Here is a 56,397-nt window from a genome sequence, read left to right on the forward strand (position 1 = left end):
AGCGCCCCCGCCGCAACCACCCCCCAATCACCCGCCCACGCACAAAACCCCTCCACCAACACCAACCCACCCCGCCCACCCCAGAGCACCCCTCACCACCAAACCCCCGACTGGGCAGCCCCCACGGTTCTCCTCTCCCAGGTAGGTCGCGCAGGCGGCCTGACGCCGGCCCAGGCCTACCGGGCGGGTCGCGGCCGCTCATGGTGAGCGTCCGGCAGAAGACCCACCACCTCGGCGACCGGCCCTCATGGGACTGTCTGGTCTGTGCTCGGCCGTGGCCGTGCGCGCATGCGAAGGGCGAGCTGCTCAACGAATTCCGACGGCATCCGTCGAGTTTGACGGTCTACATGTCGTCCTACATGTGCGAGGCGTTGAACGACCTCACCGCTCACGGCGAAGCCCCACCGCCCGACCTCTACGAGCGCTTCCTCTCCTGGGTGCGGCCCAGCGCCGCCGGCCTTGCCGTCGAGGCCGAGGACTTCTCGGACGGTGATTGACTGCTGCTGATCTCTCCGGCCCTCCCGTGCTCCGGTGCCGGGGCCGTGGTGAGCACGTACGGTGGAAGCCATGATCGATCTCTCGGCCGACCGGGCGGTGTTCCGTCAGCTCGCCGATCTGTTGCGGGACCAGATCCAGTCGGGTGAGCTCGCGCCCGGTCGGCCGTTGCCCAGCGAGTTGCGGCTGGCCCAGGAGTACGGGCTCAGCCGCACCACCGTGCGTCAGGCCATCGGTCAGCTGCGCACGGAGGGTCTCGTGACGGTCGACCGGCCCCGCGGGACGTTCGTTCGCGTCCCGGAGCGGGCGGAGCTCGTCACGTTGGGCCGCGGCGAACGCGTGTCGGCCCGCATGCCGACCGACGCCGAACGCCGCACCTACCGCCTGGCCGAGGGCGTCCCGGTGCTCGTGATCACGGCGACCGACGGCAGCACCACGGTGCACCCGGCCGACCGCGTCCAACTCACCCGCCCCTGAGCCGCCTGGGAGGACTCAGAAGAGGTTGTACTGCTCGATCGCCAGCGTGAAGCCGTGACCGCTCTTCCCGCTCTCACAACGCATAGCCCGGCTGTCGCTGCTGCAAGTGAAGTCACCCGCCCGCAACGCCTTCCCGTACGCCAGGATCTCCTTCCCGCCCAGCACCGTGTCCCCCGCGCAGGTGAACGACGCCTCCCCCGTCCGGGCGACCGCGACTCCCCCGCCCCAGTCGAGGTCGCAGTCGGCCGGCGCCGGCGGCGGTTGCCAGTTCCGCCGGACGATGTCGCAGCGCGCTCCGTCGTCGTCCAGGTAGCAGCCGATGTTCCCGGACGGCGACACGAAGTTGGCCGCGCTGACCTCCTTGGGCGGGGTCACGGAGCGCGACGGTGACGCGGCTGCCGTCGGCGGAGCGTCACCGAGGGCCGCGTTGGTGGCGGTCGGCGGCGTGGTGGGTGACGGCGAGTTCGACGGTGCCGAGCACGCCGTCAGGGAGACCGCCGTCGCGATCGCCCCGCACAGCCCGGCCCATCCGCGTGCTGCTGCCATGTCACCTCCAAAGGCGGAATGATAGAGGCGTGGAGCAACGATGAGCACTCGGGACGTCCATGAGTCGCTGCCGCCGGCGATGCGCTCGGCGGTCGACGACTTCGCGGTCCATCTCGCCCGGGTGGACAACCGTTCGGCGCACACCGTGCGGGCGTACGTCGGTGATGTCGTGTCGCTGCTCGACCACGCCGCGACCGCCGGCTGCGCCGCCCCGGCCGACCTGGACATCACGGTGCTGCGCGGCTGGCTCGCCCGGCGGATGACCGGCGGCGCCGCGCGTACCTCTCAGGCTCGTCGCGCCGCCGCGGCCCGCACCTTCACCGCCTGGGCGCACCGGTCCGGGCTCTGCCCGGCCGACGCCGGCGCGCAGCTGGCCAGCCCGCGGGCGCACCGCGATCTGCCGTCGGTGTTGCGCGCCGATCAGGCGGCGGACCTGGTCGTCACGACGGCCGACCCTCACGCGGTACGCGACCGAGCGGTCCTGGAGCTGCTCTACGCGACCGGGGTACGGGTCAGCGAGCTCTGCGGACTCGACACCGCCGACCTGGACGCGGGCCGCCGGGTGGTGCGGGTCTTCGGCAAGGGCGCCAAGGAACGCGTGGTTCCCTACGGCATTCCCGCCGAGAAGGCCCTCGACGACTGGCTGCGGCACGGCCGGCCGGCTCTGGTCCGGCCCGGCAGCGGCGACGCCCTCTTCCTGGGCGCCCGTGGCGGCCGGCTGCAGCAGACGGTGGTCCGGCGGATCGTGGCCGCCGCCGCCCAGGCCGCGGGCCTGCCGCACACGAGCCCGCATGACCTTCGCCACTCGGCGGCCACGCACCTGCTGGACGGCGGCGCGGACCTGCGGGCCGTGCAGGACCTGCTGGGCCACTCCTCGCTGTCGAGCACCCAGATCTACACCCACGTCTCGACCGAACGCCTCCGCGCGGCCTTCCGGCAGGCCCATCCCCGCGCCTGACCTCCCGCCGGAACCGAGACGACCGCGAGCAGGCCCGCACCCGCCGGGACCGCGAGCACCGCCCTTGTCCGCAACGGCTGCGACGGACCCGCGGGCACCACGTACGATCAGGGCGTGAGCGCCGGAGATCCGCCCCCGCCCATCCCGGGAGCGCGGCTCCTCTTCTCCCTCGATCCCGCCACCGCCTACCTCAACCACGGCTCGTTCGGCGCCGTGCCGATCGGTGTGCAGCGCACCCAGCAGCGGCTGCGCGACGAGGTCGAGCGCAACCCGATGGCGTTCTTCGCCTCGCCCGGGCTGACCGACCGCATCGTCCATACCCGACGGCATCTCGCGCACTTCCTCGGCGCCGACCCCGACGGCAGCGCCCTGCTGCCGAACGCCACCACCGCGGTCTCGCTGGTGCTGCAGTCGGTGCGGCTCACCTCCGGCGATGAGGTGCTGCTGACCGACCACGGCTACGGCGCCAACGCGATCGCCGTCCGGCGGCAGTGCCGGCGGGACGGGGCCAGCGCGCGGACGGTCGCCCTGCCCCTCGACGCCTCCGACACCGAGGTCGTGTCCCGGATCCGCGGGGCGTTGCGGCCCGGCAAGACCAAGCTGCTGATCGTCGACCAGATCACCTCCCCGACCGCGAAGGTGCTGCCGGTGCGGGAGATCGCCGCCGCCGCCCGGGAGCACGACATCCCGGTGCTGGTCGACGCCGCGCACGTCCCCGGCATGGTCCCGGTACGGGTCGACCGGCTCGGCGCCGACTTCTGGGTGGGCAACCTGCACAAGTGGGCCTTCGCCCCGCGTGGCACCGCGCTGCTCACCGTGGCCCCCGCCTGGCGCCGCCGGATCGAGCCGCTGGTCGTGTCCTGGGAACACGACACCGGCTTCCCGCTGTCGGTCGAGTCCCAGGGCACCATGGACTACTCGCCGTGGCTGGCGGCGCCGGCCGGGCTCTTCACCCTGCGCACCCTGGGGGTGGAGGCGGTGCGGAGCCACAACGCGGCGCTCGCGGCGTACGGTCAGCGGGTTGTAGGTGCGGGCCTCGGCCTGGCGCCCACCGACCTGCCGGACCCCGGCGCTGCCGAGGCCGCCATGCGGATCGTGCCGCTGCCCTCGGGCGTGGCCACCACCCAGCCGGAGGCCCACGCGTTGCGCCAGCAGATCAGCGACAAGCTGGCGACCGAGGTGGCGGTGAACGCCTGGGGCGGCCGGGGCTGGCTGCGGCTCAGCGGCCAGGTCTACAACCGGCCCGAGGAGTACGAGACGCTGGCCGAGCGGCTTCCCCACCTGCTGGCCTCGCTGCGCTGACACCGGCGCGGGCTCACAGCGGCAGCAGGCGCACCCGGCCGAGGCCGAGCAGCGTGAGGGGATCGAGGTAGTCGGCGCCGCGGCGCAGCCCCCAGTGCAGGCAGGCGGCGACGGGACAGCCGGGGTGGCCGGTCGCCAGCGTGCCGATCTGCTCGCCCGCGGCCACGGCGTCGCCGGGATGCCGGTCGGCCACCAGCAGCGGCTCATAGGTGGTGCGCAGGCCGCCGGCATGGGCCACGCTGACGACGCCGCGTCCCGCTATCCGCCCGGCGAAGACGACCGTGCCCGCGCCCGCGGCCCGGATCACCGCTCCGGGGGTGGCGGCCAGGTCCGCGCCGCGGTGCCCGGCCAGCCACGGGCGGGCCGGCGGGTCGAACCGCCGCACCACCCGCGCGCCACCGACCGGCCAACCGAACGCGCCGCCGGCCCGCCGAGAAGCCGCATTCGGCCCAGCCGCCGGCCGGCCGACCCACAGGGACACGCCGACACGCGAAGGCGAGAAAGGCTCAGCACGCGGACGCGAGGAAAACCCGGGAAGCGGATGGGAGCCCGATGTGACTCCACGGAAGAACCCACCGGACCCGGCGACCGCCCCGGCCGGCCCGGGCAGAGGACCCAGGCCCACGATCAACGCCACAAGAAAGAGCACCATGCGAGGCATGGTGCTCCCTACCGCCCCCGGCCGCGCCCCACCCTGTGGACAACCGTCCCGCCACTCCACCGCCTGTGGACAAGCGGATGGCCGGACAGCCGGATGAGCCCGGCAGCCCGATGAACCCGGCGGCCTAGCTCCCCCCGAAGCCCGCCTCGTCCGGAAGCGAGATGTCCGGCTTCTCGAGTTCCTCCACGTTGACGTCCTTGAAGGTCATCACGCGGACGTTCTTGACGAAGCGCGCCGGCCTGTACATGTCCCAGACCCACGCGTCGTGCATCTCGACCTCGAAGTAGACCTCGCCGTCGGAGTTGCGGACGTGCAGGTCCACCTGGTTCGCCAGGTAGAACCGGCGTTCCGTCTCCACCACGTACGAGAACTGTCGGACGATGTCGCGGTACTCCCGGTAGAGCTGCAGCTCCATCTCGGTCTCGTACTTCTCGAGATCCTCTGCGCTCATCGCTTCTCGCCCTCCATGGCCTCATCTTCCCCCACCGGCACCGGCGGCCGAGGCTGCTCGCCCGACGCCACGCCGACGGTACCCTCCACTGCTGGCCAGAGCATCAGCGGCTCGGCGTCGACCCGGGACGGATTCGCCGGCCGGCGGGCGCGGGGCGGCCGGTTGCCGCGGCCCGAGACGGCTGCCACGTTCACGTACGAGAACCGGTGTTCCACGCAGGGACCGTGGCGGGTCAGCGCCGCGCTGTGCTCGTCGGTGATGTAGCCCTTGTGCACCGCGAAACCGTAGTCCGGGAACCGGCCGTCCAGCTCCACCATCAGCCGGTCCCGGGTGACCTTGGCCAGCACGCTGGCCGCCGCCACGCAGGCCGCGACCCGGTCGCCCTTCCAGACCGCGAGACCCGGTGCGCCCAGCCCGTCGACCGGGAAACCGTCGGTCAGGACGTACTCGGGCCGGGTCGTGAGCGACGCGAGCGCGCGGCGCATCGCCGCCAGGTTGCACACGTGCAGGCCGCGGCCGTCCACCTCCGCCGGCGGGACGATCACCACCGACCAGGCCAGCGCCCGCGTCACCACCTCGGCGTAGACCCGTTCCCGGGCGGCCGCCGTGAGCAGCTTGGAGTCGGCCAGCTCGTCGATCTCGCCGCGCTTGCCCTCGGGCAGGATCGCCGCGGCGGCGACCAGCGGGCCGGCGCAGGCGCCGCGCCCGGCCTCGTCGGCCCCGGCGACGTGCCGGAAGCCGCGTCGTTGCAGCGCCCGTTCCAGGGCGTAGAGGCCGCCTTCGCGGCGCACCACCGTGCGGGGCGGACTGAGCATCAGAGGACCTTCCGCAGCAGGTCGGCGAGCCCGAGCGGGAAGATCTGCTCGGTCGAGGCGTCCAGCTCGGCGAGCGACCACCAGCGGTGCGCGGTGATGGTCTGCTGCTCCGCGGCGTCGAAGCCGGCGGTGTCGACCTGCCATTCGCCGACCCGCAGCAGGAAGAAGTCCTGGGTCTGCCGGTACTGCCGGTTGTCGTAGCTGAACTCGGTGGTCTCGTGGTGCACCGGCTCGCCCAGCTCGGCCGGGTCGACCCGCAGCCCGGTCTCCTCCCACAGCTCGCGCGCCGCCCCCTGGACCGGCGTCTCACCGTCGGCCAGGCCGCCGCCGGGGGTGAACCACCAGTGCTGGTCGGCGCGGGCCGGATCACCGCCGTGCAGCAGCACGACGCGCTCGGCGGCATCGATGAGAAGCACCCGGGCGGCCCGGCGGTCGATGAACGTCACGCCCCCAGCCTATTGCGCCGGTGGTCGATCTTGATGCCGGGTCAGTTGGCGGGTGCGGCGTCCGGGACGCCGTCGAACTCCTTGGGTACGGAGAGCCAGGTCGCGCGGGACACCGGCCAGAAGATCGTGAACGCCCGGCCGACGATCGAGTCGTTCCGGATGGTCGCCGCCTGGATGTCCTGGGTCTGTTCCCAGTGCTCCAGCGAGTCGCCGGAGGCGGACCGGTGGTCGCCCATGACCCAGAGGCGCCCGGCCGGCACGGTGATGTCGAACTTCTCGTCGGCCGCCGGGTCCTGCTGGCCGTCGGCGTCGGTGTAGATGAACGGCTCGTCCAGCGAATGTCCGTTGATCACCAGGCGTTCCTGGTCGTCGCAGCAGACCACGTGGTCGCCGCCGACGCCGATGATGCGCTTGATGAAGTCCTCGCCCTCGGTGCCGCTCTGCCAGTCGGTCGGGGCGCGGAAGACCACGATCTCGCCGCGGCGGGGCTCGCGGAAGTCGTAGACCAGCTTGTTGACCAGCACCCTGTCCCAGACGTTGAGCGTGTGCTCCATCGAGGGCGACGGGATGTAGAAGGTCTGCAGGACGAAGAAGCGCACCAGGACGGCGACCAGGATCGCCACTCCCAGCAGGATCGGCAGCTCGCGCCAGAAGGAACCGGAGCGCTTCGACTCGGTGTGCTCGTCAATCACGATCGGAGCCTACGTTGCCGGGGCCGCCACCACAGTCCGGAACGCGCGGATACGCCGACACTTAAGAGGAACGGCAGCATAACGGCAGCCGTGGCCGGATCCGGGGCGGGTCGCGGATTTTCACCGGCGGGTGGGGCGGCGATCGGGTGCGCGGCCGCGTACGCCTTCCAGTTGTCCGGCACGGAAAGGCTGGTGAAGTGGCTGGTCGGCCAGACCACCACGAAGGCCCGGCCGATGATGTTGTCGATGGGCACCGGCCCCTGGCAGCGGGCGTCCTGGGACACCAGGCGGTGGTCGCCCATGACGAACATCTCACCCGCGGGAACGGTCACCTCGGCGAACCGGCGGCTGGTGCACTGCCGCGGATTCGGCGGCGCGTCCAGCGGCGAATTCTCGAAGATGTACGGCTCGTCGATCGGCTCGCCGTTGACCGTGATCCGGCCCTGGTCGTCGCAACAGGCGATCTTGTCGCCCGGCAGCCCGATCACCCGTTTGATGAAGTCGCGTTCCCCCGGACGACTGACCCCCACGAGGTCGCCGACGGTCCGGCCGAGCTTGGCGCCGAAGGTGTTGCTGATCGGCTCGGCTGGCTGCTCGGGCGCCCAGTTGTCGGTGCCGCGGAAGACCACGATCTCGCCGCGCAGCGGGTCGCGCATGTCGTAGACGACCTTGTTGACCAGGACCCGGTCCTTGATCGCGAGGGTGTTCTCCATCGAGCCCGACGGGATGTAGAAGGCCTGCACCAGGAACGTGCGGATCAGCACGGCCAGGCAGAACGCCACCACCAGCAGCAACGGCAGCTCCTGCCAGAGGGGCATCTCCTTACGCCGGATCATTCGCCCGCGACGACGTCCGGAGGGGGAGGGTCGATACCCCTGCATCGGTTCCACGCTTCGCATCTCCCGCCGCCGTCCGGTCGAACCGCCCCGGATACAGCACTACCGCCCGGAGTCCCCTGGCGAGGACGGGCGGGCGGTAGTGCGAATGGTCCTACTGATTCCCATCCGTCACTGACGCAAGCGTAGTGCGCTCACGCAGCAAACGTCAGTCCGAGTGAATACGGCCCGGACCGGCGACGGGTTCAGCTGACCGTCTGCTTCTCGCGCAGCTCCTTGATCTTGGCCTTCTTGCCCCGGAGCTCACGCAGGTAGTAGAGCTTGGCGCGACGCACGTCGCCGCGGGTCACGACCTCGATGCGGTCGAGCTGCGGGCTGTTGATCGGGTATGTGCGCTCGACGCCGACGCCGAAGCTGATCTTGCGAACCTTGAAGGTCTCGCGCAGCCCGCCACCCTGGCGGCTGATCACGACGCCCTGGAAGATCTGGACGCGGGAGCGGTTGCCCTCGACGACCCGGACGTGCACCTTGACGGTGTCACCGGCCCGGAAGTCGGGGATGTCGGTGCGCCGCGACTGGGCGTCGAGCTGGTCCAGCGTGTTCATCGCTGCATCCTCGTCGTACTCAAAGCGCACCGGGAGTTCGATGCGCGATTGGGTGATTCTGACCCGCCGGCGTCCGCGCCAGGGGTCCTCGTCCGGCCGGCCACGGCGTGGGGCGCGAACGGCAACCTCACTACTTTGCCACACCCGGGGGCGGGATCTGAAATCCGGCCTCCGCGAGGGCGGCGCGGTCCTTCTTGTCGAGCAGCTCACCCGGATAGGCCGCGAACAGGTCCGGGCGCCGGGTGGCGGTGCGCAGCAGGGATTCCGTACGCCGCCAGCGCGCGATCCGGCCGTGATCGCCCGAGCGGAGCACCTCGGGCACCGCCCGCTCCCGCCACACGGCGGGCTTGGTGTAGACCGGCGCCTCGAGCAGCCCGGCCGCGTGCGACTCCTCGGTCAGCGACTCCGCGTTGCCCAGCACGCCGGGCAGCAGGCGGGTGACCGCTTCCATGATCACGATGACCGCGACCTCGCCGCCGAACAGCACGTAGTCGCCGAGGGAGACCTCGCGCACCGGCATCCGGTCCGCGGCGTCGTCGAGCACCCGCTGGTCGATGCCCTCGTACCGGCCGCAGGCGAAGATCAGGTGGTCGAGCGCGGCGAGCTCGTGCGCGTCCGCCTGGGTGAACGGCTCACCGACTGGCGAGGGCACCACGAGGACCGACCCGGGGCGGGCCACGGCGTCCAGCGCCGCCGCCCACGGCTCGGGACGCATGACCATGCCGGGGCCGCCGCCGTACGGGCTGTCGTCGACCGTGCGGTGCACGTCGGAGGTCCAGGTGCGCAGGTCGTGCACAGCCAGGTCGAGCAGGCCGGCGCCGCGGGCCTTGCCGATCAGCGACAGCTCCAGCGGAGCGAAATACTCCGGGAAGATGGAAACGACGTCGACGCGCATCAGAGGTCGAGCAGACCCTCGGGCAGGTCGACGATCACTCGGCCGCCGGCCAGGTCGACGGTCGGCACCATCTGGCTCACGAACGGGATGAGCGCGGTGCCCCCGGCGGCCTTCTTCAGCACGAGCAGGTCGGAGGAGGGCGCGTGGTCGATCCGGTCGACCGTGCCCAGCACGGTGCCGTCGACCGACTCCACGGACAGCCCGGCGAGCTGGTGGTCGTTGAACTCGTCCGGATCGTCCGGATCGGCGATCTCGGAGCTGTCGACCTGCAGCAGCACGCCGCGCAACGCCTCGGCGGTGTTGCGGTCGATGACGCCCTCGAACTGGGCGATGCCCTTGCCCTGGTGCCAGCGGATCTGCTCCAGCACCAGCTTGGCCGGCACCTGGTAGGCGACCCCGGGCACGGCGGCAGCCGCCGGACCGGCGCTCACCCGGCGGTCCCGGGGGACCTCCGTGGTGAACGCCGACCCGGCGGCGAATCTCGCCTCTGGATCATCGGTTCGTACCGTCACGAGCACTTCCCCACGGATCCCGTGGGGCTTTCCGATCTGACCGACGACCAGCAGCATCAGGCGCAGCTCAGTACGCGTCGACGATGTCGACGCGGATGCCGCGCCCACCGATCGAGCCGATGACCTGCCGCAGCGCCTTGGCCGTACGCCCGCCCCGCCCGATGACCGTTCCCAGGTCCTCGGGGTGCACGCGCACCTCGAGCCGCTTGCCGCGGCGCGAGTCGACCAGCCGGACCCGGACGTCGTCCGGGTTGTCGACGATGCCCTTGACGAGGTGCTCCAGCGCAGGCCGGAGCGCCCCGTCAGTTCGCGTCGGCGCCGGCACCGGCCGGGTCCTTCGCGTCAGCGGCGACAGCCTCACGGTTCGGCTCGGCCGGGTCGACGGCCTTGGTGTCGCTCGGCCGGGTCTCGGCAACCTCCGGCGCGGCCGGGGTCTTCTCGGCAGCCTTGTCGGCGGTCTTGTCAGCGGCCTTGTCGGCAGCCTTCTCGGTCGCCTTGGCGGCCTTCTTCGCCGGCTTGGCGGCCGGCGCGTCGGCGACACCCGCAGCCGCCTTGGCCTCGGCCTCGTAGGTCGCCAGGCGGCTGACCTTCTCGGCCTTCACCAGCAGCGGCGGCGGGGCCGGCAGGCCCTTGAACTGCTGCCAGTCGCCGGTCTTCTCGAGGAGACGCTGCACGGCCTCGCTCGGCTGCGCGCCGACCGAGAGCCAGTACTGCACCCGCTCCGACTTGACCTCGATGATCGAGGGGTCTTCCTTGGGCTGGTAGATACCGACGTACTCGATGGCGCGGCCGTCACGCTTGGTGCGCGAGTCGGCGACGACGATGCGGTACTGCGGGTTGCGGATCTTGCCCATCCGCAGGAGCCGGATCTTTACGGCCACGGTCTTGTTCGCTCCTGTTGCGATGACGACCGGCCCGCCTGGGAGCCGGTACGTGGGTGAGAGAACGGAACCCACGTGGGGATATGGGACCGATGCCTCGAGGACTGGCGGCACGTGGAGGAGTTAGAGGGCACCTCACGCACGCCGGACCCGTCCATTCTGCCAGAGCGGCCGGGGTGATCCCAATCGGGTCCGGCCAGGCCGGCCAAATCAAGATCAAACTCTGGATGTCGTGCCTGGGTGCAGGGTACTGACCGTCGCTCCCGCCCCCGGGGCGGTCGCCTCTCGCCGGCGCCGCTCGCCGTCACCGATCTTGTGGCAGCAAGCCCCATTCGGCGTCAACGACGCCACAAGATCGCCCCAAACGCCACCGAACCGGCGGCGCTACCAACCACTGGCCACCGGCCACCGACACCGACCAGCGCGGATCTTGTGGCAACGAGCCCACTTCCGCGCCGTAGACGCCACAAGATTGCCCCACGTCACCGCCGGCGACAACCACTACCCGCCAACCGCCAACCGCTGCTCGCACTACCCGCCAACCGCCAACCGCTGCTCGGCGGTCGGCGACCGTCGGTCGCCGGTCGCCGGTCGCCGGTCGCCGTCGGTCGTCGTCGGTCGCTGGCCGCCGCCACCGACCTTGTGACAGCGAACCCCCACCCGCGCTCAGCACGCAACAAGATCGCCTCAGGTCGCCGAGCGACCTAATAACCGCTGCCCGCTGCCCGCTGCCCGCCGCCCGCCGCCCGCCGCCCGCCGATCTTGTGGCAGCAAGCCCCCTTCAACGTCAACCACGCCACAAGATCGCGCCCAAACGCCCGAACCGACCGCGCAGGACAGGACAAAACGCCATTCGCTGGGGCGCTCAACGCTGAGGGGCCGGCTACCCAGCCGCTCAACGGCTCGGAGCTGACGAGCTGACGAGCAGCATGGGCAGGCACTCGACGCCAAGAAGCCGGGTGCAACCCGGACGCACCGACACCACGCCACCCCCGAGGGCTCAAACCCCCGGCCACACCCGCAAAAGATTCAGCCAACGGCCATAGCGCCCAACCCAGCGCACCCACACCACCGCCGCCACAAACCAGCCGCTGGCAGGCTTGGAGGTAGGAACGACCTCACCGGGAGAGCCTCAGAGCCGAGGCACGGCAGCCCGATCCCATCCCGCCGGAAGAGCCCCCCGCACCGGCCAGGAAGGGTCCGGCCGGTAGTCGGTCCACGTGCCGTCGAAGGGGAACTCCCCCGCCTCGATCAGCTTGATCACCCGCAGCCCCTCGGCCCGGACCGCGGCCTCGTCGTGGACCCAGTAGTGGTCCGGGAAGGCGAGGCGTTCGGTGAACTCGTCCTCGTCCTTCCACTGCCAGCTGCGGTCGGGCCGGACCACCACGTCCAGGTCCTGGTCGATCACGTCCACCCCGGCGACCGTGCCGTCGTCCCAGCGCAGCGCCCGTTCCTCCAGGTTCACGTACCAGCCGGTGAAGGCGCCCTGGTCGTCGCGGAAGAACCAGACCGAGTGGTCCGCGTCCGGCGGGATGAACTTGAGCAGGCCCGGGCCCTGCCAGGTGTCCGGGACGATGGTCGTGGGCAGGCCGATCCACTCGGCGAACGGCATGTCGCGGATGCCGCGGCCGTCCGCCGCCACCTGGATCACCACCGCCGAGCCGCGGGCCAGCCAGAGCAGCAGCCCGCGGTCGTCGTCCGAGACCACCCGGCAGGGGCGTACGGAGGCCAGCCGGGGGCCGTCGATGTTGCGGTAGAGGACCTCGCGGCCCGGGGCGAAGCGCACGGTCAGTAGGACCGGGCCAGGATCGCGACCAGGTCGGGCTCGTCGTCGGTGTCGGGCATCGTGCCGTCCTCGCGGAACAGGCAGCGCACCGTCACCGCCTTGCCGTTCGCCTCGGCCTCGCCGTCGGTGCCGACCGCGGACCACGGCACCCGGGCCCAGCCGGTCTGCGCCGCTTCGATCGCGTCGCCCAGCGTCTTCACCTCGACCGTGTTGGCCTCGCGGAACGCCAGCGCGTCGTCGTACATGCGCTGCTGGTCGGTCGTCAGGGCGTCGGCCACCGTACGCGCGACGTCGGCCAGCGCCACCGGCGACTTGGTGCCGTCGATGCGGCGGGCCACCACGGCGTTGCCGGCCGCCAGGTCGCGCGGGCCCACCTCGATGCGTACCGGAATGCCCTGGAGCTCCGCGTCGACCGCCCGGCGGCCGAACGGGATGTCGGCCCGGCCGTCGAGCTTGACCCGTACGCCGGCGGCCTTGAGCTCGTCGGCCAGCTTCGCCGCGGCCTCCATGACGCCCTCGCCGGCCTTGACCACCATGACCTGGGCCTGGATCGGCGCGATGCGCGGCGGCAGGCGCAGGCCGTTGTCGTCGCCGTGCACCATGATCAGCCCGCCCATCATCCGGGTGGAGGTGCCCCAGGACGTGGTCCAGGCGTGCTCGACCTTGCCGGCCGCCGACGAGTACGTGATGTCGAACGCCTTGGCGAAGTTCTGGCCCAGCTCGTGCGAGGTGCCCATCTGCAGCGCCTTGGTGTCGCCCATCATGGCCTCGACGGTCATGGTGTTGGTCGCGCCGGCGAACCGCTCGCCCTTGGTCTTGCGACCGGGTACGACCGGGATGGCCAGCATGTTGACCATGAATTCCTCGTACACGTGCTTGTGAATCTCGCGGGCGTAGTTCTGCGCGTCCTCGAACGTGGCGTGCGCGGTGTGCCCCTCCTGCCAGAGGAACTCGGTGGTGCGCAGGAACGTGCGCGGCCGCAGCTCCCAGCGCACGATGTTGGCCCACTGGTTCAGCAGCAGCGGCAGGTCACGGTAGGAGTCGACCCACTTGGCCATGAACTCGCCGATGACCGTCTCGCTGGTCGGGCGGACCACCAGCGGCTCGGCGAGCTGCTTGCCGCCCGCGTGGGTGACCACGGCCAGCTCCGGCGAGAAGCCCTCGACGTGCTCGGCCTCGCGGCGCAGGTAGCTCTCCGGGATGAAAAGCGGGAAGTACGCGTTCTGCGCGCCCGCCTCCTTGATCCGGCGGTCCATGTCGGCCTGCATGTGTTCCCAGATGGCGTAGCCGGCCGGCCGGATCACCATCGTCCCGCGCACCGGGCCGTTGTCGGCGAGCTGCGCCTTGGCGATGAGGTCCTGGTACCAGCGGGGGAAGTCCTCCGCACGGGGAGTGAGCACGCGAGCCATGAGGCAGCATCCTAGTGCGACCGCTCCGCAACCGGCCGGGCGGCCGTCCCGTGTCCTTCTGCGAGGGGCGGTGGCGATGACCGACGACTTCGACAGTTTCTACCGGGACACGTCCCGGCGGCTGGTCCGGTACGCGTACGGCCTCACCGGCGACCCGGCCGAGGCGCAGGACCTGGTGCAGGAGGCGTACGCGCGGGCCTGGCAGCGCTGGCGCCGGTTGTCGGGCTACGAGGATCCGGAGGCCTGGCTGCGGCTGGTCGTCAACCGGCTGTCCGCGGACCGGTGGCGGCGGCTGGGCGTACGCCGGTCCCGGGCCGCCGCCGATCCCCCGCCGGCACCGGCCGCGCCGCCTTCGGAGGACACCGTGCTGCTGGTCCGCGCGATGCGTACGCTGCCGCCCGCGCACCGCCGGGCGCTGACCCTGTACTACCTGCTCGACCGGTCGGTGGGCGAGATCGCGGCCGAGACCGGCGCCTCCTCCGGCACGGTCAAGTCCTGGCTGGCCCGGGGCCGGGCCGGGCTGGCCGCGACCCTCGGTGACCTGAAGCCGGAAGCACCAGCACGCAAGGGAGCCGGCCATGCCCGTTGACCTCGACGACCTGTTCGCCACGCTCGGCCGGCACGCGGACACCATCCCGCTGGCGACGGCCGGCAGCGCCCGGCAGCGGGGGCGGCAGCGCACCCGTACCCGGGCCCTGGTCGCCGCGGCCGCGGCGGTCTGCCTGGTCGCCGCCGGCACGGGTGCGGCCCTCCACCGGCAGGAGCACGAGGCGGCGCCGGTGCTGGCGCCGGTCGGTTCGCCGATCGAGTTCGGCGGTCAGGCCCGGTCGTCCAGCGCCGTGGGCGCCGACGGCCGGCTCTACACCGCGTGGCAGACCCTCGACGGCCGGATCAGAATGACCGCCGCCGAGCTGAGCACCGGCGCCCGCGCCTGGCCGGTCCGGGAGATCGGCCGGCGCACCGACACGCTGCGCAATGTCAGCGCGGTCGCGCCGGGTGTGGTGGTGGTGCTCGGCCACGCGAACGGCGTCAGCCCGGACAGCACCCTGTACTTCTTCGACCCGGCCGACGGCCGGCAGCGCTGGTCGGTGCCGATCGACGCCCGGGACGACCTCGTTCCGCACACCTCCGGGCTGGTCCTGATGTCGGCGGCGACCGGCCGCACCGAGTCGTTGGACTGGGCCACCGGGGCGAAGCGCTGGGAGCTGCCCCCGCCGGCCGACCGCCCGGTACGCACGCTCGGCACGTACCGGGACGAGAACTGGGCCCTGGTGCTGGGCCGGCCGATCACCTTCACCGACGACCGGCTGGTCCAGGTCACCGCGGCCGGCAAGGTGCAGGTCCGCGACATCGCCACCGGCGCCCTGCGGCACACGGTGGTCTCCGTCCCGCCGGACAAGGACCCCCGCACGTTCCTCGCCTACGGCGACCGGCTCTACAACGACGAGCACGAGTGCTGCGACAACCGGGGCTACCGGATCCGCATGACCGACCTGAGTTCCGCGCGCGGCGGGTCGACGGTCGTCCGGACCGGGTCGGCCGGTCACGAGGTGGAGATGCTGCAGGCGTGCGGGGACCAGCGGGTCTGCGTGTCCGACCAGGACCGCGGCGGCGAGGCGACCGTGACGGTGCTGGACCGGGCCACCGGCCGGCAGGTGTGGCAGGTGCCCGCACCCGATGGCGCCTACGCCGCCACGGTGCCCGGCTACACGCTCATCGCCGGGCCCGAGGGCGACCGGGTGATCTATGACCGCGACGGCCGGCGGGTGTGGACGACGTCGGCGGCCTCGGTCGACTGGCTCGACGCGGACACGCTGCTCCTGCTGCCCACCTTCCAGGACGGCCCGGTCAGCAAGGTGTCGATGCCGGACGGGAAGGTCACGGTGCTCGGCGACGCGCCACCGGCATCGGACGCCTGCGTCACGACCCCGGAACGGCTGGCCTGCCCGGTGATCACCAGCCTGCGGATCTGGCGCCTCACCGGATGACGGCGCCGCGCAGCACGATCCGGCGCGGGGCGCGGACCACCCGCAGGTCGCGGCGGGGGTCGGCGTCGTAGACCACCAGGTCGGCGAGGCCGCCCTCGACCAGCCCGGGGAAGCCCAGCCACTCCCGGGCCCGCCAGGAGGCGGCGGCGAGCACGTCGGCGGCGGGGATGCCGGCCTCGTGCAGCAGCAGCATCTCCTCGGCGGCCAGCCCGTGCCGGACGCTGCCGCCCGCGTCGGTGCCCACGTAGATCGGCACGCCGGCCTCGTGCGCGGACGTCACCACCTCAGGGAAGCCGTCGCGCAGGGCGAGCATGTGGTCGGCGTACGCGGGGAACTTGGCCCGGGCCTGCTCGGCGATGCCGCCGAAGGTGCGGATCTGGATCATCGTGGGCACCAGCGCGGTGCCGCGGCGGGCCATCTCGTCGATCAGGTCCAGCGACAGCCCGGTGCCATGCTCGACGGAGTCGACGCCGGCCCGGACCATCTGCGCGACGCCCTCCTCGGAGAACGTGTGCACGGCGGCCCGGACGCCCGCGGCGTGGGCGGCCTCCACGGCCGCGGCCATGGTGGCGGGGTCCCAGGAGGGCGCGAGGTCGCCGACCGACCGGTCGATCCAGTCGCCGACCAGCTTGACCCAGCCGGTGCCGGCCTTGGCCTGGGCGGTGACGGTGGCGACGACGTCGGCGGCGTCGACCTCGATGCCGATGTCGCGCAGGTAGCGCCGGGTGGGGGCGACGTGCCGGCCGGCGCGGACCAGGCGGGGGATGCCGGGCTCGTCGTCGAGCTCGGGATAGGGGTACGGCGAGCCGGCGTCGCGCAGGGCCAGCACGCCGGCGTCCCGGTCGGTGCGGGCCAGCTCGCGGGCCTGGTCGAGGTGCTCGATGGGCTTGGCGCCGTACTGGATGCCGAGGTGGCAGTGCGCGTCGACCAGGCCGGGGACGACGTAGCCGCCGTCGCTGATGGTGTCGGCGCCGGTGACCGGCTCGAGGGTGACCCGGTCACCGACCAGCCAGAGATCGCGGACCTCGTCATCGGGCAGCAGAACCCCACGCACATGCAACGCCATGGGTAAGTCCTACCCGATCAACGGCTCACCTGTCCCGGCGGGCGACCTCGCGAAGGCGATCACGTTTGCGGGTCCACGCCGGGAGGTCCAGGGTGACCTCCCAGGGCCGGTCGACGGTGACGACCTCGGCCGTCTGGAGCTCGCTCCGGTACGCCCCGTCGGATCCCAGGCAGTACTGCGTGAACGTCACACGCTCGGCCAGCGGATCGATGATCCAGTAGGACGGGATGCCCACCTCGGCGTACTTCGTCAGCTTGAGCTCGCGGTCGTGCCGCTTGGACGATTTGGAGACGACCTCGACGACGAGCGGCACGTCGCCCGGCAGCACCGGGGAGCAGCCGGCGCCTTCCTCGCGGATGAGCACGACGTCCGGGCGCAGCTCGTTGTGCCCGTCGATCAGGATCGCCTGCTCGATATTGATGATGAATTCGTCGGGACAGTGCTCCTCGATCGCGCTGCCGACTCTCATGCTGAGAAGCTGGTGGAGGGGAAGGGCCAAGGGGGTCAAGACGAGCCTTCCGTCGATCAACTCATAGTGAAGATCCTCGGGGAGCTCCACGATGTCGTCGACGGTCAGGTCGTCTCGGCGCAGCAGATCAAGCTCGCCCGGCGAGAGCGAGCCCAAGGGCACGGAAATGGTCATCGGCTTCTCCTTGAGGGGTTCACCGTTCACCATACTAGCTCCGTGACTAGTTGTCGTGTGCCCGATATCAGCGCTTGTCGTCGCCGGGCTTCTTGGGGTTCTGGAGCTTGTTGAAGTCGATCTTCGGCAGCTTGAAGCCCGGCGGCAGCCCCTGCCCCGGCCCGCCCCCCAGCGCCCCCGGGTCCATCCCCGGCGGCAGCTGCGGCATCCCGCCCGGGAACCCGGCGGGCATCCCGCCCACCCGGGGCCGGTTGCCACCCTTGGTGCCCTTGCGCTTGTTCTTCGGGCTCTTGGTGGCCTTGCGGCGCCCGCCGCCCGGCAGCCCCATCATGCCGCCCATCTGCTTCATCATCTTCTGCGCGTCGGTGAAGCGGTTGAGCAGCTGGTTGACGTCCATCACCGTCACGCCGGAGCCGTTGGCGATGCGGGCGCGGCGGGAGCCGTTGATGATCTTCGGGTTGGTGCGCTCGCCCGGGGTCATCGAGCGGATGATCGCGGTGACCCGGTCGAAGTGGCTGTCGTCGAGCTCGGCGATCTGGTCCTTCATCTGGCCCATGCCGGGCATCATGGCCAGCACGTTGGCGATCGGTCCCATCCGGCGCACGGCGATGAGCTGGTCGAGGAAGTCCTCCAGGGTGAACTGCTCGCCACCGAGCAGCTTGGAGGTCATCTTCTCCTTCTGATCCTCGTCGAAGGCCTGCTCGGCCTGCTCGATGAGGGTCAGCACGTCGCCCATGCCGAGGATGCGGCTGGCCATCCGGTCGGGGTGGAAGACGTCGAAGTCCTCGAGCTTCTCGCCCGTGGACGCGAACAGGATCGGCTCGCCGGTGACGTGCCGCACGGACAGCGCCGCGCCGCCGCGGGCGTCGCCGTCGAGCTTGGACAGGACCACGCCGGTGATGCCCACGCCGTCGCGGAACGCCTCGGCGGTGGTGACCGCATCCTGGCCGACCATCGCGTCGATGACGAAGATGACCTCGTCCGGGTCGACGGCGTCGCGGATGTCGCGGGCCTGCTGCATCATCTCGGTGTCGATGCCGAGGCGGCCGGCGGTGTCGACGATGACGATGTCCTTCGCCGTCCGCCGGGCGTGCTCGATCGAGTCCTTGGCCACCTGGACCGGGTTGCCGACGCCGTTGCCCGGCTCCGGGGCGTACACGTCGACGCCGGCCCGGCCGCCGAGGACCTGGAGCTGGTTGACCGCGTTGGGGCGCTGCAGGTCGCAGGCGACCAGCAGGACCTGGTGGTTCTGGCCCTTGAGCCAGCGCGACAGCTTGCCGGCCAGCGTGGTCTTACCGGAGCCCTGCAGGCCGGCCAGCATGATCACCGTGGGCGGCTGCTTGGCGAACTGCAGCCGCCGGCCCTCGCCGCCGAGGACGGTGATGAGCTCCTCGTGGACGATCTTGATGATCTGCTGGGCCGGGTTGAGCGCCTGCGACACCTCGGCGCCGCGGGCCCGTTCCTTCAGATTGGCGATGAACGACTTGACCACCGGCAGCGCGACGTCCGCCTCGAGCAGCGCGAGACGGATCTCGCGCGCGGTGGCGTCGATGTCGGCGTCGGTGAGCTTGCCCTTGCCGCGGAGCTTGGTGAAGATCCCGGAGAGGCGGTCGCTCAAGGTGTCAAACACGGCGCAACTTCCCGTTGGTCAGAGGTGAGGAGATGACCGCAAGCCTAGCCGCCCGCCCGCACGCTCACCGGTTGCGCATCCGGTACGTCTTCGCCGCCGCCTCGATCCGCCGCTGGTTGCGGGTGCCCGGGGCCAGCGAGCGCTTGGCCCGGCCGTACAGATAGACCCCGCCGCCGACCACGATCGCGCCGACGATCAGGTACGCCAGCGCGCCGACCAGCACGTGCAGCAGCTGGATCGCCACCCAGCCCACCACGATGACGCCGGCGATCGTCGCCACCAGGTACGCGATTGCTTTACCCATCTCAGCCTCCCCGAGAAGTACCGACCCGTCGTCCACCATGCCTCGCCCACGCAAGCGGGCGCATCGGGGCGGACCCGTAGGGGTGGCCGGGCGGCATTCCGCCGCGCCACCTGCGCAAATCGCGTATACCGCAGTTAACAGGCGCAACTTCTGACATAGCACAGATGTCCGAAAAGCCGATATCGACCGCAACCTTCTGATGAATCGCGCCGTTGAGGCACGAGGAACCGGGCGGCCGACATCGGCCCCGACGAACATCCGGCGGAAGGACTACGGCGTGCCCCTGCGGCGGATCCTGCGATTGGCGCCCTGGGGAATCCGGGCGCGCATCCTCAGCACGGTCCAGCACCGGGTCCTGCCGCACGTCGCGCCCGAGCAGCGCCTCGGTATGGCCCGCCGGATCGTGCACCTGTCCGCGCCACCCCGGCTGCCGCTGATGCACACCCCGACGGAGGCGCCGACGATGCGGGTCCGCGCCGGGCGCGGCTGGGTCACCGCGCGCCGCGACCCGGCGGCCAGCCCGGCCGCGGTACGGCGGCAGAACCTCGACCGCGTCATCACCGCCCTGGACGCGGCCGGCGTCGACTGGTTCCGGGTGCCGACCCGCGCGCTGCTGCACACCGCTGTGGCCGTACCGGTGCAGCACCGGGCGCTGGTGGTCCGCCTGCTGGAGGAGCTCACCGCGGCCGGCGCCGGGGTGCTCCAGGTCGTCCGGCCGAGCGGGCACCAGGGCCGCCGGGCGCGCCGCACCGCGGACGTGCTGCGGGTCTGCTGGCCGGTCACCGACCCCGGCGGCAGCATGCTGCTCGGCCCCGACCTCGGGTGCGAGATCGAGTTCTGGCGGCAGCGGGACGGCACGCTGACCGGGCCGCGGGCCAACCCGATCGCCGACGTCATCCCGGCCGGCGAGCCGGTGGTCCGGGCCGACGAGTCCGCCTTCGGCGCGTTCAGCGCGCCCGACGACCCGGCCCGCTACCGGACCCGGGAGATCTTCACGACGCCCAGCCTGGACCGGATCAGCTTCCCGATCGACGCGGTCTACACCTGGGTCGACGGCAGCGACCCGGCCTGGCAGGCCCGCAAGGCCGCCGCGCTGGCCGCCAACCCCTGGCTGCACGACGCCAGCAAGCTGGCCAACAACGACTCCCGGTACACCTCCCGCGACGAGCTGCGCTACTCGCTGCGCGCGCTGCACTGCTTCGCCCCCTGGATCCGGCACGTCTTCCTGGTCACCGACGACCAGGTGCCGGCCTGGCTGGACACCGCCCACCCGCGGATCACCGTGGTCAGCCACAAGGAGATCTTCGGCCACACCGGCACGCTGCCGACGTTCAACTCGCAGGCCATCGAGTCCCGGCTGCACCGCATCCCCGGGCTCAGCGAGCACTTCCTCTACCTCAACGACGACGTCTTCCTGGGCCGCCCGGTGGGCCCGGAGCTGTTCTTCACCCCGGGCGGGCTGACCCGCTTCTTCCCCTCGACCGCGCTGGTCGACGCCGCGCCGCGCAGCCCCACCGACCCGCCGGCCGACTCGGCCGGCAAGAACAACCGCGAGCTGATCCGCAACGCCTTCGGCCGGGTGCTGACCCGCAAGATGAAACACACCCCGCACCCGTCGCGGCGCAGCGTCATCGCCGAGATCGAGGAGCGCTTCGCCGAGTACGTCGAGGCGACCGCCGCCCACCAGTTCCGCCACCCCGACGACATCTCCCTGCTGTCGTCGCTGCAGCAGTACTACGCCTACCTGACCGGGCGCGCGGTGCCGGGCACGATCCGGTTCCGCTACACCGACCTGGCCGCGCCGGTGACCCCGTTCAAGCTGGCCGACCTGCTGCGGCACCGCAACCTCGACGCGTTCTGCCTCAACGACATCGACTCCGACCCGGCCGTGGCGGCCGAGCAGGAGGCCATGCTGGCCGATTTCCTGCCCGCGTACCTGCCGTTCGTCTCGCCGTACGAGCTGAGCTCGCCACGGCCCGCCACCTCGGCGCCGCCGGCGCCCCCCACCCGGCCGGGCCGCCAGCCGGCCCGCGCCGGGCACGGCGCCGCGGGCGCCCTGCCCGCACAGCACGACCGCGGCACCGGAGAACAGACCTCCACCAACACGCCCGTCGCCTGACCGGCGTCCGACCAAGGAGACCCATTCCCGTGAGCTACGACGCCGTCATCCTGGGCCTCGGCTACGTCGGCCTGCCCCTGGCCCAGCAGGCCCTCCGGGCCGGCCTGTCCGTGCTCGGCTACGACGTCAACCCGGCGGTCGTCACGGCGCTGGGCGAGGGCCGCTCGCACGTCGACGACCTGTCCGACGCCGACGTGGCCGAGATGGTCGCCAGCGGATTCCGGACCACCGTGGACGAGACCCTGATCGCCACCGCGGACGTGGCGGTGATCTGCGTGCCGACGCCGCTGTCCGAGGGCGACGGGCCGGACCTGCGCGCCGTCACCGGCGCCGCCGAGGCGATCGGGCGCAACCTGCGCCCGGGCATGCTGGTGGTGCTCGAATCGACGACCTACCCGGGCACCACCGACGACGTGGTCCGCCCGCTGCTGGAGCGGCTCTCCGGCCTGGTCGCCGGGCGCGACTTCCACCTGGCGTTCTCCCCGGAGCGGATCGACCCGGGCAACGAGACCTTCGGCCCGCGCAACACCCCCAAGGTGGTCGGCGGGTACACCGGCGCGTGCACCGAACGGGTGGCCGCGTTCTACGGGCGCTTCGTCGACACGGTGGTACGTACCCGCGGCACCCGCGAGGCCGAGACGGCCAAGCTGCTGGAGAACACGTACCGGCACGTCAACATCGCGCTGGTCAACGAGATGGCCCGGTTCTGCCACGAGCTCGGCATCGACCTGTGGGACGTCATCCACGCCGCGTCCACCAAGCCGTTCGGCTTCCAGGCGTTCTACCCCGGCCCCGGCGTCGGCGGGCACTGCATCCCGATCGACCCGAACTACCTGAGCCACAACGTGCGCAGCAAGCTGGGCTACCCGTTCCGGTTCGTGGAGCTGGCCCAGGAGATCAACGCGACGATGCCGGCGTACGTGGCCCGGCGGGCGCAGAACCTGCTCAACGCCGACGGGCAGGCCGTGCACGGGGCGCGGGTGCTGCTGCTCGGGGTCACGTACAAGCCGAACATCGCCGACCAGCGGGAGTCGCCGGCCACCCCGCTGGCGCGGCAGCTCATCGCGCTCGGCGCGAAGGTGACCTTCCACGACCCGTACGTGCAGCAGTGGAGCGTGCCCCGCACCGACGACCTGGAGGGCGCCGCCGCGGCCGCCGACCTGGTGATCCTGGTGCAGCACCACCGCGAGTACGACGCCGACCACCTGGCCGGGATCGCCAAGCGGTTCTTCGACACCCGGGGCGTGACCCACGGCGACCAGGCCCACCGGCTGTGACCGGGACCTCCACCGCGCCGGTCACGCCCGCGCCCCGGCGGCACCGGTCCACCGGGACCACTCCGGGGCTGACCGTGGCACCGGAACCGGCCCGGCACCGGCGGGACATCGAGGGGCTGCGGGCCGTCGCGGTGCTGCTGGTGGTCGCGTACCACTGCGGTCTGCCGTTCCTCGGGGGCGGCTACATCGGCGTCGACGTCTTCTTCGTCATCTCCGGCTTCCTCATCACCGGGCTGCTGCTGCGCGAGGCGCAGCGCACCGGCCGCGTGTCGATCCCCCGGTTCTACGCGCGGCGGGCGCTGCGGCTGCTGCCCGCCTCGACCCTGGTGATGGTCGCGACCGTGGCCGCGTCGGCGCTGTGGCTGCCGCCGCTGCGGCTCTCCGAGATCGTCTCGGACGCGCTGCACACCTCGGTCTACGCGATGAACTGGCGGCTGGCCGCCATCGGCACCGACTACCTGAGCGCGGACGCCGCCCCCTCGCCGCTGCAGCACTTCTGGTCGCTGGCCGTGGAGGAGCAGTTCTACCTGGTGTGGCCGCTGCTGCTGCTCCTGGTCGTACGCCGCGGGGGCCGCGGGCTGACCGGGGTGCTGGCGGCGCTCACCGCCGTGTCGCTGGCGGTGTCGGTGTGGCAGACGCAGCACAACGCCGGGTGGGCGTACTTCGGGGCGCACACCCGCGCCTGGGAGCTCGGCGCGGGGGCCCTGCTCGCCGTCGGGGCCGCGCGGCTGCGGCACATGCCGCCGCTGCCGGCCAAGCTGCTGGTCGGCAGCGGGCTCGCGGCCATCGTGGTGGCGGCGCTCAGCTTCACCGCGGCGACGCCGTTCCCCGGGTACGCCGCGCTGCTGCCCGTGCTCGGCACCGCGGCGGTCATCGCCGGTGGCTGCGCCCGCCCGGCCGGGCCGCTGGGCCTGCCGGCGCTCCAGGTCATCGGCCGGCTCTCGTACTCCTGGTACCTGTGGCACTGGCCGGTGCTGCTCATCGCCCCGTTCGCGGCCGGCCGCCCGCTCAGCACCGCGGAGAACATCCTGGTCGCCACCGGGGCGCTGGTGCTGGCCGCGCTGACGTACGCGCTCGTGGAGAACCCGGCCCGGCACCTCGCCGTCCTGCGCGACCGGCCCGGGCGCGGCCTGGGCGCCGGGGCGGCCCTGTCGCTGACCGCCGCCGGGCTGTGTGTGCTGATCACCCTCCTGGTCGGCGACACCGGCGGCACCGGCTACCGGGCGCCGGCGCTGACCGGCGTGGCCAAGCTGCAGCAGAACCTGGCCCTGGCCGCCGGGATGCCCGCCGTCCCGGCCAACCTCACCCCGGCGCTCGCGGCGGCGGCCAAGGACAAGCCGCGGCTGTACGCCGACAAGTGCTCCCCGGCCTTCGCCGACCCGCGCGTCAAGACCCCGTGCGCGTACGGCGACCTGACCTCGCCCACCACCGTCGTGCTGTTCGGCGACTCGCACGCCGGCCACTGGTTCCCCGCGCTGGAGAAGATCGCCCTCGACCGCCGCTGGAAGCTCGTGGTGGTCACCAAGAGCGCCTGCTCGGCGGCCGACGTGGTGATCTACGAGGACGCCCTCAAGCGCCGCTTCACCGAGTGCGTCCAGTGGCGCCGGTCGGCCTGGCGCTACATCCGGTCGCTGCGCCCGGCGAAGGTCGTGATGGCCTCGACCATGCCGAACTCACCGCTGCTGGACGTGACCGGCTCGCTGGACGACGCCTGGACCGCCGCCTGGCGCCGCTCGATCGACGCGGTCCGGGGACCCGGCACCGAGGTCTACTACGTCAACGACACCCCGTGGCAGGCCCGCAACGTGCCCGACTGCCTGTCGGCACACCTCGACGATCCCTCGGCGTGCGCCCGCAGCCGGGCCGACGCGGTCCAGTTCCGGTCGCGCCGGGCCCTGATCACCCGGGCGGCGCGGGCCGAGGGCGCGACCGTCATCGACCCGCTGCCCTGGCTGTGCACCGCGACGGCCTGCCCGGTCATCGTGGGCAACCTGCTGGTCTACAAGGACCAGCACCACATCACCACGGCGTACAGCCGGCTGCTGGCGCCGCTGCTCGCGGAGAAGCTGAAACCGTGATCACCGGCCGCTTCCGCTCCCGTTCCGCACCCGGCCGGCCCCGCGGCCGCAACGGGCGTACGGCAGGCACCCGGGCGGCAACCCAGCCCTCACACCAAGGCACCTGAACAGGCATCAGCGAACCCTGCGGGACCTCCGAAGGGAATGGCGTACCTGGCGAACGAAGCGTCCAGGCGGTGTTCCTCGAAAGGTTGACCCGTGCAGAAGACCCTGGTCCGTCGCCTCGCCACCCTCGCGATGATCCCCGCCGCGCTGTTCGGCGCGCTCGCCGTCGCCGCCCCGGCCGAGGCCGCCACCCCGTCGTTCACCACGCTGCAGACGCAGATCGTCAGCCTGTCGAACAAGGAGCGGGTCAAGGCCGGCTGCGCGGGCCTGCGGGTCAACGCCCAGCTGCTCTGGGCCGCCCGCGGCCACAGCAAGTACATGGCCACGACCGGCAAGTTCAGCCACACCGGCTCGGCCGGCTCCACGTTCATCGCCCGGGCCCGCAGCGCCGGCTACTCCGCCGCCCGCAGCGAGAACATCGCCTGGGGGTACCGCAGCGCCGCCGAGGTCGTCAACGCGTGGATGAAGAGCCCGGGCCACCGCCGCAACCTGCTCGACTGCGGCGCCAAGACGTTCGCCGTCGGCGTCGTGTTCTCCGCCAACGGCAACCCGTACTACACCCAGGACTTCGGCAGCCGCTGATCGCGGCCCGCCCCGGACCCACCTCTCCCCCGGACCGGCCGGCATGCCCCCGCATGCCGGCCGGTCGCTTCCCGTCGTGGGCCGGTCAGACGGTGACCGGCGTGCCGGTACGCGAGTACGACAGCACCGCGTGCCGCCCGAGCAGCCGCTGCTCCTCGGTCAGCCCCGGCACCTCGGCGGTCCACCGGCGGACGGCCTCCCGTTCGTCCTGCCGGTTCGCGTCGTCCAGCACCACCGTGGCCGTCCCGGCGAGCCGCTTGGCCAGCACGGACAGCGCCGGGTAACGCGCGTCCGGCCCGGTCGCCGCGGGCGGGCCGTCGACCAGCAGCAGGTCGATGCCGGTGAGGTCGGTCAGCTTGTCCACGTCGTACCACTGGTAGGCGGTGCCGTTGGCGGTGAGCTCGCGCAGGGGGGCGTCGCGGACCTCGGCCACGGCGGTGAGGCCGTGCGCGGTGAGCATCGTGCGGGTCTGCCGCGCGTAGTCGGCGTCGTGGTCCAGCGAGACCAGCTTGCCGCCGTGCTGCTCCAGCGCGTACGCCAGCCACACCGTCGAGGTGCCGCTGCCCAGCTCCACCACCAGGCCGGGCCGGCGCAGCCGGACCAGGTGCAGCAGTTCGAGCAGGTCGGTCGGGTTCAGCGCGAAGTCGCCCGAGGACGGCATCGGCGCCCGGGGCGTGAAGTGCTGGAAGAGCTGGACGAGGGCCTCGATCTCCCGGCTCTGCGCGCGCAGCAGCAGGTCCGTGCCGTGCCCGCTCTGGCGCAGCCCGCGGGTGATGGTCCGGGTCAGTTCCTGGTGCCGGTCGCCGGCGGTGAGCCGTTCCTTCTCCACCGTCGCGACGACCCGGCGCTGCATCTGCTCGACGACCGTGCGGATCTCGCGGTGCGCGTGCTGGTTGGCCCGGTGCACCCCGCCGATCCAGCGGGACAGGTGCAGGATGCCCAGCAGCACGGCGAGCAGCAGCCCGGCCACCAGCGACAGCGCCAGGCCCTGGTGTCCCGTGCCGGCCGACCACCAGACCCCGGCGCACAGCGCCAGGATCACCATGAGGACCACTGCCTGGGGGCGCGTCACGCTGCGCAGCCGCCCCGCCAGCCGACCGCCGAACCGGACCAGGCTGCTCATCGAAGGACCTCCAGAGTCGTGCGCGCCGGGCCGGCGCGGGTCACCACGTTCGCCTAACGCCCGCGGCGACACCGTCGTTACGGTCGCACCGTCAATGCGCCGCGCTGGGCCGGGGCGACCGGGTGCGGCGCGGTCACGATGCCCGCGATCCGGTCGACGAACAGCTGCGGATGGTGCGCCTGGGCCACCACGGACCGGGCCCGGCGGCTCTGCTCGGCGTAGAGCTCCCGGTCCGCGTGGTAGCGCTGGATCGTCGCCTCGGCCTCGCCCGGTCCGCAGTAGACGGCGGCGTCGCCGAAGACCGCCGCGTGCCGCTCGGGCATCACCACCACGCAGCCCACGGCGGCCGCCTCCAGGGCCGGCCGGGAGAACGTCTCGATCCGGTCCGGGCTGGGGAAGTGCAGGTAGAAGTCGAGCTGGTGGACGAAGGTCCGCAGGTCGAGGTCGGCCGCGTCGTAGACCAGCCGGGAGCGCTCCCCGCCGGGGTGGTATCCGGTACGCGGCCAGTCCGGCAGCCGCAGCCGCACGTCCCGGTCGCCCACCTCGTCGTACACGGTCAGCGCCGCCCGCACGTCGCCCGGCCAGACCGCCTCGTCGCCCAGGTCGGTGCCGACCACGGCCGGCCACGCGCCGGCGCCGGCCCGGCCGGCCGACCAGCGCTCGCCGTCCACCACCGCCGGCAGGTCGTACGGGGTCAGCTCGACGGTCTCGCCGCGCAGCACGGCCCGGACCTGCGGGTCCTGCGGGCACCAGAGCGGCTCGGGGCCGAACATCCGCAGCGCGGCCCGGGAGCAGTCGGCGGGCACGTACCGGCGGTCCGCGTCGTCCAGGCGCCCGGGCGCCTCGTCGGCCACGATCAGCACCTGGCGGCCCCGCAGCCGGCACGGGTCGTCGGGCGGGAACTGCAGCACCGCGGCGTGCCGCACGATGACCAGCTCGGCCCGGTTCTCGTCGTCCGGCAGCACCTGGTCCACCCGGCCGTCGTTGACCAGCCGCTGCAACGGCGCGCACAGCGGCCAGCGGCGCCGGGCCGGCGGGCGCAGCGACTCCAGCTGCATCACGGCGACCCGCAGCCCGCGCGCGATCAGCGCCCGGATCTCCTGCAGCCCCGACTGCTGCGCGCCCTGCAGGAAGCGCCAGTCGGCCACCATCACCACGTCGTACTCGGGCCGCCCGGCCGCCTCGCCGCGGGCCAGCCGCAGGTGGTCGGGGACGGCGAAGGGCCGCCGGCTGCCGTCGCGCGGGCGCAGCGGATCGGCCGACCGCGCCGCCACCCGCGCATGCCAGTGCTGGTACGCCGACATGTACGCGGTCCGCGCCGGGTGCATCCAGTACGGCCGGATCTCGGCGCGCGACAGCGAACCCGACGCGAGCCGGATCAGCGCCAGCGGGCGCGAGTCGACGTGCCGCACCGCCCGCCCGCCGAAGACCGCCTGCATCCGTCCGATGTACTCGGAGTCCGCGGCCTTGCGGACCGGGTCGAAGTAGCCCAGCCGCCCCGTCACCCGGGTCCGCCGGAACAGCAGGGACGACGGGTTGAACCGGCTGCGGCGCACGCCGGGCCGGGTGACCATCAGGTCCTCGGAGACGCCGAGGCCGTCGGAGGTGGTGGCGACCAGCTCGCGGTCCTCCAGCAGCGGCCGGACCTGCACCTCGAGCCGGCGCGGGTGGGACCAGTCGTCGGAGTCCTGGAACGCCACGAACTCGCCCTCGGCGACGTCCAGGCCGGCGTTGCGGGCCGCGTAGGTGCCCTGGTTGACCGGCTGCCGGAGCAGCCGGATCCGCCCGCCCAGGGCCACCGCGCGGGCCAGCACGGCGTCGAACTCCGGCGGCGACGCGTCGTCCACGATGATCACCTCGACGTTGCGCCAGGACTGGTCGAGGATCGAGCGGACCGCCGTGATCAGGCCCTCGCCGGGGCGGTAGGCGGTGACGACGACCGAGACCCGCTGCGGCTCGTCGATGCCCGCCACCGCGGTGGCCACGGTGAGCCGGTCGAACGGCGGCACCCCGGCCTTGTGCTCCAGCGCCAGCGGCGGCCCGGGCAGCAGCTTGCGGAACGCGGTCAGCCAGCCGATCACCGGCCCGCCCCCGGCGAACGGGTTGGCCAGGTCCAGCTCGAGGTCCGCCCGCACGCTGTCGCTGATCCGCCGGTACCCCGCCAGCAGCGGCCGGGCCCGCGCCGCGCCCTCCCAGGCCAGGACCAGCTGGACGTGCAACCCCTGGTGCGCGGCGGGCAGCGCGTCCGGGCCCAGGGCGGTGCGGATGAGCTCGTACACGGCCAGCGCGTCGGTGCGGTCCTCGGGCAGCAGGTCCTGCTGGGCCAGCGTCTGGGCCAGCCCGGCCAGGACGGCCGGGCGGACCTTGCGCCGCCGCTTGCGCAGCCAGCGCACGTCGCCGGCCCGGGCCGCGGCGAGCAGGTCCGGATAGGACGCCGCGGACTCGCCGAGCCCGGACCGGGCGAGCAGCAGCCGCGCGTCGCGCGAGCGGATCCGGACCGCGGTCGGCGGGAGGGCCATCCGGACGTGGTAGCGGGCGACCTTCAGGTAGTCGTCGAGCAGACCGGGTGTCTCCCCCATGCGGTAACCGACCTCATTCGCGTACGCCCTGGATGTCGCTAGGCGCAACGCCGGCGAGCCGATCGAGGTGACGGCCTTCAGACCGCGGCCAGCACCGCGGCCTCGACCCGCTCCCGCTCGGCCGGCTCGGCCCACGCGCCGACCAGGTAGAACGCGTCCACCACGTCGCCGCCCAGGGTGGAGATGCGGGCCGCGCGCACCTCGGCGCCGGCCTCGTCGAGCGCGCTGGCCACCCGGAACAGCAGCCCCGCGGAGTCCGCCGCGCGCAGCTCCAGCACCACCGCGTCGGTGGCGGCCGCGCGGTGCCAGACCACCCGGGGCGCCGCGCCGCCGCGGCTGGACATCGCCCGGGCCCGCAGCCGCTGGGTCACCGAGACGTCGCCGGCCGCGACCCGGCGCAGGTCGGCGGCCAGGGCCACCGGGTCCGCCGGGGAGCCGTACCGCGGCTGGGTGCGGAACTCGACGATGGCCCGGCCGTCCACCGTGCTCGCGTCGGCGCCGATCACGTCGAGGCGGTGCATGGCCAGGCACGCGGCCACCGAGCCGAGCAGGCCCCGGCGGTCGGCCGCAGCCACCGCGACCAGGTCCCCGTCCAGGTGTACGGCGGGCAGCTCACCCTCCAGCAGCTGCGGGTCGGGCTCGGGCGGCTCGGGCAGCGCGCCGGTGTCCAGGGCGGTGTGCACGCGGCGGACCAGCTCGGCGATCAGCCGGCCCTTCCAGTCCGACCAGGCGGCCGGGCCGGTGGCGTGCGAGTCGGCGCGGGCCAGCGCGTGCAGCAGGTCCAGGGTGGCGGCGTCGCCGACGGCCTCCGCGACGGTGGTGATGGTGACCGGATCGCTGAGGTCGCGGCGGGTCGCGACGTCGGGGAGCAACAGGTGCAGCCGGACCAGCTTCTCCACGGTGGCGACCTCCGCGGGCGGCAGGCCGATCCGGGTGGCGATCTCGGCGGCGATCGGGGCGCCGACCAGGCTGTGGTCGCCGGGCAGGCCCTTGCCGACGTCGTGCAGGAACGCGCCGATCAGCAGCAGGTCGGGGCGGTCCACCTCGCGGGTGTAGGCGCTGGCCTCGTACGCGGCCTGGACCAGGTGGCGGTCCAGGGTGAAGCGGTGGATCGGGTGGTGCTGCGGCAGGCTGCGCAGCCGGGCCCACTCCGGCAGCCATGCGTCGATCAGGCCGTACCGGTCGCAGGCCTCCCAGGCCGGCAGCAGCCCCGGGCCGGAGCCGAGCAGCGAGACCAGCGCGGCCCGGGCGGCGGGCGGCCACGGCGTCGGCAGCGGCGGGCAGAAGGCGGCCAGCCACTCGCAGGTGGCCCGGGCGATCGGCAGCCGGACCGTCGCGGCCGCGGCCGCGACCCGCAGGGACAGGCTGGGATCGGGCACCGGCCCGATGGCGGTACGGGCGAGCACCAGCTCGCCGTCCTGCTCGACCACGTCGCGGGCCACCGGGCGGCGCACCGGGGCCCCGGCCGGCGCACCCCGGCGGCGGCCGTTGCGCAGCCGGTCGGCGGCCCGCCAGGCGTCGTCCAGGGCGTGCGCGATGATCCGGGCGTCGCCGGCCACCCGGCGCAGCAGCGCGTCGCCGTCGTCGACCTCCAGCAGCTCGGCCACGGCGGCCCGTTCCTGGGCGACCAGCCGGTCCACCCGGCGGCCGACGGCCAGGTGCAGGGCGTCGCGGGTGTCGAGCAGCCGCAGGTTGGCGGCGCGGACGGCGGGGCGCATCGTGTCGGCGACGCCGGCCCGGCCGATGCCGCGCAGGATGGTGAGGTCGCGCAGGCCGCCGGCCGCCTCCTTGAGGTCGCCCTCGAGCAGGAAGGCCAGCTCGCCGTGGGTGGCCCAGCGGGCGGCGGTGAGCTCGCGCAGCTGCGGCAGCAGGCGTACGGCGGTGCGGCGCCACTGGTCGGAGGTGGCGGCGATCAGCTCGGCGGAGAGGGCGGCGTCACCGGCGATGTGCCGGGCGTCGAGCAGGCCGAGCGAGACCTTGACGTCGTCGTGGGCGACCGACAGCGCCTCGGGCAGGGTACGCACGGAGTGGTCGAGGCCCAGCCGCGCGTCCCAGATGGGGTACCAGAGCGCGGCGGCGATCCGGTCGATGCCGGCCGTGCCGTTGTGCAGCAGCACCAGGTCGAGGTCGCTGTGCGGGGCGCAGTCGCGCCAGCCCAGGCCGCCCACGGCGACGAGGCTGACGCCGGACAGGTGGCCGGGGAACATCCCGGCCAGCCACGCGTCGAGCGCCGCCGCCCGGCCGGACCGGGCGGCAGCGCCGAGGTGTTCGCGGAGCACGGACGGCGAGCCGCCGGACGGCACCTGGGGTGGCGCCGACGGCTCGCTGACCATGTAGTTCACTCGTCAGACCATCAGAGCGCGTCGAGCCCGCGCTCGCCGGTCCGGACCCGGACGACGTCCTCGACGGACGTCACCCAGACCTTGCCGTCACCGATCTTGCCGGTCCGGGCCGAGGTGACGACGGCGTCGACGACCTTCTCGACGTCGATCTCGTCGGTCAGCACCTCGACCTTGATCTTGGGTAGGAACTCCACCGTGTACTCGGCGCCCCGGTACACCTCGGTGTGGCCCTTCTGCCGTCCGTAGCCCTGTACCTCGCTCACGGTCAGGCCCGCCACGCCGAGCGCGTGCAGAGCCTCCTTCACCGCGTCGAGCTGGTACGGCTTGATGACCGCGGTCACCAGCTTCATGCTCAATCCCTCCATCGCAGCCATCTGGGAAACTTAACCGGCGACCTTTTCGCTGACGGAAGGCTTCCCGTCAGCGCTGCTGCCCGAGGGCGTGATCCCGGCCATCGCGAACGCGCCGGCCGAGCCCGTGGAGGGCGAGGTGTCGTAGGCGCTCTCGGCGTGCTCGGCGACGTCGATGCCGGTGATCTCGGCCTCGTCGCTGACCCGCAGGCCCTTGGCCGCCTTGATGACGAAGGCGATGAGCGCCGCGATCACCAGCGAGTAGACGGTGACCGCCGCGCTGCCGACGAACTGCCGGCCGAGCTGGGCCAGGCCGCCGCCGTAGAAGAGGCCCTCGCTGGCGCCCAGCCCCGGGTCGCCGTTGATGGCCGCGTTGACCTGCGAGGTGGCGAAGAAGCCGAGCGAGAGCGAGCCGATCCAGCCGCCGACGAAGTGCACGCCGACCACGTCGAGCGAGTCGTCGTAGCCCAGCTTGTACTTCAGGCCCACGGCCAGCGCGCAGACGGCGCCGGCGATGAGGCCGATGACCACGGCGGGCAGCGGCGCGACGAAGCCGCAGGCCGGGGTGATGGCCACCAGGCCGGCGACCGCGCCGGAGGAGGCGCCGACCAGGGTCGGCTTGCCGTCGCGGATCCATTCCACGACGACCCAGCCCAGCAGGGCGGCGGCCGTGGCGACCTGGGTGTTGATGAAGGCGAAGACGGTGGTGCCGTCCACGGTCAGCTCGGAGCCGGCGTTGAAGCCGAACCAGCCGAACCACAGCAGGCCGGCGCCGAGGGCGACGAACGGCACGTTGTGCGGCTTGAAGCTCTCCCGCGGCCAGCCGGCCCGCTTGCCGAGCACCAGGATCAGGCCGAGCGCGGCGGCGCCGGCGTTGATGTGCACCGCCGTGCCACCGGCGAAGTCGAGCGCGTGCAGCTTGCCGCCGATCCAGCCGCCACCCCAGACCCAGTGCGCGACCGGGACGTAGACCAGGGTGAACCAGGCCAGCGCGAAGATGACCCAGCCGCCGAACTTCATCCGGTCGGAGACCGCGCCGCTGATCAGCGCGACCGTGATGATGGCGAACATCATCTGGAAGACCATGAAGGCGTACGTGGGGATGCCCGTGCCGGCCCCCAGGAACAGCCACTCCTCGGAGATGCCCGAGGTGCCGGTGCCGAAGTACTGGCTGAAGCTGCCGATCACGTTGTTCAGGCCGGCGCTGTCGTTGGTGCCGAACGCCAGGGTGAAGCCGTAGACGACCCACAGAACGGAGATGAGCCCGATGCACGAGAAGCTCATCATCATCATGTTCAGTACGCCCTTGGACCGGTTGAGGCCACCGTAGAACAGCGCCAGGCCCGGAGTCATAAGCAGAACGAGCGCAGACGACAGGAGCAACCAGGCGGTATTGCCGGTGTTGATCTCCACGCTGCCTCCTCTCGGATAAAGGTGTCCTCCCACACGGCCCACGCGGCAACGTCGCCACCTGGCCGGTTCGGGCGGAAGCCTTTCGTTCCGCTGTTTCGCGCACGGTCTACGCGCGGTTTCCGGCGCGTGACGGGTTGTTTCGTACGTGTGAAGAAACTCTCACAGCCGCCGGAACGAAGCGCGCTGAACTGGGGCAATACCGCTCAGCGGAGGGCGTACTCCAGGGTGTGCCGCTCGTAATCAAGCAGCCGCAGGTCCCGCATCGGGCGGCGCAGGTGGCCCTTGTGCACGATCCGGACGAACGCCGGATCACCCGCGGCGGCCATCCGCCGGATGCCCTCCACGTGGTCCACGATCCGCTTGCGAATGGTGCGGACCAGCCGGTGCCGGTCGCGCGGGATCAGCCCGTACGCGTCGGCGAACAGCCGCAGCCGGCGGGGCCGGTTCGGTCGCTTCCAGCCCAGCGTGTACGAATCCCGGTCGCTGAACAGCGGCACCCAGGTCCACGCCGCGTACGCCACGTCGTAGATCCGGGCGCCCGGGGACGCCAGGTCGAAGTCGATCAGGGCCAGCGTGCCGTCCGGGCGCCAGACCACGTTGTGCGGGGCGGCGTCGTGGTGGCAGATCACCTCGGTGTCCGGCGGCGGCGGGCCGAACGAGCGCCAGACCGCGCCGGGCGGAGGCTGGAAGCCGTACTGCGCGTCGTGGAACATGCGCAGCATCGTGGCCACCGTGACCAGCGCCTCCTCGGTCGTCCAGTGCGGCGCGAGTGGGTACTCGCCGCACTCGCCGTCCAGGTACGACAGCACCTCGCGGCCGCGGTCGTCCATGCCCAGGGCGTGCGGCGAGCCGGTGAAGCCGACCCGCTGCAGGTGGTTGAGCAGCGCGTGCACGGCCGGGGTCCACGGGCCGGCGTTGCGCCGGACAGTGTCACCGACCTTGGAGACCGTGCTGACGTTGCCGCCGTGGAGCGGGATCTCGCGAAGGTCGCGTTCCTGCGTCACCCACGACCTCCCCTAGAAGTGCCCAGCGGTGCGGGCCTGCCGCCCCCGAGACTACGCGTCGGTGCCAAGCAGGGCCTCGACGAAGGCGGCGGGCTCGAACGGCGCCAGGTCGTCCGGGCCCTCGCCCAGACCCACCAGCTTGACCGGGATGCCCAGCTTGTTCTGCACGGCGATGACGATGCCGCCCTTCGCGGTGCCGTCCAGCTTGGTCAGCACCACGCCCGTGACGTCCACCACGTCGGTGAACACCCGGGCCTGCTCCAGACCGTTCTGGCCGGTGGTGGCGTCCAGGATGAGCAGCGTCTCGTCGACCGGGCCGTGCTTCTCCACCACCCGCTTGACCTTGCCCAGCTCGTCCATGAGGCCGACCTTGTTCTGCAGGCGGCCGGCGGTGTCGATCAGCACCGTGTCGACGCCGGTGTCGATGCCGCGCCGGACCGCGTCGAACGCCACACTCGCCGGGTCGCCGCCCTCGGGGCCGCGGACGGTCTCGGCGCCGACCCGCTCGCCCCAGGTGGCCAGCTGCTCGGCGGCCGCGGCCCGGAAGGTGTCGGCCGCGCCCAGCAGCACCGTACGGCCGTCGGCGATCAGCACCCGGGCGACCTTGCCGCAGGTGGTGGTCTTGCCGGCGCCGTTGACCCCGACCACCAGCACGACCGCCGGGCGGCCGTCGTGCGGCGCCGTGCGCAGGCTGCGGTCCATCCCGGGCTCCAGCGCGGCGACGAGCTCCTCGGCGAGCTGCTCGCGCACCTCGGCCACGGTCCGGGTGCCCAGCACCCGGACCCGCTCGCGCAACCGCGCGACCAGCGCCTGGGTGGCCTCGACGCCGACGTCGGCGGAGATCAGGCTGTCCTCGATCTCCTCCCAGGCGTCCTCGTCGAGGTGATCGCGGGAGAGCACGCTGAGCAGGCCCTTGCCGAGCAGGCTCTGCGAGCGGCTGAGCCGGGCCCGCAGCCGCACCAGGCGACCGGCGGTCGGCTCGGGCCGCTCGATCGTCGGCGCCTGCACCAGCGGGGGCAGCTCGTCGGGCAGGGTCGGGAGCGTCGGCTCCGCGACCTCGGCCGGGGGACGCTCGAGCGTGGTGGTGGATCCGCCGGTGGGCGGCGGCAGCTCACGCCGGCGGAGCCGGGGCACGACCAGACCGATGGCCCCGACCACCAGCACCGCCAGCAGGATCAGGGAGGCGACCACGTATTCCATTCCGAAATCCTGACAGATGTCCCGCGGGCCCGTGGTGCCACCCGCCCCCGCGGCCGCCGCCACGCCGGGTGATCTTGCCGTCTCGCAACGCACGCTGGCGGAACGCCCGGCCGCTCGGGGAGGATGGGCAGCATGTCGCGCCCCGCGGAGCTCCGTTGACCGCCCATCTGCTGATCGGCCCCGTGCTGCGCCGGGTGGTGGGCGACCGGGCGACGATCTGGGTGGAGACGACCGCGCCCGCCGAGGTGCGGGTCGAGGTCTCCGGCGGCGGCGCCGGCGCCGCGCCCACCTTCTGCACGTACGGGCACCACTACGCGATCGTGATCGTCGAGGGGCTGGTCCCCGGCACGGCCCACGAGTACCAGGTGTGGCTGGACGACGGGCAGGTGTGGCCGCAACCGGGGTCGCCGTACCCGCCGAGCCTGATCGTCACCCGCGCGGCCGAGGACGCCGGCCAGCCGGTGAGCATGATCTTCGGCTCCTGCCGGGAGGCCACCCAGCAGGCCACCGGGCGCAAGCTGCCGCCGGACGCGCTGGACGCGTACGCCCGGCGGTTGATGACCGACCCCAGCTCCGGCGACCTGCGCCCCGACCTGGTGGTGTTGCTCGGCGACCAGGTGTACGCCGACAAGACCTCGGCCAAGGTCCGCCGCTTCCTGCGCCGCCGCCGCCCGGCCGGCCACGACGCCCCGGCGCACGAGGTCGTCTCCTTCGACGAGTACACCAAGCTCTACCTGGAGAGCTGGCGCGATCCGGAGGTGCGCTGGCTGCTGTCCACCGTGCCGAGCGTGATGATCTTCGACGACCACGAGATCATCGACGACTGGAACACCTCGGCGTCCTGGCGCCGGGACATGTCGGGCCAGCAGTGGTGGTCCGAGCGGATCGCCAGCGGGCTGGCCTCGTACTGGGTCTACCAGCACCTGGGCAACCTGAGCCCGGACGAGCTGCGGGCCGACCCGCTGCTGGCCAAGCTCACCGCGGTCGAGGACGGCACGTCGCTGCTGCACGACTTCGGCCTCTCGGTCGACAAGCCGTCCTCGGCGGAGAACACCGACCGGCCGTACCAGTGGAGCTTCGCGCTGGACCTCGGCCGCACCCGGCTGATCATGCTGGACAACCGCTGCAACCGGGTGCTGACCCCGGGCCGGCGGGAGATGCTGCCCGCGGCCGAATGGGGCTGGTTCGTCGACCAGGCGCACGGCGACTACGACCACCTGGTGGTCGGCTCCTCGCTGCCGTGGCTGATGCCGCCGGCCATCCACCACCTCGAGGCCTGGAACGAGCGGCTCGCCGACTCGGCCGGGGCCCGGCGCGCGGCCCTGGCGGAACGCGTCCGGCGGGCCTTCGACCTGGAGCACTGGGCGGCGTTCACCCGCTCGTTCGACGCGCTCACCGAGCTGTTCCGCCGCCTCGGCGAGGGCGGCCCGGAGGCGCCCGGCCACCGCGTCGGCGCCGGCGGGGCGTACGCCGCACCGGCCTCGATCAGCGTGCTGTCCGGCGACGTGCACCACTCGTACGTGGCCCGCGCCGACCTGGGGCCCGCCGTCACGACCCCGGTGCACCAGCTCACCTGCTCGCCGATCCACAACCAGGTGCCGGCGGTGCTGCGGCCGCTGATGCGCTTCAGCTGGTCGCGGCTGGCGGCCCGGGGCGTGCGCGGGGTGGCCCGCAGCGCCGGGGTGCAGCGGCCGTCGGTGGGCTGGCGGCGGCTGGCCGGGCCGTACTTCGGCAACGCGGTGAGCACGCTGCGGCACGAGGGCGCGCGGGCCGACGTACGGGTCGAGGGAACGACCCGGGACGGCGAGCTGACCACGGTCGCGGACGTACGCCTGCGGGACGCGTGAGCCGGAAAGTGTCACAGGGGCGGGGCATGATGTGCCCGTGAATTCCTGGAGAGCTCCCGAGGCGCACCGCGTCCCCGAACCCCACACCGGCGACGAACGGGCCATGCTCGAGGGCTGGCTCGACCTGCACCGCCAGACGCTGGTGCTGAAGTGCGCCGGCCTGACCGCCGAGCAGCTCAAGCTCCGCTCCGTCGAGCCGTCGACCCTGTCGCTGCTCGGGCTGCTGCGGCACATGGCCGAGGTGGAGCGCGGCTGGTTCCGCATCCACGCCGCCGGCGAGCAGCTGGAGCCGATCTACTGCTCGGAGACGAACGAGGACGGCGACTTCGACGACGTGGACGGGGCGGACGCGGCGGCCGACCACGCCACGTTCCTGGCCGAGATCGAGGCGGCCCGGGCGGCGGTGGCCGGGTTGTCGCTGGAGCACGAGTTCGCCACCGAGCGGCGGCCGGCGATCAGCCTACGGTGGGTCTATCTGCACATGATCGAGGAGTACGCGCGGCACAACGGGCACGCCGACCTGCTCCGCGAGCGCATCGACGGCGCCACCGGCGACTGACCCGCACGGGGTGGCTCCGGGGCGGTCCGGGGCGGCCCGCGGGCGGGGTCAGCCGGCGGCGGGCAGCGCGGCCGCGCCCTGGTCCTGCAGCGAGAAGGTGGTCCGCATCGGGGAGTCACCCAGCTTCTCGGCCAGCAGCCCGGACTCCCCCATCGGATGCCACTGCAGGACGGCGTCCCGGTTCCGCACGAGGTAGGTCATGCGCCCCTCGCCGTCCTCGCCGACCGCCTCGAAGGTGAACAGCTGCGCCGGCTCGCCCGCGTCGCACGCCGCCGTGACCACGGTGAGCGGGCCCGGGCCCTGGCCGCGCACCTGGAGGCAGAACGGTTCGCCGCCGGCGCGCAGGGCGCCGGTCTTGATGAGGCGCTCCTTCGCGCCGCGGGCCTTGGGCACCGGCACGAACAACGCCCGCTCGGCGTAGTCGTCGGTGACCTGGACCCGGCCGGCCGCGGTCACCGCCAGCACCGAGTCGGGCAGTTCGGTGTCGTCGAGCCGGGGCAGGAAGAACACCTGCCGCTTGCCGTCCAGCGCGCCGGGCGGCGGCGGCGCGCCCCCGAGCTCGGCCGTCGCGCCGGATCGCGCGGGCGGCGTCGCCGTCGGCACCCCGGCGGCGTCCGGGGAGCCCGCGGAGCAGCCCGGCAGGGCGAGCGCGAGCGTCATCGCCCCGAGCAGCGTGCCACGCATGGAGATCCTCTCTCAGCCGCGGCCAGCCTACGTCGCCGCGCCGGGACCCGTCCGCCGATGGAGCCCGGTCAGGCCGGCAGCGCCAGGGCCTTGCGCAGATACGGCAGGTCCTGCGGGCCGCTCCACCGCAACGAGGGCAGCTGCGCCACGCGGGCGCCCCGCACCGCGCGGTCGTCGTCGTCCACGAACAGCACCCACGGCGGTTCCTCGTGCAGCGCGGCGCAGGCCCGCTCGAAGAACTCCGGGGCCGGCTTGTGCACCTTCAGCTCCCACGAGCTGACCACCGCGTCGAACTCGCCGGTCAGGCCGAGCGCGTCCAGGTCACCGCGGAGCAGGTCGGTCGCGTTGGTCGCCAGCCCCACCGGGCGGCCGGCCGCGCGCACGTCGCGGACGAAGGCCAGCACCTCGGGGTCGACGACGCCGCGGTGCTGCTGCCATTCGGCCACCGCCGTCTGCGCGTCGGCCTCCGGCAGGGGCAGTCGCCGGGCCACGAGCTGCATCCACTCGGCGTCCGTGATCTCGCCGGCCACCGCCGGGCGCAGCAGGTCCCAGGACATCGCGGTGCCGATCAGGGCGCCCGGTTCCAGCCCGTACGCGTTCTCCACCGCCGCCGGCACCGCCGGGTCCCAGCGGCGCAGCACGCCGTCCAGGTCGATGAGCATGGCCCGGGCGGGTTGGCGGAGCATGAGGGTCTATTCCTCCGGTTCTCGGTTCAGCCGCTGGCTGATGACCTGGGTGACGCCGGCCCGCATCGTGACGCCGTAGAGGGCGTCGGCGACCTCCATCGTGCGCTTCTGGTGCGTGATGATGAGCAGCTGGCTCTTCTCCCGCAACTGCTGGAAGAGCGTAATCAACCGGCCCAGGTTGACGTCGTCGAGGGCCGCCTCGACCTCGTCCATGATGTAGAAGGGGCTGGGGCGGGCCCGGAAGATCGCGCAGAGCATGGCCACCGCGGTCAGCGAGCGCTCGCCGCCGGAGAGCAGCGACAGCCGCTTGATCTTCTTGCCCGGCGGCCGGGCCTCGACCTCGACGCCGGTGGTGAGCATGTCCTCGGGGTCGGTGAGCACCAGCCGGCCCTCGCCGCCGGGGAAGAGCACCTGGAACACGGCCTGGAACTCGCGCGCGGTGTCCTCGAACGCGGAGGTGAAGACCTCCAGGATGCGGTCGTCGACGTCCTTGACCACGGTGAGCAGGTCCTTGCGGGTGGCCTTGAGGTCCTCGAGCTGGTCGGAGAGGAACTTGAAGCGTTCCTCCAGCGCGGCGAACTCCTCCAGCGCCAGCGGGTTGACCTTGCCCAGCAGCGCCAGGTCGCGTTCCGCCTTGTTGGCCCGCTTCTCCTGGGTGGGCCGGTGGAACGGCACCGGCTCGGGCAGCTCCTTGCCGTCCTTCTCGGCCTGGGCGGCCTCGGCCTGGCTGGGCGGCACGAGCTGGGCCGGGCCGTACTCGGCGACCAGCGTGTCGACGTCCAGGGAGAAGTCCTCGGCCGCCTTCGCCTCGAGCTGTTCGATGCGCAGCCGCTGCTCGGCGCGGGCCACCTCGTCGCGGTGCACCTCGTTGGTCAGCCGCTCCAGCTCGGCCACGAGGCGCTTCGCGCTCGCGCGGACCTCCTGCAGCTCGGCCTCCCGGGCGGTACGCGCCCGGGCCAGCTCGTCGCGCGCCTCGACGGCGGCGGCCAGCGAGACCGCGACCCGCGACATCGCCGCGGCGGCGCCCAGGGCGACGGCCTTGGCGATCTCCGCGCCCCGGGCGCGGGCGGCCCGGCGGGCGGCCGCGCGCTCCCGGGCCTGGCGTTCCTGGGTGGCCTGGCGCAGCAGGGAGTCGGCCCGCCCGGAGATCGAGGAGACCCGCTCCTCGGCGGTACGGACGGCGAGCCGCACCTCCATCTCGTTCTGCCGGGCCTGGGGCACCAGGGCCGAGAGGGTGTCGCGTTCCTCGGTGGACGGCTCCTCGTCGATCGGGGTGGCCTCGGCGAGCCGCAGCCGCTCCTCCAGCTCGGCCAGCCCGGCCAGGTCCCGGTCGCGGTTGGCCTCGGCCTTCTGCCGGGACGCGCCGAGCCGCTCCGACTCGGCCTTGGCGGACCGGGCCGCGGCGCCGAGCTCGGCCAGGCGGCGGGCGGCGGCGTTGCGCTCGCCCTCGGCGGCGCGCTTGGCGGCGGCCGCGACGCTGACCGCCTCCTTGAGCTCGGCGACCTCGGCACGCGCGTCGGCGAGCCGGCCCTTGAGCACCGTGATCAGTTCCTCGGCGGTCTCCCGGTTGGCCCGGGCCTCGTCCACCGCCGCCTGGACCTCGATGTAGCTGGTGGCCTTGCCGGAACCGCCGGCGGCCGCGTGCGCGCCCAGCACGTCGCCGTCGGGCGTGACCGCGCGCAGCTCCGCGTTCCCGGCGACCAGGCGGGTCGCGGCGGCGAGGTCGGTGACCAGCACGACGTCGCGCAGCGCCCGGTTGAGCGCCGGGCGGATGGTGTCGGGGCACTCGATGACGTCGGGCGCCCAGATGGCGCCCTCCGGCAGCGCCGGCCGCAGGCTGTCGAGCGGGCCCTGCATGCCCGGCGCGGCCGGGCCGGCCACGACCAGCGCGGCCCGGCCGGCGTCGGCGATCTTGAGGGTGCGCATGGCCTCGACGGCCTCGTCGACGCCGCTGAGGGCCACCGCGTCGGCGAGCACGCCGAGCGCCGCCGCCAGCGCGGCCTCGTGGCCGGGCCGGACGGTGAGCATCGAGGCGAGCGAGCCGAGCAGGCCGGGGACCTGGTCGGCCTTGGCCAGCAGCGCGCCGGCGCCGTCCTTGCGGCGCAGGCCGAGCGCGAGCGCTTCCTCGCGGGCCTTCCAGCTCGCGGCGTCCTTCTCGGCCGCGCGCTCGGCGTCGGACAGCTCCTTGACCACCGCGGCTCCGCGGTCGTGCGCGGCGACCGCCTCGGCGTGCCGCTCGTCGAGCTCCGCGTTGTCGCGGTCGGCCTCGGTCGACTCCGCGGACACCGCGTCGACCTCGGCCTGGGCGGCCTCGGCCCGCGTGAGCGCGTCGTTGTGGGCGACGGCGAGCCGCTCGATCTCCTCGGCGGCGCTTCCGGTACGGGCCCGAGCCGCGTTCACGTTTCCGGTGAGCTTGGCCAGCCCCTCGCGCCGGTCGGCGATCGCCTTCGCGGCGGCCCGCAGCGCCCCCTCGGCCTGCAGCAGTTGCCGTTCCAGCTCCTGGCGGTGCTCGACCGCCTCGGCCAGCCGCATCTGGTCCTCGGTGAGGGCCTCGCGCAGCTCCTCCTCCTGCTCGCGGACCCGTTCGGCCTCGGCCTCGAGCTGGTCGGGGTCGCGGCCGGCCCGCTCGTCGTCGGGGGCGGCGGCGAGGTGGCGCAGCCGCTCGCTGGCCAGCTGCTCGGTGGAGCGGAAGCGTTCCTGCAGCGCGGAGAGCTTGTACCAGGTGTCCTGGGCGGCGGCGAGCAGCGGCGCGTCCTCGGCGTGCGCGGCCTCCAGGTCGGCCAGCCAGCGCTGGACCTCGCGGTTCTCCTCCTCGACCTGCTGGCGGCGCTCGCGCATCGCCGACTCGTCGGCGATCTCCTTGTCCAGCGTGGTCCGCAGCGTGTGCAGGTCGTCGGCGAGCAGCCGCAGCCGGGCGTCGCGCAGGTCGGCCTGGATGCCGGCGGCGCGGCGGGCGACCTCGGCCTGCTTGCCCAGCGGCTTGAGCTGGCGGCGCAGCTCGGCGGTGAGGTCGTTGAGCCGGTTGAGGTTGGTCTGCATCGCGTCGAGCTTGCGGATCGCCTTCTCTTTGCGCTTGCGGTGCTTGAGGACGCCGGCCGCCTCCTCGATGAAGGCGCGGCGGTCCTCGGGCTTGGCGTGCAGCATCGCGTCGAGCCGGCCCTGGCCGACGATGATGTGCATCTCCCGGCCGATGCCGGAGTCGCTGAGCAGTTCCTGGATGTCGAGCAGGCGGCAGGAGCTGCCGTTGATCTCGTACTCGCTCTCGCCGGAGCGGAACATCCGGCGGGTGATCGAGACCTCGGTGTAGTCGATGGGCAGCGCGCCGTCGCCGTTGTCGATCGTCAGCGTCACCTCGGCCCGACCGAGCGGGGCCCGGCCGGCGGTGCCCGCGAAGATGACGTCCTCCATCTTGCCGCCGCGCAGCGCCTTGGCGCCCTGCTCACCCAGGACCCACGCGATGGCGTCGACGACGTTGGACTTGCCGGAGCCGTTGGGGCCCACCACACAGGTGATGCCCGGCTCCAGCCGCAGCGTCGTAGCGGAGGCGAAGGACTTGAAACCCTTCACCGTCAGGCTCTTGAGGTGCACGGATCTCCGAGGGTCGGCGGTGGTCTGCTGATCAGCAGGTTACCCGCAGGGGCAGGCGGTGTCCGCGCACGCCGCGCGTCCCGGAACGTGCCGGTCTCGAACGCCTACGATGCTTTTGTCCGATCGGGCGGGCGGGAGGTGGCGCCGAGCGAGCAAAAAGATGCGCGCCGCCACTGTGGGTGGAGGCGCGCTTTTCGGGGGTGCGTCCGGTGGTGCGAGGGATCGTGGGCGCCGGTTCGCGGCGCCCGGCGGAGCTCAGGTCAGCGCCGGCTCGGTCAGCCGAAGAAGATCGTCTGCCTCCGCGGCCGCGGCCGCGAGACGATCATTCTCCGCCCGCAGGCGGGTGATCTCGAACTCCAGAGCCTGCACCCTGGAACGCAGTCGGGTGACCTCGTCGAGCAGGCGCCGGTCGGGCGCCGCACCTACGTGGCCGTAGAGGGCCTTCGCCATGACTTTCTCCTTGTGAGACACCGCGTCTCGTTGTAAAGCGCTGCCGAAAAGGCCGGCCAAACGCGCGCCCAGTGGTACCGCACACTGCTGTACCCACGGACACGCGTGAGCACAAAATCCTGCACCCGGAACGTACATTGGAATGCAGATATCCCATGCCCAGGACTCGACTGGACACAGATGGGCGCGACTGGCGACATCTCCATGGTGCGCCGAGACCCACAGTCCGTCAAGCCGTGGGAACCGCGTGGCACCCCCCTGACCAGTGAATCACGCCACGCCGCGGGCCTTATCCAGGACTTATTTCTTTCTTAGCCGGTTTGCCCGCGCCGGAACCGGCTGCTTACCGTCACCCGGGTCGAAACCTCTCGATCCCCTCAGGAGGCGGAGGCACGACGTGCGGGCGCAGGACGACGAGCGATCAACCGGGCGGCACCGCGACCGGCAGGCGATGCCGTCGCCGGTGACCTTCGGCCTCAGCGTGACCGCCGTGCTCGCCCTGCTCGGCGCCGGCGCCGCCCTGCTGCCCGCCAGCTTCACCGGCTCCGGCACCGCCGCCGAGCTGCCCGAAGCCGCCGTCGCCGCCCTGGCCCCGGGTGCCGGTGGCGGGGCACCCGGCGCCGGGGTGGCGCGGCCGTCGGTCCCGCCGTCCGCCTCGCCGACCCCGTCCACCGCCGCGCCGGCGCCCAGCCGGACCGCCACCCGGAAGCCGGCCACCCGCAAGCCGGCGCCCAGCCGGACGCCCACCCGCAAGCCGACGACCCGCACCCCCGCCGTCGGCCCGGGGCTGGCCGCCCAGGAGACCGAGGTCATCCGGCTGGTCAACGTCGAGCGGGACCGGGCCGGCTGCGGCGCGGTACGGCTGAACACCAAGCTGCGGACCGCCATCCGGCTGCACGTCCAGGAGCTGGGCACGCACGGCGACCTCTACATCAGTCACGTCAGCGACGACGGCCGGGACTTCGTCACCCGGGCCAGGCAGCAGGGCTACGACGACCCGGGCGGCGAGAACGTGGCCCGCGGCCAGCGCGACGCCGCTGACGTCATGACCAGCTGGATGAACAGCGAGGGGCACCGCGCCAACATCCTCAACTGCGACTTCAAGGCGCTAGGAGCGGGCGCGGTCAAGGGCGTGGACGGCACGATCGTGTGGGGCCAGCTTTTCGGGCGTTCTTGAGCAAATTAGGCCAAAAAACAGACAAATAGTGTGCCAGCTTGTCGCCTAGGTGACAGAGTCCCGTTACTTTCCCCGGCTGTGTCGTTGCAGCCAACGTGATATCACCCCCGTCGCGTTCGTGGTGCTGACCGCATGCGCATCTGTCTGCTCACCGGGGGCGGCTACCCGTTCCGCCGGGACGCCCTCGGCGGCTGGTGCCGCACGCTCGTCGACGGCCTCGGCGGGTTCACCTTCGACCTGCTGACGGTCACCGACCGGGAGCCGGCCGGCGGGCCGGCGTACCCGCTGCCCGGCCACGTCGCGTCGGCCACGGCCGCCCCGCTGACCCGGGAGACCCGGCGGCGCGAGGCCGGCGACGACACCGCCACCGCCGCGGCCGCCCTGCTGTGCCGCGGCCTGCTCAGCGAGCCCGAGCCCCGAGCGGCCGACGACCTGTTCGCCCAGGGGCTGCTCGGGCTCTCCGTGCTGGCCGAGGCCGGCCACCCGCTGAACGCCGTACCGCTGACCGACGTGCTGCTCGACGCCTGGCGGACCGGCCGGACCGTGCCCAGCGAGGACCGGCTGCCCCGGCTGAGCCTGCGCGACGCCCGCACCGCCGCGACCCTGCTGCGCCACGCGGCGCGGGCGCTGTCCGTACCGGTGCCCGGGGTGGACCTGGTGCACTGCGTCGGCGGCACCACGCCGCTGCTGGCCGCCCTGGCCGGCCGCTGGCGGACCGGGATGCCGCTGCTGCTCACCGAGGCGAGGGCGCCGGTGGCCCGGCCCCGGGCCGGCGAGGAACGCCTCTCCCCCGCGGTCCGCACGGTGCTGCGCCGGTTCCGCAGGGCGGTGGCCCGCACCGGGTACGCCGAGGCCGGCCTCATCGCGCCGTTGAGCGCCTACCACCACTCCTGGGCGCTCGGGCACGGCGCGGAGCCCGGCCGGCTGGTCCCGGTGCCGGCCGGCGTCGACCCGCTCGACTTCCCGTCCGCGCCCGAGGCGCGGACCCAGCCGGCCATCGTGTGGGCCGGCACCGGCGGGCCGGACAGCGGGCTCGTGGCCCTGCTGGAGGCGTTCGCGCTCGTTGCCGCCGCCGTGCCGGGAACGGTGCTGCACCTGGTCGGTGTCACCGCCGCGCACGAGGACCACTGCGCCGAGCAGGTCGAACGCACCGGGCTGGGCCGGGCGATCCGGCTGCACCCGCTGCCCGCCGGCCCGCGCACCCGGTACGCCTCCGGCCACCTCGTGGTGCACGTCCCCGGGCCCGCCGACCCGCCGTACCGGCTGATCGAGGCCATGATGTCCGGCCGGGCCGTGGTCGGGGTGGACGTGGGCCCGGTCGCCGAGACCCTCGGCGACGCGGGCACCCTGGTCGCCGCGGACGACCCGGCCGCCCTCGCCGAGGCCTGCGTCGGCCTGTTGCGGGCCCCGGCCCGCCGCCGGGCGCTCGGTGACGCGGCCCGCCGCCGGGCGCTGGCCTGCTACACCGCCGACCGGGTGGTCCGCGTCTACAGCGCGCTCTACACCGACCTGGCCGGGCCGCCGCCCGCGCCCTGCTACGAGCTGGCCCTGGCCGTGCCCGCCCCGCGGGAAGCCCGGCCGGCCACCGTGCGTTGGCTCGCCCAGTCCGGGGAGGAGCGGTGACCGGCCTCGCCGCGCTGCCCGGCGCCCGGCCGGCGCCCGCCCTGGGCGTCAAGCTGCTGCTGCGCTGCGCGCTCTACCTGGGACCGCTCGGCATGGCGATCGCCGCCGCCGGATTCCTCGGCCGCCTGCCCTGGCCGGTGCCCGCCGGCACGCTGGTGCTCGGTTGGAGCGCGGCGCAGATCCTCGCCCCGGCCGGCGCCGTCGTCGCGCGGCGCGGCGGCCCGGGCGCCGGGGTGCGGCTGGCCGGGCTCGGGTTCCTCGTCGCCGCCGCGCTGTGGTGCGCGTTCGTGCTGCTGGCGCCCGCCTCGGTCACCGGGCCGCGGCCGGCCCCGGCGATCACCGCCGGGGTGTGCGGGCTGGCCGGCCTGGCCACGATCACCGCCGCGCTGATCGGCCGCACCGAGGCGGCGGTCGTCCGCTGGAGCGTGCCGTGCTGGCTGCTCGCCGCGATCGCGGTCGCCGCGGCGACCGGCGACCCCTGGGCCGCCCGCGTGCCGGTGCCGGCGCTGCTTCCCCTGGCCCTCGCCGCGCCGGCCCTGCGCGCGTTCCGGCCCGCGTTCCGGCGCACGGCCACGCTCGTGCTGCGGGGCGACGACCTGCGCGGCGCCGTCGGCCGGGCCGTGCTGGGCGCGGGCCAGGCGGCCGGCGTGATCCTGCTCTGGCGGGCCGGCCCGCCCGCGGCGACGTCACCCGCCGCCCTGCCCTTGCTGGCCGCCGTGCCGCTGCTCGAGGCGCTGACCGGCTGGCACCGGCGGCAGGTCGAGAGCAGCCTCGACCTCGCCGAGAGCGGCGCCGAACACCGCGAGCACGTCGGCGGCGTCACCGCGGTGACGGTTGCCGCGCTGCTGCCGTCGCTGGCCGCCGGAATCGCGCTCGCCGTGGCCGCGTACCGGCTGCCCGGCGGGGCCGGGGGTGCGCGGGAGGGCGTGCTCGCGGTGGCCGGCGGGATCCTGCTCGGCGGCGTACTCGCCATCACCCTGCTGCTCGCCACCCGCGGCCGGACCGCCACGGCCGCCCTGCTGGCCGTCGCGCCGCCGCTGGCGGCGCTCGCCCCACCGCTGGTCCCGGCGCTGCCGCCGGGCCGGCTCCCCACCGTCGTCGCCATCCTGGCGGCGACCCACCTCGTCGGACTGCTGACCGTCGCACACACCGCCGCAGACCCCCGGAGGACGTCGTGAAGACCCTGTTCCCCCCGTACGCCCAGCCCTCGCCCGAGCTGGCCCCCGACCGCGACACCTGGGTCGTGCAGGAACGGCCCGGCCGGCGCCGCTCCGCCCACCGCGTGCTCGGCCGCATCGACCTGGACTGGGGCGGGCGTTCCCTGGCCGACGTGCTGGCCGACGTCGACGAGTGGCGCAAGGACGGGGCGGAGGGGCTCTTCCTGGACCGGGCCCCCGCCGGTTCGGGCGGCGTCGGGCCGGTGGCGCTGACCGTCCGGCTCGCCGCGCGGCGCGGGCTGCACCGCATCGTGCTCAACCCCGGGGTGCCGACCCACCCGCTCTACCGCGAGCTGGGCGTGCGGATCTGCACCTTCGACGGGCCCTGGTCGGCCTATCAGGGCTGGGACGGCGACGGCGTACGGCCGGGCGACGGGCACCTGGTGCACGGCGTACCCACCGAGCTGCTGACCGCGGCCCGGCGGCTGATGGGCCGCCGCGGGGCCGGCTTCGGGCTGGCCACCGACACCGGCCCGTACGTCAGCGCAGCGGCCGGCGGGGGCGCGGCTGGCACCGCGGGCAGCTGTAGGAGGAGCGGTTCATGAACTGCTCCCGGCGCATGATCGTGCCGCACCGGTGGCAGGGCTGGCCCTCCCGCCCGTACGCGTTCAGCGACCGGTCGAAGTAGCCGCTCTCGCCGTTGACGTTCACGTAGAGCGCGTCGAAGGTGGTGCCGCCCGCGACGATCGCCTCGCCCAGCACGTCCCGGACGTGGGCGAGCAGCCGGCGCACCGCCGGCCGGCTCAGCGCGTCGGTGGGCCGGGCCCCGTGCAACTGGGCCCGCCACAGCGCCTCGTCGGCATAGATGTTGCCGACCCCGGAGATCAGGGTCTGGTCCAGCAGGGCCCGCTTGATCTCGGTGTGCTTGCCGCGCAGCCGCGCCACGAACAGCTCGTCGTCGAACTGCGGGTCGAGCGGGTCGCGGGCGATGTGCGCGATCTCGTCCGGCAGCTCGGCCCCGCCCTCGGAGACCGACAGCCCGCCGAAGGTGCGCTGGTCCACGAAGCGCAGCTGCGGGCCGTCGTCGGCGAAGGTGATCCGGACCCGCAGGTGCACCTCGTCCGCGGCGGTGGCCGGCTGCATCAGCAGCTGACCGCTCATGCCCAGGTGCGCGATGATCGCGTCGCCGGAGTCCAGCGGGAGCCACAGGTACTTGCCGCGCCGGGCCACGTCGGTGACCGTCCGGTCCCGCAGGACGGCGGCGAAGTGCACGTCGCCGGGCACGTGGCGGCGGACGGCCCGCGGGTGGCGCACCTCGGCCGCGGCGATGCGCCGGCCGGTCACCCACTTGGCCAGCCCCTGGCGGACGGTCTCGACCTCGGGCAGCTCGGGCACGGTGGTCCTCCGTGGTCGCGGGTCGGGTGGTCGGGGGGTCAGATCGTGTAGGGCCAGACGGCGACCAGGTAGGCGCCGTACCAGAGCCCGAAGGCCGCCCAGGCGGCGATCGCCAGCACCGCGACCCGGGGGCGGGCGCGGGCCGCGGCGACGACCGAGGGCAGCAGCGTCAAGAGTACGGGCAGCAGCAGCCGCGGCTTGGAGTGGTAGAAGCCGGCCTGCCCGTAGGCGAGCACCATCGCGACCAGCCCGTAGACGGCCAGCGGCAGCCAGGGCCGGCCGGCCAGCGCCACGCCGGCGGCGACCAGGGCGGCGAGCAGGATCAGCGCGACGCTCATCGGCACCCACCCCTCGCCGCGGGTCAGCGTGTCGCCGAGGAAGGTGACGGTGCTGGCGCCGAAGTCGAACGAGGTGCCCCAGCCGGCCGTCTGGATCCTGAACCAGGCGTCGGGGTCGCCGACCCGCCACGCCACCCAGCCCAGGTAGGCGGGCACCCCGGCCAGCGCGACGGCGGCCGCGGCCAGCGGCGGCCACTTGCGGCCGGGGTCGCGGCGGACCGCGAGCACCGCCGCCACGGCCAGCCCCACCGCGGCGGCGGCGCCGGTCGGACGGGTCAGCGCGGCGCCCAGCCCGAGCAGCCCGGCCGCCCACCAAACCTGCCGGTGCGCGGCGACGAACATCCCGGCCACCAGGGCCAGGAACAGGCTCTCCGAGTACGCCATCGACAGCACCACCGACATCGGGGCGCTGCAACAGATCGCGACCAGGGCCCAGCCGGCGCGGCGGCCGTACAGCGAGGTGCCCAGCAGGTGCAGGGCCACGGCCGCGCCGACCGACGCCAGCCAGCTCACGGTGATCGCGGCCGTGCCCGGGTCCAGCCCGATCCCGGACAGGGCCCGGATGAGCATCGGGTACAGCGGGAAGAACGCCAGCTCGTTGCCTTGCAGCGCGCCGTCCGGGGCGTACGTGTAGCCGCTCGGGTAGCCCTCGGCGACCCGCAGGAACCAGCCGCCGTCCCAGATCAGCAGGTTGCCGCGCAGCCCGGCGGGCTCGTCGGTGCCGTGGTCCAGCCCGACCAGCAGCAGCAGCTGGACCAGGCGGGTCAGCGCCAGGATCCCGACCGCGACGCCGGCGCCGGACCAGCCCCCGGCCCGGTCCCACAGCCGCTCCCGGACCGAGGCCACCTCCGGGCCGGGTTCCCGCACGGTCACGCTCACCGCTCGGCGGCCTCGGGCAGCTCGGTGCGCCCGCCGTCGGGCTCGCTCGGCCCCTCGGGGAGCTCGGTGTGCCCGCCCCCGGCCACGGCCGGCGGCGGGGTCTCCGCCTCGGTGCGCTCGGTCAGGGTGCGCCAGGCCGCCGCGGCCGCGCGCTGCTCCGCCTGCTTCTTGCTGCGCCCGTCCTGGCCGCCGTAGCGCTCGCCGGCCACCACGACCCAGGCGGTGAAGGTCTTGGCGTGGTCCGGCCCGGCGTCGTCGATCACGTAGTCCGGCACGCCCAGGCCCAGCGCCGCGGTCAGCTCCTGCAGGCTGGTCTTCCAGTCCAGGGCGGCGCCGCGCCCGGCGGACTCGGCCATCAGCGGGTCGAACAGCCGGTGGATCACCTCGCCGGCCACGTCCAGGCCGTGCTCGAGGTAGATCGCGCCGAGCAGCGCCTCCAGCGTGTCGGCGAGGATGCTGGCCTTGTCGCGCCCGCCGGTGGTCTCCTCGCCCTTTCCCAGCAGCAGGTGCGGGCCCAGGCCGTGCGGGCCGAGGGTACGGGCGACGTCGGCCAGCGCGTGCATGTTGACCACGCTGGCGCGCAGCTTGGCGAGCTGGCCCTCGGGCAGGTCCGGGTGGTTGTGGAAGAGCGCCGAGGTGATCACCACGCCCAGCACGGAGTCGCCGAGGAACTCCAGGCGCTCGTTGGTCGGCAGGCCCCCGTTCTCGTACGCGTACGAGCGGTGGGTGAGCGCGCGTTCGAGCAGCCCGGGCTCGAACGGAATGCCGAACGCCTCCTCCAGTGGCTCGGTCGAGGGCCGCCGGCGCTTGTCGTTGATGCTCATGAACCACCTCTGGGGTCTTCGTGCGCTGCGGGGCCCGGATGCCCCACCGGGAACTGGATCAGGTCGGCGATGACCGGCACCGCGGCGCGCCGGTGCAGGCCGGCGGCGAGGCCGATGCCGGCGGCGATGTCCTCGCCGGTGGCGGCGCCGTGACACACCACGACGGTGCCGCCGACGCCGAGCAGGATGGCCGCGCGGGGCGGCACGTCGCGGCCCGGGGGCCGGATCAGCGCGTACGCCGTCTCCAGGCCCTTGAGCAGCACGTTGCCGGTGAAACCGTCGGTCACCACGACGTCGGCGGCGGCGCCGGTCACCACGTCGCTGCCCTCGACGAGGCCGCAGTAGCGCCCGCCGGCGGGCAGGTCGAGCGCCGCCAGCATGCCCGGCACGGCGCGGCGGAGCCGATCGCCCTTGCCGCGCTCGGTGCCGATGGTGAGCAGTCCTACGCGGGGCGCGGCGAGCCCGTGCACGACGGCGGCGTACGCGGCGCCGAGCCGGGCGTGCACGGCGAGGGTCTGCTCGTCGGGATCGACGGAGGAGCCGACGTCGAGCAGGACCAGGCGGCCGGCGACCGTGGGCAGCACGGCGGCGAGCGCGGGACGGCGGACACCGGGCCAGCGGCCGAGCCCGAGGGCGGCGGAGGTGACGGTGGCGCCGGTGTTGCCGGCGGAGACGACGGCGTCGGCGAAGCCCTGGGCGACGGCCAGCACGGCCGTGCGGACGCCGGACTCGACGCGGCTGAGCTCCTGGCCGGGGCGGGCGGCGCGGCTGACCGCACGGTCCGGGCGGAGGGTGTGACCGACGGCACGGTCGGCGCGGTCGCCACCGCCGCCCCGGTCGTCGCGGCCGGCTGAGTCGGCCCGGTTATCGCGGCGGGCTGAGTCGGCCCGGTTGCTGGGGCCGGCGGGGTGGTCGTTGCCGCGATTCGGTGCGGCCGGGTCGGGCTCGGCCGGGCCGGCCGGGGCCGCGATCGTGCTCACCCGGTGGTGCTCGGCCGGGTCGAGGGCGCGCAGAAGCGCGTCGGCAGCCTCAGGGGGGCCGACGAGAAGCAGCTGAAGGGCCGGATCGGCCTGGCAGGCGCGCAGAGCGCCGTCAACCACGACGGCGGGAGCATGGTCCCCGCCGAGGAGGTCGACGGCGATCCGCGCGATGCCCGGCTCCGGCCCAGCCCCGGCCGAGGTGACTCGGCCGGACTGTTCCGAAGCCCGGGCACCGGACGTTCGCCGCCGCTCAGGTGCGACCCGCCCGGTGATCGGGCGTGTCACTCGGTGGTGCTCAGACCTCGAGGACCTGACGGCCGTTGTAGGTGCCGCAGACCGAGCAGGCGGTGTGCGGCAGCTTCGGCGACTTGCACTGGGGGCAGGCCACGGTCGAGACCGCGGTCGCCTTCCAGTTCGCCCGGCGGGACCGGGTGTTGCTGCGCGACATCTTGCGCTTGGGGACGGCCACGGTACCTACTCCTCGATCATTTTCTTCGGGTCTTGCGGCGAAGCCGCCAGCGGCAGCTCAGTTCTTGACAGGTTGCGCAAAGCGGCCCAGCGGGGATCGCCGTCGTCGTGGCTGTGGTCAGCCGGAACGTCGTCGAGATGGACCCCGCACTCGGGGCACAACCCTGGGCAGTCCGGCCGGCAGACCGGATTGGTCGGCAGTGTCAGCACCACCGCGTCGCGTACCGCCGGCTCCAGGTCGAGCAAGTCGCCCTGCATCCGGCCCACCTCGTCCTCGTCCGTCGTCTCCTCCGTGGTGCTGGCCGCGTACGCGTACAGCTCCGCGATGTGCACGTCGAACGGCTCCGAGATCTCGTTGAGGCAGCGACCGCACTCGCCGGACAGCGAGCCGCGGACGTTACCGCTGACGTACACGCCCTCGGACACCGACGTCATGCTCAGATCGAGCTCGAGGTCGGATCCCGTGGGCACCGAGATCAGTTCCAGGCCGAGGTCCGGCGGTGCCGGCACCACCCGTTTCAGGGCGCGCGTCGCCCCGGGCTGGCGCGGGAGTTTCGTCGTGTCGACGACCAGCGGCTGCCTGGGATCGAGGTGGTTCTGCGTGTGCTTGGGCATCATGAACTCTCAGCCTGTAGGTAGGCCGACAGGAAAGGTTACCTGAGCAGCGGGCTCAGCGTCGAATCGGGTCGGGCCGGCGCCCGGGGCTCAGAACGGCAGCGGCCGCTCGTTCTCCTCGCCCTGGAAGGTGCCGATCTCGCGCAGCGCGTGCATCTTGTCGCGGCCCCGCTCTATCGACGACAACGCCCTGGTCAGGAACTGTTCGAAGTTGGCCAGCGCGGTGTCGACGTAGTCGTCGACCTCCTCGCGCAGGCGCTGGGCCTCGGAGCGGGCCTCGGCGACGATCCGGGCGCCCTCGTGCTCGGCCGAGACGGTGATCTCGTTGACCGAGACCAGCCGGGCGTGCTCCGTCTCACCCTCGCTGATGATCCGGTCCGCTTCCCGCTTGCCGGCGTCGATGATCTTGTCGCGCTCCTCGAGCAGCGCCACCGCCCGGCGCAGGTCGCTCGGCAGTTCAGCGCGCAGCTCTTCCAGCAGCGCGATCATCTCGCCGCGGTCGAACATGAAGTTGGTCCGGGACATCGGCACCGAGCGTGCCGCCTCCACCATGGAGATGATCTCGTCGATGCGGTCGAGCGGATCCACCGGCGCCTCACTCCTGTCATCTCGCACTCACGCTGAGTGGTGCGATCACGTTACTGCCGTACCCGATGATGCATCCGCGAAGGGCGCGCCGTCAGTTTTGCCGCAGTCTGGTCACGAGCCGCTCGCCGACGAAGTCCGGGACGTAGGACGAGGCGTCCCCACCCCACTTGACCACGTCCTTGACCAGACTGGAGGACAGGAACGAGTACAGCGGATTGGTCGGCATGAACAACGTCTCCACGCCGGAGAGGCCGATGTTCATCTGCGCCATCTGCAACTCGTAGTCGAAGTCGCTGACCGCGCGCAGGCCCTTGATGACCACGGCCGCGCCCTGCGCCCGGCAGAAGTCGACCAGCAGCCCGTGGAAGGACTCGACCCGGACGTTGCCGTAGGTGGCCGAGGCCTGCCGGAGCATGTCGATGCGCTCCTCGATGGCGAACAGCCCGGTCTTCGAGTGGTTGATCAGGACACCCACGATGACCTCGTCGAAGAGCCGGCTGGCCCGGCCGATGATGTCCAGGTGACCGTTGGTGACCGGATCGAAGGACCCGGGACAGACCGCGCGTCTCATGATCGGCGACCGTACCAAAGGGTGGTCTCGCCGTAACGCCTGCTGCGCTCCTCGGTGATGCCCTCCACCCAGCTCAGCGGTTCGCCCCGGACCGCCGTCCGGGTCGAGCGCTCGAAGGTGACCACGGCGTCCTCGGCCAGCCAGCCGTGCTCGACCAGCGCCTGCTGCACCTCGGCCACCTCGTCGTCGCTCACCGCGTACGGCGGGTCGGCGAAGACGACGTCGAACGGGCCGCCCTCGGGCGGGCCGGCCAGCACCTGGGCGACCTTGCCGGTGACCAGCCGGGCGACGTTGCCGACGCGGAGCGTGACGATGTTGTCGCGGATGGCCCGGGACGCCTTGGCGTCGGCCTCCACGAGCAACGTGTACGCGGCGCCGCGGGACAGGGCCTCGAGACCCACCGCCCCGGAACCGGCATAAAGATCGGCGAACCGGGCGCCGTCCAGATCGATCATGGTGCCCAGGGCGCTGAAGTACGCCTCGCGCACCCGATCCGCCGTCGGTCGGGTCTGCCCACCGGGGGGCGCGGCGAGCCGGCGGCCACCGTGCGCACCGGCGATGATCCTGGTCATGCGGCCTTCTGGGGGTCAGCGGATAGCACAGTGTGACGCTACGCCACCACTCGTGACCGACCACTGCGGAGTGAACTTTTACCCTCCGGCCCGGCCGGGAACGACACGCAGCGCATTGAGCTCGATGCGATCGGTGCAACGAAGATCTCGAATATGCATCAACCGGCTTAGGCCGGCTTACGGCGTTACTCAGAATCGCGAACTTGGCTATGGTCGGGCGGCCGCCGACGAAACGCTGTCGGCTCGACGATGCGGGGAGGCGTCGTCGCTGGCTCCCGCCGCACCCATTGCCCGGCGGTTGCCGCCTGCTTTCCCGCGCCGTACCCCTCGATCTCTGTACAGGAGTAGGCGTGAACCTGAAGTCCCCGCTGCGCCGCACCGCGGTTCTGGCCGCCGGCGCGCTCATCGGCCTGAGCGGCGCTTTCGCGCTCGCCGGCCCCGCCAGCGCCCACCACAACATCGTCTCCGGCCAGGCCACCTGCGACAAGGTCGCCGGCGAGTGGGTCGTGGACTGGTCGGTCCAGGCCGTGGGCAACGCCCCGACCTACAAGTGGACCGAGGTCTCGCTGACGCCCGCGGGCACCACGATCGACAACGAGGCCTTCAAGGTCGACGGCAAGACCGAGCTGGAGAACAACAAGGTCGTCACCGGCAAGCAGCGCGTGCCCGGCACGGAGACTAGCTCCACGCTGACCGTCGCGGCCCACTGGACCTCCGGCGACGCCAAGGCGACCGGCACGGCCACCTTCGAGGGCAAGTGCGAGAAGGAGACGCCGCCGACCACGCCGACGCCGACCCCGACCGCGACGACCCCGCCGGTCACCCCGCCGGACCTGCCGGGCGAGCCCGCGCCGATCTTCGAGGAGACCTGCGACACGATCACGATCGGCCTGGACAACCCGGCCGACGGTGTCGAGATCACGCTGGGCTACAAGACCAGCAAGGGCGAGCAGCGCACCCTGGTCATCAAGCCGGGCGAGAAGAAGAGCGAGACCTTCAGCGCCAAGCCGGGCTTCTCCATCGACCTGACCTTCTCGGCCACTGTCGACGGCAAGAAGTACTCCGAGACCGACACCATCAAGTACGAGCAGCCCGCGGACTGCGACAGCAGCGGTAACGGCGGCGGCCTGCCCGTCACCGGCGCCGCCGCGGGCGGCATCGCGGGTGGCGCGGCTGCGCTCCTCGCCGTGGGCGCCGGCCTGTTCTTCATGGCCCGTCGTCGCAAGGTGAAGTTCACCGCCTGATCCGCCGCACGCTGATCGGCTCCACGAAGGGGCGCATCGACCGTCACGGTCGGTGCGCCCCTTTCGCCGTCCACTGTGACCAAAAGACCCGGTTGATCAACACCCAAAGCATCGACGTCGTGCCACTCGGTAGATCGTTGATCTCGGATGGGACACAACAGCCTTAAGTCCAGCTGAGCTATTTCCCAGGAACATCTCAGTGGCTATCGTCAGGCCGCATCGCCGACGAAACGCTGTCGGCTCGACGGCGCGGGGAGGCGCTGTCGCAGGCCCCGTTTTCCTCGGCGCGGGCTCACTGTCTCCCTGTGTCGTGCCCCCCTCGTTCCGCCGTCACATGGAGTACGCGTGAAGTTGAACTCCCCGCTCCGGCGCGCCGCAACCGTCCTCGCCGGTGCCCTCATCGGCCTGACCGGCCTCACCGTGGCCGGCTCCCCCGCCAGTGCCCACGACACCACCGTCCGCGGCGTCGCCAGCTGCGACACCGCCACCGGCACCCGGTACGTCACCTGGACGCTGACCAACGACTGGCCGGCGGACGCCACCGTCTCCGACCTGAAGACGACGCCGAACGCGGTCGACGGG

At 73.1% G+C, this 56,397-nt stretch carries 55 protein-coding genes and 1 pseudogene (1 of these 56 only partly in view); 18 read left to right on the top strand and 38 right to left on the bottom strand.

Annotation, left to right across the window (positions count from 1 at the left end; translation table 11 throughout):
* The first annotated feature begins 200 nt into the window (after positions 1–200).
* Positions 201–497 carry a hypothetical protein gene (locus Ani05nite_RS32055; protein ID WP_203774608.1) on the top strand — a complete coding sequence of 99 codons (297 nt, stop codon included), beginning with the start codon at positions 201–203 and terminating at the stop codon, positions 495–497.
* Between the two features lie 70 nt (positions 498–567).
* Positions 568–972 (top strand): winged helix-turn-helix domain-containing protein, encoded by a 405-nt coding sequence (locus Ani05nite_RS32060; RefSeq protein WP_203774610.1) that lies wholly within the window; start codon positions 568–570, stop codon positions 970–972.
* Between the two features lie 15 nt (positions 973–987).
* Here Ani05nite_RS32060 and Ani05nite_RS32065 read toward each other — a convergent pair whose 3' ends face one another.
* A complete protein-coding gene (locus Ani05nite_RS32065; RefSeq protein ID WP_203774612.1) occupies positions 988–1,518 on the bottom strand; it encodes a DUF6636 domain-containing protein in 531 nt (176 codons plus the stop codon).
* A gap of 40 nt (positions 1,519–1,558) precedes the next feature.
* Between Ani05nite_RS32065 and Ani05nite_RS32070 the strand changes: the two genes are divergently transcribed.
* Together Ani05nite_RS32070 and Ani05nite_RS32075 are read left to right on the top strand one after the other, a co-directional pair.
* Positions 1,559–2,476, top strand: a complete 918-nt coding sequence (locus Ani05nite_RS32070) for a tyrosine recombinase XerC (RefSeq protein ID WP_203774614.1) — start codon at positions 1,559–1,561, stop codon at positions 2,474–2,476.
* Positions 2,477–2,590: 114 nt separating this feature from the next.
* Positions 2,591–3,778, top strand: coding sequence for an aminotransferase class V-fold PLP-dependent enzyme (locus Ani05nite_RS32075; RefSeq protein WP_203774616.1), 1,188 nt, complete (start codon positions 2,591–2,593; stop codon positions 3,776–3,778).
* Between the two features lie 13 nt (positions 3,779–3,791).
* On the opposite strand, the gene Ani05nite_RS32080 is transcribed toward Ani05nite_RS32075, so the two are convergent.
* From Ani05nite_RS32080 to proS, 13 genes and pseudogenes are all read right to left on the bottom strand, one after another.
* The gene (locus tag Ani05nite_RS32080) at positions 3,792–4,430 is read right to left on the bottom strand and encodes a murein hydrolase activator EnvC family protein (protein WP_203774618.1); all 639 of its coding nucleotides are present in this window, start codon (positions 4,428–4,430) and stop codon (positions 3,792–3,794) included.
* Positions 4,431–4,563: 133 nt separating this feature from the next.
* Positions 4,564–4,890: a DUF2469 domain-containing protein gene (locus Ani05nite_RS32085; protein ID WP_023561849.1), complete on the bottom strand. Its 327-nt coding sequence runs from the start codon at positions 4,888–4,890 to the stop codon at positions 4,564–4,566.
* Complete coding sequence (locus Ani05nite_RS32090; RefSeq protein WP_203774620.1) at positions 4,887–5,705, bottom strand: ribonuclease HII; 819 nt, start codon at positions 5,703–5,705, stop codon at positions 4,887–4,889. The genes Ani05nite_RS32085 and Ani05nite_RS32090 overlap by 4 nt, the downstream gene beginning before the upstream one ends.
* Positions 5,705–6,151: an NUDIX hydrolase gene (locus Ani05nite_RS32095; RefSeq protein WP_203774621.1), complete on the bottom strand. Its 447-nt coding sequence runs from the start codon at positions 6,149–6,151 to the stop codon at positions 5,705–5,707. The genes Ani05nite_RS32090 and Ani05nite_RS32095 overlap by 1 nt, the downstream gene beginning before the upstream one ends.
* Positions 6,152–6,192: 41 nt before the next feature.
* Positions 6,193–6,843 (bottom strand): signal peptidase I, encoded by a 651-nt coding sequence (gene lepB, locus Ani05nite_RS32100; protein ID WP_203774622.1) that lies wholly within the window; start codon positions 6,841–6,843, stop codon positions 6,193–6,195.
* Complete coding sequence (gene lepB / locus Ani05nite_RS32105; protein ID WP_203774623.1) at positions 6,840–7,742, bottom strand: signal peptidase I; 903 nt, start codon at positions 7,740–7,742, stop codon at positions 6,840–6,842. Before lepB (Ani05nite_RS32105) ends, lepB (Ani05nite_RS32100) begins: the two co-directional genes overlap by 4 nt.
* Before the next feature lie 182 nt (positions 7,743–7,924).
* Positions 7,925–8,284, bottom strand: coding sequence for a 50S ribosomal protein L19 (rplS, locus tag Ani05nite_RS32110; protein ID WP_203774624.1), 360 nt, complete (start codon positions 8,282–8,284; stop codon positions 7,925–7,927).
* Positions 8,285–8,414: 130 nt separating this feature from the next.
* The gene (gene trmD / locus Ani05nite_RS32115; RefSeq protein WP_203774625.1) at positions 8,415–9,179 is read right to left on the bottom strand and encodes a tRNA (guanosine(37)-N1)-methyltransferase TrmD; all 765 of its coding nucleotides are present in this window, start codon (positions 9,177–9,179) and stop codon (positions 8,415–8,417) included.
* Positions 9,179–9,745, bottom strand: a complete 567-nt coding sequence (gene rimM / locus Ani05nite_RS32120; RefSeq protein WP_203774792.1) for a ribosome maturation factor RimM — start codon at positions 9,743–9,745, stop codon at positions 9,179–9,181. The genes trmD and rimM overlap by 1 nt, the downstream gene beginning before the upstream one ends.
* A gap of 13 nt (positions 9,746–9,758) precedes the next feature.
* Positions 9,759–10,016, bottom strand: a complete 258-nt coding sequence (locus Ani05nite_RS32125; protein ID WP_023561857.1) for an RNA-binding protein — start codon at positions 10,014–10,016, stop codon at positions 9,759–9,761.
* A gap of 118 nt (positions 10,017–10,134) precedes the next feature.
* Positions 10,135–10,572: pseudogene (gene rpsP, locus Ani05nite_RS32130) on the bottom strand (30S ribosomal protein S16); the annotation flags it as partial.
* A gap of 1,132 nt (positions 10,573–11,704) precedes the next feature.
* Entirely contained in the window at positions 11,705–12,358 is a 654-nt protein-coding gene (locus Ani05nite_RS32135; protein ID WP_203774626.1) for a ribonuclease FAU-1 family protein, read from the bottom strand.
* Between the two features lie 2 nt (positions 12,359–12,360).
* Positions 12,361–13,767 (bottom strand): proline--tRNA ligase, encoded by a 1,407-nt coding sequence (proS, locus tag Ani05nite_RS32140; RefSeq protein WP_203774627.1) that lies wholly within the window; start codon positions 13,765–13,767, stop codon positions 12,361–12,363.
* A gap of 76 nt (positions 13,768–13,843) precedes the next feature.
* Here proS and Ani05nite_RS32145 point away from each other — a divergent pair, with 76 nt between their 5' ends.
* On the top strand, positions 13,844–14,356 hold the full coding sequence (locus Ani05nite_RS32145) for a SigE family RNA polymerase sigma factor (RefSeq protein WP_203774629.1): 513 nt from the start codon (positions 13,844–13,846) through the stop codon (positions 14,354–14,356).
* Positions 14,346–15,755 (top strand): outer membrane protein assembly factor BamB family protein, encoded by a 1,410-nt coding sequence (locus Ani05nite_RS32150; RefSeq protein ID WP_203774630.1) that lies wholly within the window; start codon positions 14,346–14,348, stop codon positions 15,753–15,755. The genes Ani05nite_RS32145 and Ani05nite_RS32150 overlap by 11 nt, the downstream gene beginning before the upstream one ends.
* Here Ani05nite_RS32150 and Ani05nite_RS32155 read toward each other — a convergent pair.
* The 4 genes from Ani05nite_RS32155 to Ani05nite_RS32170 all read right to left on the bottom strand — a co-directional run bounded on the left by Ani05nite_RS32155 (position 15,745) and on the right by Ani05nite_RS32170 (position 19,398).
* On the bottom strand, positions 15,745–16,821 hold the full coding sequence (locus Ani05nite_RS32155; RefSeq protein WP_203774631.1) for an amidohydrolase family protein: 1,077 nt from the start codon (positions 16,819–16,821) through the stop codon (positions 15,745–15,747). The two genes, Ani05nite_RS32150 and Ani05nite_RS32155, sit on opposite strands and share 11 nt — an antisense overlap.
* Positions 16,822–16,846: 25 nt before the next feature.
* A complete protein-coding gene (locus Ani05nite_RS32160) occupies positions 16,847–17,464 on the bottom strand; it encodes a Uma2 family endonuclease (RefSeq protein ID WP_203774633.1) in 618 nt (205 codons plus the stop codon).
* Positions 17,465–17,531: 67 nt separating this feature from the next.
* Positions 17,532–19,094, bottom strand: a complete 1,563-nt coding sequence (gene ffh / locus Ani05nite_RS32165; protein WP_203774635.1) for a signal recognition particle protein — start codon at positions 19,092–19,094, stop codon at positions 17,532–17,534.
* Positions 19,095–19,158: 64 nt separating this feature from the next.
* On the bottom strand, positions 19,159–19,398 hold the full coding sequence (locus Ani05nite_RS32170) for a hypothetical protein (protein ID WP_203774637.1): 240 nt from the start codon (positions 19,396–19,398) through the stop codon (positions 19,159–19,161).
* Between the two features lie 277 nt (positions 19,399–19,675).
* Between Ani05nite_RS32170 and Ani05nite_RS32175 the strand changes: the two genes are divergently transcribed.
* The 4 genes from Ani05nite_RS32175 (at position 19,676) to Ani05nite_RS32190 (ending at position 25,559) form a co-directional block, all read left to right on the top strand.
* A complete protein-coding gene (locus tag Ani05nite_RS32175; protein ID WP_239130844.1) occupies positions 19,676–21,517 on the top strand; it encodes a stealth family protein in 1,842 nt (613 codons plus the stop codon).
* 29 nt (positions 21,518–21,546) lie between these two features.
* Positions 21,547–22,794, top strand: coding sequence for a nucleotide sugar dehydrogenase (locus Ani05nite_RS32180; protein WP_203774642.1), 1,248 nt, complete (start codon positions 21,547–21,549; stop codon positions 22,792–22,794).
* A gap of 74 nt (positions 22,795–22,868) precedes the next feature.
* Positions 22,869–24,872, top strand: coding sequence for an acyltransferase family protein (locus Ani05nite_RS32185; protein WP_239130846.1), 2,004 nt, complete (start codon positions 22,869–22,871; stop codon positions 24,870–24,872).
* 198 nt (positions 24,873–25,070) lie between these two features.
* Positions 25,071–25,559, top strand: coding sequence for a CAP domain-containing protein (locus Ani05nite_RS32190; RefSeq protein WP_239130848.1), 489 nt, complete (start codon positions 25,071–25,073; stop codon positions 25,557–25,559).
* An 85-nt stretch (positions 25,560–25,644) separates the two neighbouring features.
* Here the strand turns inward: Ani05nite_RS32190 and Ani05nite_RS32195 are convergent, their stop codons facing one another.
* The 7 genes from Ani05nite_RS32195 to ftsY form a co-directional block, all read right to left on the bottom strand.
* A complete protein-coding gene (locus Ani05nite_RS32195) occupies positions 25,645–26,682 on the bottom strand; it encodes a class I SAM-dependent methyltransferase (protein WP_203774644.1) in 1,038 nt (345 codons plus the stop codon).
* A gap of 77 nt (positions 26,683–26,759) precedes the next feature.
* Positions 26,760–29,261, bottom strand: a complete 2,502-nt coding sequence (locus tag Ani05nite_RS32200; RefSeq protein ID WP_203774646.1) for a glycosyltransferase — start codon at positions 29,259–29,261, stop codon at positions 26,760–26,762.
* A gap of 77 nt (positions 29,262–29,338) precedes the next feature.
* Positions 29,339–31,594: a [protein-PII] uridylyltransferase gene (locus Ani05nite_RS32205; protein WP_203774796.1), complete on the bottom strand. Its 2,256-nt coding sequence runs from the start codon at positions 31,592–31,594 to the stop codon at positions 29,339–29,341.
* Between the two features lie 20 nt (positions 31,595–31,614).
* Entirely contained in the window at positions 31,615–31,953 is a 339-nt protein-coding gene (locus Ani05nite_RS32210) for a P-II family nitrogen regulator (RefSeq protein ID WP_199752384.1), read from the bottom strand.
* Positions 31,954–31,986: 33 nt separating this feature from the next.
* Complete coding sequence (locus tag Ani05nite_RS32215) at positions 31,987–33,366, bottom strand: ammonium transporter (protein WP_275410674.1); 1,380 nt, start codon at positions 33,364–33,366, stop codon at positions 31,987–31,989.
* A gap of 203 nt (positions 33,367–33,569) precedes the next feature.
* Positions 33,570–34,370: a phosphotransferase gene (locus tag Ani05nite_RS32220; RefSeq protein WP_203774648.1), complete on the bottom strand. Its 801-nt coding sequence runs from the start codon at positions 34,368–34,370 to the stop codon at positions 33,570–33,572.
* Between the two features lie 51 nt (positions 34,371–34,421).
* Positions 34,422–35,570, bottom strand: coding sequence for a signal recognition particle-docking protein FtsY (gene ftsY / locus Ani05nite_RS32225; protein WP_203774650.1), 1,149 nt, complete (start codon positions 35,568–35,570; stop codon positions 34,422–34,424).
* Between the two features lie 155 nt (positions 35,571–35,725).
* On the opposite strand from ftsY, the gene Ani05nite_RS32230 reads away from it, so the two are divergent.
* The gene (locus tag Ani05nite_RS32230; RefSeq protein ID WP_203774651.1) at positions 35,726–37,417 is read left to right on the top strand and encodes an alkaline phosphatase D family protein; all 1,692 of its coding nucleotides are present in this window, start codon (positions 35,726–35,728) and stop codon (positions 37,415–37,417) included.
* Positions 37,418–37,520: 103 nt separating this feature from the next.
* Positions 37,521–37,976: a DinB family protein gene (locus Ani05nite_RS32235; protein ID WP_203774798.1), complete on the top strand. Its 456-nt coding sequence runs from the start codon at positions 37,521–37,523 to the stop codon at positions 37,974–37,976.
* 48 nt (positions 37,977–38,024) lie between these two features.
* Here Ani05nite_RS32235 and Ani05nite_RS32240 read toward each other — a convergent pair whose 3' ends face one another.
* From Ani05nite_RS32240 to Ani05nite_RS32255, 4 genes are all read right to left on the bottom strand, one after another.
* Complete coding sequence (locus tag Ani05nite_RS32240; protein WP_203774653.1) at positions 38,025–38,660, bottom strand: DNA-directed RNA polymerase subunit beta family protein; 636 nt, start codon at positions 38,658–38,660, stop codon at positions 38,025–38,027.
* Between the two features lie 68 nt (positions 38,661–38,728).
* Complete coding sequence (locus Ani05nite_RS32245) at positions 38,729–39,346, bottom strand: HAD family hydrolase (RefSeq protein ID WP_203774655.1); 618 nt, start codon at positions 39,344–39,346, stop codon at positions 38,729–38,731.
* Positions 39,347–39,352: 6 nt separating this feature from the next.
* Entirely contained in the window at positions 39,353–42,934 is a 3,582-nt protein-coding gene (smc, locus tag Ani05nite_RS32250) for a chromosome segregation protein SMC (RefSeq protein WP_203774657.1), read from the bottom strand.
* A 255-nt stretch (positions 42,935–43,189) separates the two neighbouring features.
* Positions 43,190–43,384, bottom strand: coding sequence for a hypothetical protein (locus tag Ani05nite_RS32255; RefSeq protein ID WP_125804837.1), 195 nt, complete (start codon positions 43,382–43,384; stop codon positions 43,190–43,192).
* A 397-nt stretch (positions 43,385–43,781) separates the two neighbouring features.
* Between Ani05nite_RS32255 and Ani05nite_RS32260 the strand changes: the two genes are divergently transcribed.
* From Ani05nite_RS32260 to Ani05nite_RS32275, 4 genes are all read left to right on the top strand, one after another.
* Positions 43,782–44,561, top strand: a complete 780-nt coding sequence (locus tag Ani05nite_RS32260; RefSeq protein WP_203774659.1) for a CAP domain-containing protein — start codon at positions 43,782–43,784, stop codon at positions 44,559–44,561.
* 132 nt (positions 44,562–44,693) lie between these two features.
* Positions 44,694–46,184 (top strand): DUF3492 domain-containing protein, encoded by a 1,491-nt coding sequence (locus Ani05nite_RS32265; RefSeq protein WP_203774661.1) that lies wholly within the window; start codon positions 44,694–44,696, stop codon positions 46,182–46,184.
* Positions 46,181–47,362 (top strand): serine/threonine-protein kinase, encoded by a 1,182-nt coding sequence (locus Ani05nite_RS32270; protein WP_239130850.1) that lies wholly within the window; start codon positions 46,181–46,183, stop codon positions 47,360–47,362. Before Ani05nite_RS32265 ends, Ani05nite_RS32270 begins: the two co-directional genes overlap by 4 nt.
* Positions 47,359–47,946, top strand: coding sequence for a putative glycoside hydrolase (locus Ani05nite_RS32275; RefSeq protein ID WP_203774663.1), 588 nt, complete (start codon positions 47,359–47,361; stop codon positions 47,944–47,946). Before Ani05nite_RS32270 ends, Ani05nite_RS32275 begins: the two co-directional genes overlap by 4 nt.
* On the opposite strand, the gene mutM is transcribed toward Ani05nite_RS32275, so the two are convergent.
* From mutM to rsmD, 9 genes are all read right to left on the bottom strand, one after another.
* Complete coding sequence (mutM, locus tag Ani05nite_RS32280; protein WP_203774665.1) at positions 47,882–48,736, bottom strand: bifunctional DNA-formamidopyrimidine glycosylase/DNA-(apurinic or apyrimidinic site) lyase; 855 nt, start codon at positions 48,734–48,736, stop codon at positions 47,882–47,884. The two genes, Ani05nite_RS32275 and mutM, sit on opposite strands and share 65 nt — an antisense overlap.
* Before the next feature lie 38 nt (positions 48,737–48,774).
* On the bottom strand, positions 48,775–49,947 hold the full coding sequence (locus Ani05nite_RS32285; protein ID WP_239130852.1) for a putative hexosyltransferase: 1,173 nt from the start codon (positions 49,945–49,947) through the stop codon (positions 48,775–48,777).
* A gap of 2 nt (positions 49,948–49,949) precedes the next feature.
* Positions 49,950–50,777: a ribonuclease III gene (gene rnc / locus Ani05nite_RS32290; protein WP_203774667.1), complete on the bottom strand. Its 828-nt coding sequence runs from the start codon at positions 50,775–50,777 to the stop codon at positions 49,950–49,952.
* Positions 50,774–51,928, bottom strand: coding sequence for a phosphate acyltransferase PlsX (locus Ani05nite_RS32295; RefSeq protein ID WP_203774800.1), 1,155 nt, complete (start codon positions 51,926–51,928; stop codon positions 50,774–50,776). Before Ani05nite_RS32295 ends, rnc begins: the two co-directional genes overlap by 4 nt.
* Positions 51,929–52,052: 124 nt before the next feature.
* Positions 52,053–52,226, bottom strand: a complete 174-nt coding sequence (rpmF, locus tag Ani05nite_RS32300) for a 50S ribosomal protein L32 (RefSeq protein ID WP_014694262.1) — start codon at positions 52,224–52,226, stop codon at positions 52,053–52,055.
* A gap of 5 nt (positions 52,227–52,231) precedes the next feature.
* Positions 52,232–52,840 (bottom strand): YceD family protein, encoded by a 609-nt coding sequence (locus Ani05nite_RS32305; RefSeq protein ID WP_203774801.1) that lies wholly within the window; start codon positions 52,838–52,840, stop codon positions 52,232–52,234.
* A gap of 90 nt (positions 52,841–52,930) precedes the next feature.
* Positions 52,931–53,428, bottom strand: a complete 498-nt coding sequence (locus tag Ani05nite_RS32310; protein ID WP_203774668.1) for an SPFH domain-containing protein — start codon at positions 53,426–53,428, stop codon at positions 52,931–52,933.
* Positions 53,429–53,519: 91 nt separating this feature from the next.
* On the bottom strand, positions 53,520–53,999 hold the full coding sequence (gene coaD, locus Ani05nite_RS32315; RefSeq protein ID WP_203774669.1) for a pantetheine-phosphate adenylyltransferase: 480 nt from the start codon (positions 53,997–53,999) through the stop codon (positions 53,520–53,522).
* Positions 53,996–54,571 (bottom strand): 16S rRNA (guanine(966)-N(2))-methyltransferase RsmD, encoded by a 576-nt coding sequence (gene rsmD, locus Ani05nite_RS32320; protein WP_203774670.1) that lies wholly within the window; start codon positions 54,569–54,571, stop codon positions 53,996–53,998. The genes coaD and rsmD overlap by 4 nt, the downstream gene beginning before the upstream one ends.
* A gap of 350 nt (positions 54,572–54,921) precedes the next feature.
* Here rsmD and Ani05nite_RS32325 point away from each other — a divergent pair, with 350 nt between their 5' ends.
* Positions 54,922–55,815 (top strand): hypothetical protein, encoded by an 894-nt coding sequence (locus tag Ani05nite_RS32325; protein ID WP_203774671.1) that lies wholly within the window; start codon positions 54,922–54,924, stop codon positions 55,813–55,815.
* Positions 55,816–56,160: 345 nt separating this feature from the next.
* A protein-coding gene (locus Ani05nite_RS32330; protein ID WP_203774672.1) for a cell wall anchor protein crosses the window boundary here: on the top strand, positions 56,161–56,397 show its 5' portion. The gene runs 1,275 nt beyond the window's last position; 237 of the gene's 1,512 nt are visible here — the first part of the coding sequence; the start codon lies at positions 56,161–56,163; its stop codon lies off the right edge, out of view.

Source organism: Actinoplanes nipponensis (genome assembly GCF_016862275.1).
GTDB classification, from domain to species: domain Bacteria; phylum Actinomycetota; class Actinomycetes; order Mycobacteriales; family Micromonosporaceae; genus Actinoplanes; species Actinoplanes nipponensis.

Excerpts from the sequence above, each read along its gene's own strand:
- Ani05nite_RS32200 (WP_203774646.1), bottom strand. The coding sequence starts at position 29,261 with ATGGGGGAGACACCCGGTCTGCTCGACGACTACCTGAAGGTCGCCCGC.
- Ani05nite_RS32265 (WP_203774661.1), top strand. The coding sequence starts at position 44,694 with ATGCGCATCTGTCTGCTCACCGGGGGCGGCTACCCGTTCCGCCGGGAC.
- Ani05nite_RS32210 (WP_199752384.1), bottom strand. The coding sequence starts at position 31,953 with ATGAAGCTGGTGACCGCGGTCATCAAGCCGTACCAGCTCGACGCGGTG.
- Ani05nite_RS32090 (WP_203774620.1), bottom strand. The coding sequence starts at position 5,705 with ATGCTCAGTCCGCCCCGCACGGTGGTGCGCCGCGAAGGCGGCCTCTAC.
- Ani05nite_RS32245 (WP_203774655.1), bottom strand. The coding sequence starts at position 39,346 with ATGCTCCGCCAACCCGCCCGGGCCATGCTCATCGACCTGGACGGCGTG.
- Ani05nite_RS32145 (WP_203774629.1), top strand. The coding sequence starts at position 13,844 with ATGACCGACGACTTCGACAGTTTCTACCGGGACACGTCCCGGCGGCTG.
- Ani05nite_RS32170 (WP_203774637.1), bottom strand. The coding sequence starts at position 19,398 with ATGGGTAAAGCAATCGCGTACCTGGTGGCGACGATCGCCGGCGTCATC.
- Ani05nite_RS32155 (WP_203774631.1), bottom strand. The coding sequence starts at position 16,821 with ATGGCGTTGCATGTGCGTGGGGTTCTGCTGCCCGATGACGAGGTCCGC.
- Ani05nite_RS32235 (WP_203774798.1), top strand. The coding sequence starts at position 37,521 with ATGCTCGAGGGCTGGCTCGACCTGCACCGCCAGACGCTGGTGCTGAAG.
- ftsY (WP_203774650.1), bottom strand. The coding sequence starts at position 35,570 with ATGGAATACGTGGTCGCCTCCCTGATCCTGCTGGCGGTGCTGGTGGTC.
- rplS (WP_203774624.1), bottom strand. The coding sequence starts at position 8,284 with ATGAACACGCTGGACCAGCTCGACGCCCAGTCGCGGCGCACCGACATC.
- Ani05nite_RS32080 (WP_203774618.1), bottom strand. The coding sequence starts at position 4,430 with ATGGTGCTCTTTCTTGTGGCGTTGATCGTGGGCCTGGGTCCTCTGCCC.
- proS (WP_203774627.1), bottom strand. The coding sequence starts at position 13,767 with ATGGCTCGCGTGCTCACTCCCCGTGCGGAGGACTTCCCCCGCTGGTAC.
- Ani05nite_RS32255 (WP_125804837.1), bottom strand. The coding sequence starts at position 43,384 with ATGGCGAAGGCCCTCTACGGCCACGTAGGTGCGGCGCCCGACCGGCGC.
- lepB (WP_203774623.1), bottom strand. The coding sequence starts at position 7,742 with ATGCGAAGCGTGGAACCGATGCAGGGGTATCGACCCTCCCCCTCCGGA.
- Ani05nite_RS32195 (WP_203774644.1), bottom strand. The coding sequence starts at position 26,682 with ATGAGCAGCCTGGTCCGGTTCGGCGGTCGGCTGGCGGGGCGGCTGCGC.
- Ani05nite_RS32305 (WP_203774801.1), bottom strand. The coding sequence starts at position 52,840 with ATGCCCAAGCACACGCAGAACCACCTCGATCCCAGGCAGCCGCTGGTC.
- coaD (WP_203774669.1), bottom strand. The coding sequence starts at position 53,999 with ATGAGACGCGCGGTCTGTCCCGGGTCCTTCGATCCGGTCACCAACGGT.
- rnc (WP_203774667.1), bottom strand. The coding sequence starts at position 50,777 with ATGAGCATCAACGACAAGCGCCGGCGGCCCTCGACCGAGCCACTGGAG.
- rsmD (WP_203774670.1), bottom strand. The coding sequence starts at position 54,571 with ATGACCAGGATCATCGCCGGTGCGCACGGTGGCCGCCGGCTCGCCGCG.
- Ani05nite_RS32240 (WP_203774653.1), bottom strand. The coding sequence starts at position 38,660 with ATGCGTGGCACGCTGCTCGGGGCGATGACGCTCGCGCTCGCCCTGCCG.
- Ani05nite_RS32060 (WP_203774610.1), top strand. The coding sequence starts at position 568 with ATGATCGATCTCTCGGCCGACCGGGCGGTGTTCCGTCAGCTCGCCGAT.
- Ani05nite_RS32065 (WP_203774612.1), bottom strand. The coding sequence starts at position 1,518 with ATGGCAGCAGCACGCGGATGGGCCGGGCTGTGCGGGGCGATCGCGACG.
- Ani05nite_RS32070 (WP_203774614.1), top strand. The coding sequence starts at position 1,559 with ATGAGCACTCGGGACGTCCATGAGTCGCTGCCGCCGGCGATGCGCTCG.
- Ani05nite_RS32150 (WP_203774630.1), top strand. The coding sequence starts at position 14,346 with ATGCCCGTTGACCTCGACGACCTGTTCGCCACGCTCGGCCGGCACGCG.
- Ani05nite_RS32160 (WP_203774633.1), bottom strand. The coding sequence starts at position 17,464 with ATGACCATTTCCGTGCCCTTGGGCTCGCTCTCGCCGGGCGAGCTTGAT.
- Ani05nite_RS32205 (WP_203774796.1), bottom strand. The coding sequence starts at position 31,594 with ATGGTCAGCGAGCCGTCGGCGCCACCCCAGGTGCCGTCCGGCGGCTCG.
- Ani05nite_RS32085 (WP_023561849.1), bottom strand. The coding sequence starts at position 4,890 with ATGAGCGCAGAGGATCTCGAGAAGTACGAGACCGAGATGGAGCTGCAG.
- trmD (WP_203774625.1), bottom strand. The coding sequence starts at position 9,179 with ATGCGCGTCGACGTCGTTTCCATCTTCCCGGAGTATTTCGCTCCGCTG.
- Ani05nite_RS32055 (WP_203774608.1), top strand. The coding sequence starts at position 201 with ATGGTGAGCGTCCGGCAGAAGACCCACCACCTCGGCGACCGGCCCTCA.